The sequence below is a fragment of the Gracilimonas tropica DSM 19535 genome, from assembly GCF_000375425.1.
Taxonomy (GTDB): domain Bacteria; phylum Bacteroidota; class Rhodothermia; order Balneolales; family Balneolaceae; genus Gracilimonas; species Gracilimonas tropica.
Window position 1 is genome coordinate 519,045 of the sequence record NZ_AQXG01000001.1, and the last position, 57,671, is coordinate 576,715.

At 41.9% G+C, this 57,671-nt stretch carries 55 protein-coding genes (2 of these 55 cut by a window edge); 23 read left to right on the forward strand and 32 right to left on the reverse strand.

Going from position 1 to position 57,671, the window contains the following annotated elements; all coding sequences use genetic code 11:
• Together xerC and B151_RS0102375 are read right to left on the reverse strand one after the other, a co-directional pair.
• Positions 1 to 147: the 5' end (the start) of a tyrosine recombinase XerC gene (xerC, locus tag B151_RS0102370; protein WP_020401992.1), read on the reverse strand. Its footprint begins 771 nt before the window's first position; 147 of the gene's 918 nt are visible here — the first part of the coding sequence; its start codon is at positions 145 to 147; its stop codon lies beyond the left edge, outside the window.
• A gap of 67 nt (positions 148 to 214) precedes the next feature.
• Entirely contained in the window at positions 215 to 1,363 is a 1,149-nt protein-coding gene (locus B151_RS0102375; RefSeq protein ID WP_020401993.1) for a glycosyltransferase family 2 protein, read from the reverse strand.
• A 54-nt stretch (positions 1,364 to 1,417) separates the two neighbouring features.
• On the opposite strand from B151_RS0102375, the gene B151_RS0102380 reads away from it, so the two are divergent.
• The gene (locus tag B151_RS0102380; RefSeq protein ID WP_020401994.1) at positions 1,418 to 2,482 is read left to right on the forward strand and encodes a hypothetical protein; all 1,065 of its coding nucleotides are present in this window, start codon (positions 1,418 to 1,420) and stop codon (positions 2,480 to 2,482) included.
• A 13-nt stretch (positions 2,483 to 2,495) separates the two neighbouring features.
• Here the strand turns inward: B151_RS0102380 and B151_RS0102385 are convergent, their stop codons facing one another.
• On the reverse strand, positions 2,496 to 3,161 hold the full coding sequence (locus B151_RS0102385; RefSeq protein WP_020401995.1) for a lysophospholipid acyltransferase family protein: 666 nt from the start codon (positions 3,159 to 3,161) through the stop codon (positions 2,496 to 2,498).
• A 54-nt stretch (positions 3,162 to 3,215) separates the two neighbouring features.
• Between B151_RS0102385 and B151_RS0102390 the strand changes: the two genes are divergently transcribed.
• From B151_RS0102390 to B151_RS0102405, 4 genes are all read left to right on the forward strand, one after another.
• Positions 3,216 to 3,875, forward strand: coding sequence for an O-methyltransferase (locus tag B151_RS0102390; protein ID WP_020401996.1), 660 nt, complete (start codon positions 3,216 to 3,218; stop codon positions 3,873 to 3,875).
• 57 nt (positions 3,876 to 3,932) lie between these two features.
• Positions 3,933 to 4,427 carry a protease complex subunit PrcB family protein gene (locus B151_RS0102395; RefSeq protein WP_020401997.1) on the forward strand — a complete coding sequence of 165 codons (495 nt, stop codon included), beginning with the start codon at positions 3,933 to 3,935 and terminating at the stop codon, positions 4,425 to 4,427.
• Between the two features lie 87 nt (positions 4,428 to 4,514).
• Positions 4,515 to 5,381, forward strand: coding sequence for a hypothetical protein (locus tag B151_RS0102400; protein WP_020401998.1), 867 nt, complete (start codon positions 4,515 to 4,517; stop codon positions 5,379 to 5,381).
• A 69-nt stretch (positions 5,382 to 5,450) separates the two neighbouring features.
• A complete protein-coding gene (locus tag B151_RS0102405) occupies positions 5,451 to 6,692 on the forward strand; it encodes a glycosyltransferase (protein WP_040516507.1) in 1,242 nt (413 codons plus the stop codon).
• Positions 6,693 to 6,715: 23 nt separating this feature from the next.
• Here B151_RS0102405 and B151_RS0102410 read toward each other — a convergent pair whose 3' ends face one another.
• Entirely contained in the window at positions 6,716 to 7,861 is a 1,146-nt protein-coding gene (locus B151_RS0102410) for a THUMP domain-containing class I SAM-dependent RNA methyltransferase (RefSeq protein WP_020402000.1), read from the reverse strand.
• Positions 7,862 to 8,114: 253 nt separating this feature from the next.
• Positions 8,115 to 8,546, reverse strand: coding sequence for an FKBP-type peptidyl-prolyl cis-trans isomerase (locus B151_RS0102415; protein WP_020402001.1), 432 nt, complete (start codon positions 8,544 to 8,546; stop codon positions 8,115 to 8,117).
• An 83-nt stretch (positions 8,547 to 8,629) separates the two neighbouring features.
• Here B151_RS0102415 and B151_RS0102420 point away from each other — a divergent pair, with 83 nt between their 5' ends.
• A complete protein-coding gene (locus B151_RS0102420) occupies positions 8,630 to 9,058 on the forward strand; it encodes a CoA-binding protein (RefSeq protein WP_020402002.1) in 429 nt (142 codons plus the stop codon).
• Between the two features lie 99 nt (positions 9,059 to 9,157).
• On the opposite strand, the gene B151_RS0102425 is transcribed toward B151_RS0102420, so the two are convergent.
• Positions 9,158 to 9,862, reverse strand: a complete 705-nt coding sequence (locus B151_RS0102425) for a hypothetical protein (RefSeq protein ID WP_020402003.1) — start codon at positions 9,860 to 9,862, stop codon at positions 9,158 to 9,160.
• Between the two features lie 42 nt (positions 9,863 to 9,904).
• Between B151_RS0102425 and B151_RS0102430 the strand changes: the two genes are divergently transcribed.
• The 6 genes from B151_RS0102430 (at position 9,905) to B151_RS0102455 (ending at position 15,408) form a co-directional block, all read left to right on the forward strand.
• The gene (locus tag B151_RS0102430) at positions 9,905 to 10,234 is read left to right on the forward strand and encodes a gamma-butyrobetaine hydroxylase-like domain-containing protein (protein ID WP_020402004.1); all 330 of its coding nucleotides are present in this window, start codon (positions 9,905 to 9,907) and stop codon (positions 10,232 to 10,234) included.
• Between the two features lie 109 nt (positions 10,235 to 10,343).
• Positions 10,344 to 11,363: a Fe(3+) ABC transporter substrate-binding protein gene (locus B151_RS0102435; protein WP_020402005.1), complete on the forward strand. Its 1,020-nt coding sequence runs from the start codon at positions 10,344 to 10,346 to the stop codon at positions 11,361 to 11,363.
• A gap of 243 nt (positions 11,364 to 11,606) precedes the next feature.
• Positions 11,607 to 12,074 (forward strand): transcription antitermination factor NusB, encoded by a 468-nt coding sequence (gene nusB / locus B151_RS0102440; protein ID WP_020402006.1) that lies wholly within the window; start codon positions 11,607 to 11,609, stop codon positions 12,072 to 12,074.
• Between the two features lie 5 nt (positions 12,075 to 12,079).
• Positions 12,080 to 12,757, forward strand: coding sequence for a metallophosphoesterase family protein (locus B151_RS0102445; protein WP_020402007.1), 678 nt, complete (start codon positions 12,080 to 12,082; stop codon positions 12,755 to 12,757).
• Between the two features lie 18 nt (positions 12,758 to 12,775).
• Positions 12,776 to 13,870 carry a redox-regulated ATPase YchF gene (ychF, locus tag B151_RS0102450; RefSeq protein ID WP_020402008.1) on the forward strand — a complete coding sequence of 365 codons (1,095 nt, stop codon included), beginning with the start codon at positions 12,776 to 12,778 and terminating at the stop codon, positions 13,868 to 13,870.
• Between the two features lie 17 nt (positions 13,871 to 13,887).
• A complete protein-coding gene (locus tag B151_RS0102455) occupies positions 13,888 to 15,408 on the forward strand; it encodes an N-acyl-D-amino-acid deacylase family protein (RefSeq protein ID WP_020402009.1) in 1,521 nt (506 codons plus the stop codon).
• Here B151_RS0102455 and add read toward each other — a convergent pair.
• Entirely contained in the window at positions 15,405 to 16,382 is a 978-nt protein-coding gene (gene add / locus B151_RS0102460) for an adenosine deaminase (protein ID WP_040516396.1), read from the reverse strand. The two genes, B151_RS0102455 and add, sit on opposite strands and share 4 nt — an antisense overlap.
• A gap of 312 nt (positions 16,383 to 16,694) precedes the next feature.
• Here add and polA point away from each other — a divergent pair, with 312 nt between their 5' ends.
• On the forward strand, positions 16,695 to 19,448 hold the full coding sequence (gene polA, locus B151_RS0102470) for a DNA polymerase I (RefSeq protein WP_020402011.1): 2,754 nt from the start codon (positions 16,695 to 16,697) through the stop codon (positions 19,446 to 19,448).
• A gap of 248 nt (positions 19,449 to 19,696) precedes the next feature.
• Here the strand turns inward: polA and B151_RS0102475 are convergent, their stop codons facing one another.
• Together B151_RS0102475 and B151_RS19835 are read right to left on the reverse strand one after the other, a co-directional pair.
• On the reverse strand, positions 19,697 to 20,527 hold the full coding sequence (locus B151_RS0102475) for a DUF4393 domain-containing protein (protein WP_020402012.1): 831 nt from the start codon (positions 20,525 to 20,527) through the stop codon (positions 19,697 to 19,699).
• A gap of 263 nt (positions 20,528 to 20,790) precedes the next feature.
• Positions 20,791 to 21,024 (reverse strand): SEC-C metal-binding domain-containing protein, encoded by a 234-nt coding sequence (locus B151_RS19835; RefSeq protein WP_071594668.1) that lies wholly within the window; start codon positions 21,022 to 21,024, stop codon positions 20,791 to 20,793.
• Between the two features lie 153 nt (positions 21,025 to 21,177).
• Between B151_RS19835 and B151_RS0102480 the strand changes: the two genes are divergently transcribed.
• From B151_RS0102480 to B151_RS0102490, 3 genes are all read left to right on the forward strand, one after another.
• Positions 21,178 to 22,332 (forward strand): 6-bladed beta-propeller, encoded by a 1,155-nt coding sequence (locus tag B151_RS0102480; RefSeq protein WP_020402013.1) that lies wholly within the window; start codon positions 21,178 to 21,180, stop codon positions 22,330 to 22,332.
• 254 nt (positions 22,333 to 22,586) lie between these two features.
• Positions 22,587 to 22,904: an ArsR/SmtB family transcription factor gene (locus tag B151_RS0102485; protein ID WP_020402014.1), complete on the forward strand. Its 318-nt coding sequence runs from the start codon at positions 22,587 to 22,589 to the stop codon at positions 22,902 to 22,904.
• Between the two features lie 32 nt (positions 22,905 to 22,936).
• Positions 22,937 to 23,380, forward strand: coding sequence for an SRPBCC family protein (locus B151_RS0102490; protein WP_020402015.1), 444 nt, complete (start codon positions 22,937 to 22,939; stop codon positions 23,378 to 23,380).
• 38 nt (positions 23,381 to 23,418) lie between these two features.
• Here B151_RS0102490 and B151_RS0102495 read toward each other — a convergent pair whose 3' ends face one another.
• The 8 genes from B151_RS0102495 to B151_RS17750 form a co-directional block, all read right to left on the reverse strand.
• On the reverse strand, positions 23,419 to 24,501 hold the full coding sequence (locus B151_RS0102495) for a 3-oxoacyl-ACP synthase III family protein (RefSeq protein ID WP_020402016.1): 1,083 nt from the start codon (positions 24,499 to 24,501) through the stop codon (positions 23,419 to 23,421).
• 110 nt (positions 24,502 to 24,611) lie between these two features.
• On the reverse strand, positions 24,612 to 25,013 hold the full coding sequence (locus tag B151_RS17745; RefSeq protein WP_020402017.1) for a pentapeptide repeat-containing protein: 402 nt from the start codon (positions 25,011 to 25,013) through the stop codon (positions 24,612 to 24,614).
• Positions 25,010 to 25,189: a hypothetical protein gene (locus B151_RS19985; RefSeq protein WP_051069691.1), complete on the reverse strand. Its 180-nt coding sequence runs from the start codon at positions 25,187 to 25,189 to the stop codon at positions 25,010 to 25,012. Before B151_RS19985 ends, B151_RS17745 begins: the two co-directional genes overlap by 4 nt.
• A 19-nt stretch (positions 25,190 to 25,208) precedes the next feature.
• A complete protein-coding gene (locus tag B151_RS0102505) occupies positions 25,209 to 26,648 on the reverse strand; it encodes a hypothetical protein (RefSeq protein ID WP_157470647.1) in 1,440 nt (479 codons plus the stop codon).
• Positions 26,649 to 28,007 (reverse strand): tRNA (N6-isopentenyl adenosine(37)-C2)-methylthiotransferase MiaB, encoded by a 1,359-nt coding sequence (miaB, locus tag B151_RS0102510; protein WP_071594669.1) that lies wholly within the window; start codon positions 28,005 to 28,007, stop codon positions 26,649 to 26,651.
• 33 nt (positions 28,008 to 28,040) lie between these two features.
• Positions 28,041 to 28,697 (reverse strand): orotate phosphoribosyltransferase, encoded by a 657-nt coding sequence (gene pyrE / locus B151_RS0102515; RefSeq protein ID WP_020402020.1) that lies wholly within the window; start codon positions 28,695 to 28,697, stop codon positions 28,041 to 28,043.
• A 47-nt stretch (positions 28,698 to 28,744) separates the two neighbouring features.
• On the reverse strand, positions 28,745 to 29,230 hold the full coding sequence (locus B151_RS0102520; RefSeq protein WP_020402021.1) for a phosphatidylglycerophosphatase A family protein: 486 nt from the start codon (positions 29,228 to 29,230) through the stop codon (positions 28,745 to 28,747).
• The gene (locus B151_RS17750; protein ID WP_083909849.1) at positions 29,227 to 29,820 is read right to left on the reverse strand and encodes a CDP-alcohol phosphatidyltransferase family protein; all 594 of its coding nucleotides are present in this window, start codon (positions 29,818 to 29,820) and stop codon (positions 29,227 to 29,229) included. Before B151_RS17750 ends, B151_RS0102520 begins: the two co-directional genes overlap by 4 nt.
• Positions 29,821 to 30,012: 192 nt before the next feature.
• Here B151_RS17750 and B151_RS0102530 point away from each other — a divergent pair, with 192 nt between their 5' ends.
• The 4 genes from B151_RS0102530 to B151_RS0102545 all read left to right on the forward strand — a co-directional run bounded on the left by B151_RS0102530 (position 30,013) and on the right by B151_RS0102545 (position 35,622).
• Complete coding sequence (locus tag B151_RS0102530) at positions 30,013 to 31,302, forward strand: competence/damage-inducible protein A (RefSeq protein WP_245550341.1); 1,290 nt, start codon at positions 30,013 to 30,015, stop codon at positions 31,300 to 31,302.
• Entirely contained in the window at positions 31,299 to 33,266 is a 1,968-nt protein-coding gene (locus B151_RS0102535) for a hypothetical protein (RefSeq protein ID WP_020402024.1), read from the forward strand. The genes B151_RS0102530 and B151_RS0102535 overlap by 4 nt, the downstream gene beginning before the upstream one ends.
• 1 nt (position 33,267) lies before the next feature.
• On the forward strand, positions 33,268 to 34,155 hold the full coding sequence (locus B151_RS0102540) for a cell division protein FtsX (protein WP_020402025.1): 888 nt from the start codon (positions 33,268 to 33,270) through the stop codon (positions 34,153 to 34,155).
• Positions 34,156 to 34,239: 84 nt separating this feature from the next.
• Complete coding sequence (locus B151_RS0102545) at positions 34,240 to 35,622, forward strand: D-alanyl-D-alanine carboxypeptidase/D-alanyl-D-alanine-endopeptidase (protein ID WP_020402026.1); 1,383 nt, start codon at positions 34,240 to 34,242, stop codon at positions 35,620 to 35,622.
• Between the two features lie 7 nt (positions 35,623 to 35,629).
• On the opposite strand, the gene B151_RS0102550 is transcribed toward B151_RS0102545, so the two are convergent.
• Positions 35,630 to 36,136: a Fur family transcriptional regulator gene (locus tag B151_RS0102550; protein WP_020402027.1), complete on the reverse strand. Its 507-nt coding sequence runs from the start codon at positions 36,134 to 36,136 to the stop codon at positions 35,630 to 35,632.
• A gap of 116 nt (positions 36,137 to 36,252) precedes the next feature.
• On the opposite strand from B151_RS0102550, the gene B151_RS0102555 reads away from it, so the two are divergent.
• Positions 36,253 to 38,136, forward strand: a complete 1,884-nt coding sequence (locus tag B151_RS0102555) for an AMP-dependent synthetase/ligase (RefSeq protein WP_020402028.1) — start codon at positions 36,253 to 36,255, stop codon at positions 38,134 to 38,136.
• Between the two features lie 98 nt (positions 38,137 to 38,234).
• Here the strand turns inward: B151_RS0102555 and B151_RS0102560 are convergent, their stop codons facing one another.
• The 7 genes from B151_RS0102560 to B151_RS0102595 form a co-directional block, all read right to left on the reverse strand.
• Complete coding sequence (locus B151_RS0102560) at positions 38,235 to 40,127, reverse strand: S41 family peptidase (RefSeq protein WP_157470649.1); 1,893 nt, start codon at positions 40,125 to 40,127, stop codon at positions 38,235 to 38,237.
• 158 nt (positions 40,128 to 40,285) lie between these two features.
• Positions 40,286 to 41,698 carry an ATP-dependent protease ATPase subunit HslU gene (gene hslU, locus B151_RS0102565; protein WP_020402030.1) on the reverse strand — a complete coding sequence of 471 codons (1,413 nt, stop codon included), beginning with the start codon at positions 41,696 to 41,698 and terminating at the stop codon, positions 40,286 to 40,288.
• A 1-nt stretch (position 41,699) separates the two neighbouring features.
• Positions 41,700 to 42,248: an ATP-dependent protease subunit HslV gene (gene hslV, locus B151_RS0102570; protein ID WP_020402031.1), complete on the reverse strand. Its 549-nt coding sequence runs from the start codon at positions 42,246 to 42,248 to the stop codon at positions 41,700 to 41,702.
• Positions 42,249 to 42,303: 55 nt separating this feature from the next.
• Positions 42,304 to 44,049 carry an Rne/Rng family ribonuclease gene (locus B151_RS0102575; RefSeq protein WP_040516512.1) on the reverse strand — a complete coding sequence of 582 codons (1,746 nt, stop codon included), beginning with the start codon at positions 44,047 to 44,049 and terminating at the stop codon, positions 42,304 to 42,306.
• 567 nt (positions 44,050 to 44,616) lie between these two features.
• A complete protein-coding gene (gene murA, locus B151_RS0102585; protein ID WP_020402034.1) occupies positions 44,617 to 45,885 on the reverse strand; it encodes a UDP-N-acetylglucosamine 1-carboxyvinyltransferase in 1,269 nt (422 codons plus the stop codon).
• Positions 45,878 to 46,384 carry an acyl-CoA carboxylase biotin carboxyl carrier protein subunit gene (locus B151_RS0102590; protein WP_020402035.1) on the reverse strand — a complete coding sequence of 169 codons (507 nt, stop codon included), beginning with the start codon at positions 46,382 to 46,384 and terminating at the stop codon, positions 45,878 to 45,880. The genes murA and B151_RS0102590 overlap by 8 nt, the downstream gene beginning before the upstream one ends.
• Positions 46,381 to 46,650 (reverse strand): hypothetical protein, encoded by a 270-nt coding sequence (locus tag B151_RS0102595; RefSeq protein ID WP_020402036.1) that lies wholly within the window; start codon positions 46,648 to 46,650, stop codon positions 46,381 to 46,383. The genes B151_RS0102590 and B151_RS0102595 overlap by 4 nt, the downstream gene beginning before the upstream one ends.
• A gap of 137 nt (positions 46,651 to 46,787) precedes the next feature.
• On the opposite strand from B151_RS0102595, the gene B151_RS0102600 reads away from it, so the two are divergent.
• Together B151_RS0102600 and rpoN are read left to right on the forward strand one after the other, a co-directional pair.
• Positions 46,788 to 47,363 (forward strand): DUF3109 family protein, encoded by a 576-nt coding sequence (locus B151_RS0102600; RefSeq protein ID WP_020402037.1) that lies wholly within the window; start codon positions 46,788 to 46,790, stop codon positions 47,361 to 47,363.
• A 5-nt stretch (positions 47,364 to 47,368) separates the two neighbouring features.
• Entirely contained in the window at positions 47,369 to 48,877 is a 1,509-nt protein-coding gene (gene rpoN, locus B151_RS0102605; RefSeq protein ID WP_020402038.1) for an RNA polymerase factor sigma-54, read from the forward strand.
• Here rpoN and B151_RS0102610 read toward each other — a convergent pair.
• The 7 genes from B151_RS0102610 to B151_RS0102640 form a co-directional block, all read right to left on the reverse strand.
• Positions 48,874 to 50,337 (reverse strand): OmpA family protein, encoded by a 1,464-nt coding sequence (locus tag B151_RS0102610; RefSeq protein WP_020402039.1) that lies wholly within the window; start codon positions 50,335 to 50,337, stop codon positions 48,874 to 48,876. The genes rpoN and B151_RS0102610 overlap by 4 nt on opposite strands.
• Before the next feature lie 63 nt (positions 50,338 to 50,400).
• Positions 50,401 to 51,201 carry a motility protein A gene (locus B151_RS0102615; RefSeq protein ID WP_020402040.1) on the reverse strand — a complete coding sequence of 267 codons (801 nt, stop codon included), beginning with the start codon at positions 51,199 to 51,201 and terminating at the stop codon, positions 50,401 to 50,403.
• Between the two features lie 6 nt (positions 51,202 to 51,207).
• On the reverse strand, positions 51,208 to 51,732 hold the full coding sequence (locus tag B151_RS0102620) for a hypothetical protein (protein WP_020402041.1): 525 nt from the start codon (positions 51,730 to 51,732) through the stop codon (positions 51,208 to 51,210).
• Positions 51,733 to 51,789: 57 nt separating this feature from the next.
• Positions 51,790 to 53,661 carry a FliG C-terminal domain-containing protein gene (locus B151_RS0102625; RefSeq protein WP_020402042.1) on the reverse strand — a complete coding sequence of 624 codons (1,872 nt, stop codon included), beginning with the start codon at positions 53,659 to 53,661 and terminating at the stop codon, positions 51,790 to 51,792.
• Positions 53,658 to 56,657 (reverse strand): fimbria/pilus outer membrane usher protein, encoded by a 3,000-nt coding sequence (locus B151_RS0102630; RefSeq protein ID WP_020402043.1) that lies wholly within the window; start codon positions 56,655 to 56,657, stop codon positions 53,658 to 53,660. Before B151_RS0102630 ends, B151_RS0102625 begins: the two co-directional genes overlap by 4 nt.
• Before the next feature lies 1 nt (position 56,658).
• Positions 56,659 to 57,489: a fimbrial biogenesis chaperone gene (locus tag B151_RS0102635; protein ID WP_020402044.1), complete on the reverse strand. Its 831-nt coding sequence runs from the start codon at positions 57,487 to 57,489 to the stop codon at positions 56,659 to 56,661.
• 134 nt (positions 57,490 to 57,623) lie between these two features.
• Positions 57,624 to 57,671: the 3' portion of a DUF4402 domain-containing protein gene (locus B151_RS0102640; RefSeq protein ID WP_020402045.1), read on the reverse strand. Its footprint extends 573 nt past the window's final position; only the last 48 of its 621 coding nucleotides appear in the window; the start codon falls outside the window, past its right edge — the gene reads right to left on this strand; its stop codon occupies positions 57,624 to 57,626.

Sequence of the window (57,671 nt, forward strand, 5' to 3'; positions counted from 1 at the left end):
GTCAACTTTGTCGACTTCTTTGTTTTCAATGGAAGCCGTAAATGCTAAAAAAGATTCAAGATCATTTCGGTAGGAGGTAATGGTATGCCTGGAAGCATTGCGTTCTATAGACAGATATTTCAGGTATTTTTCGATCAATGCTTTCATGCCACAAATATGTCTATCAATCCGCAAAAAAGAAAACGAATAATAGTGAAGTTGAAATGAATTTTACTCACACATCACGTCCTTTCCAGGAAGTTTTTTTTCCGGTATAGTGATCCCAAATGCATCGTATTCCAAGTACTTCATACCATAGAATCGTAAACGGCTGGAGCATACTCATAAGGGGGTTCCATTTGAATTTAAGATCGAGCAGCCAGCGCTGAATCAAAAATATACCTATGAGGACTCCTGCAAAAACCTTCTGTTGGGGTGAGCCGAATGCAAGAATTACAAAGGGAATCACAAACACGATGAATTGCATGGCCGCCATGAAAAGAAAAAGAGGGAGATTCCGGCCAAATCCGACAAAGAAATTCTTACGTAGCCCTTCAAATATTTCAGTATGACTTTGATACATTCTGCAGTTCACTGTACCAACTCCGTCAAACATGGCAATCGTTAACCCGCTTCGTTTTACTTGTTTTGCCAGCTCTACATCTTCTACGATCTCTTCTCTCACTGAAGTATGTCCTCCGATCTTATCATATGCAGCTCGGTTAAAAGCAATGAACTGTCCACAAGCAGCTGCAAAAGCAGGCCCCATTTTTTGCCGGAGATTATTCGGCAGCCACCTGGGATTTTGTTCTACATACTTAGCAGGCAGAAGAGTATACAATCCGTAGTAGATCATAGGAATGATAAGCTTCTCCCAAAAAGTAAGTACCTGTTGTTTAGGCCAAACAGTGATTGCATCTGAATTCTTTAAAGCATTGACAGCCTTATGAATAGCGTTATCTTCAAGCCAAACATCTGCGTCAATGAATATCAGATACTCTCCCTTGGCCCGTTGACTAAGCTGATGACACGCCCAGGGTTTTCCAAGCCAGCTGTCGGGTTTTGGTTTACCGGATATGGTATGTACATTCTTAACAATACTTGACAATTCTTCCAAAATTGATGCGGTTCTGTCGGTTGAATTATCATCTAATACCAAAACTTCAAAATTAGGATAAGTTTGTTTGAGGGCAGAGGTTACACACCGTTCTATGACCGTTTCCTCATTTCGTGCAGGAATGCAAATGCTAACTAAAGGGGCTGTTTTTGGGTCGGCAGCAGGTACTTGTTGTTGGGATAATGAACGGAATTCAAACCAGTTTCTGGTAAATACGATGAGGGTAAACAGGATGTAACTGGCGCCTATGTAAAGAAGTATTTCCATTGAACGAATAAAGAGTCGTTAGGTGTTGGACATCAACAGGTTAAAAAATAGCATATGAATATATCTACAGATTTTAAGGCGCATTCTCCGGCCGAAAAATTATCGGGAGAAGGTTATGAGTGGTGGTACTTTGATGGACAAAGCCATGATAGCGAGTATCATTTTGTGATTATTTTTTATCATTCTAATCCATTCTCAGTCAATAATATAAAAGAATTATCTAATGGAAAGTTTAAAAATCCTGCTCCGGCCATTAGTGTATCTTTGTACCGTAAATCAAAACCCGTGTATTATAGTTTCCTTGAATACGAGGAATCTTCATTTCATTGGGATGAGCAGGAAATGGAGCTTCGGGTGGGGGATGATCTTTTTAATTACAGGCCCAAGGAGCAGAAATTACTCGTAAACCTCAGGCTGGATCAGAAATTAGATTCAGGACATTTTATCAAAGGGAGTTTAAAAGCGGAGGGAAGCTGGCCGAATCCGCAATTGATTCATTCAGAGAATGATGACCGGCACGCGTGGAACCTCATAATGCCTCGCATGGATTGGGAGGTTGATATTGAAACAGGGCTTCATGAAGATCATAAAGTCGTTCAGTTCAAAGGAATTGGGTATCACGATCATAATGTTGGTCAGGAACCTATGAAAGATAGTTTTAAGGATTGGTATTGGGGGAGGTATCATTTTGAGGAGTTTACGCTGGTCTATTACCTGATGAATAAACATCAGGAAGAACAAATGGAGGCCTGGTTGATAGATCATGATAATAAAACCGTATTGGAATATTTCACGGATCAAAAGCTGTCGTACTTTAGCAGAAATGTCTTCGGTTTACATTCAGCCAAAAAAATTGAACTAAATTCTAATCAAGCATCTGTTAATATTCAGTATAGAAATAAAATCGACAATGGACCTTTTTATGAGCGATTTCAGGGTAATGCAATTTTAAGGTATAACGACGAAGTTATTGCAGCTCAAGGAATTTCAGAGTATATATATCCTGAAAATATCTATAATTCATTGTTCTGGCCACTCGTGAATATGAGGCTAAGATACATGTATAAGGATGCTCATTGGGTGCAAAAATCATCCCTTATGTACCCATGGACGTGGTAAAATGCCGAAAAAGCTAAAACTGGGGAGTGAAGTTCTGATCGTCGAAGCCGGCTGTTTCTCTCACCGATAACAGTATACTGTTAAGTTCTTTCGAAAGTAAATTGGATATTTCATTCTTGCTCAATGAGTTATCTAATTTGATATTATTTCCAATTGAGATGTGTAATTCAGCCTTACTGCTGCGAATAAAATGAGCGTAAAGGCCAATGGGTACAAAATCGACGTCGTTTAAATTTTGATAGAGCCAAGCCAACCCTTGCTTGAATTCCGGAACTTTTTCGGAAGCGGGAGTGATCTTTCCTTCTGGGTAAATAAACAAAGAAGCCCTCTCTCTGTCCATAGATTGAACTGCATATCTTAAAGAACGTATCGCCGACTTCGGGTTGTTCAGATTTATAGAAAAGGCTCCGATCTTACTGAAAAAAGAGTACTGCCACATCTGTTGATCTTCCATCAGGGCGCGTGCATTTTGTTTGAAAAAATGTCGGTTTAGAAAAAGAGGTATAAGCCCGTCCCACCACATATTGTGGTTGAGAAAGTAAACGGTTTTGGAGTCGGCTTTTGGTTTATAGGATTGCTTCACCCAAACTTGCTTAAAACGTCTCTTCAAAGACCATTCGGTATAACGTTCAAAGAACCAAATAAAAAAACGGGATTCGTCTGCAGGTATAAATTCCAATGTGATCTGTTTTTTTGTGGAGATGTACAGGTATTGACCCTTATCTTTTAATCTATGAAAAAGCACAGAGGAAAACCCATCGTTCAGATCAGCGACCCGAATATTGAGAAGTATGCCTTGGAGGCAACAACACCCGAATCAGAAAACATAAAAGAGCTGATCGCATCTTCAGACAATGAGCTGGAATACATCGATATGTTAAGCGGGAACCTGGTTGGGCAGCTATTGAAAATGCTGATCAGGATTTCAGGGGCAAAACGTGTACTTGAAATCGGGACCTTCACCGGATATTCTGCAATCATGATGGCTGAGGCTTTACCGGATGATGGGGAGATAATTACAATAGAAATGAACCTGCGGTACCAGGAACTCGCTGAAAAGCATTTTAAGAAGTATGATCAGGAGCAGAGAATAACACTCATCAAAGGGAATGCCCGGCAGGAGATCCCTAAAATTCCGGGTACATTCGATTTGGTTTTCTTGGATGCAGACAAACTCGGTTATTCTGAATATTATAAAATGTGTGTTGATAAAATGAGATCAAATGGAATTCTGGTAGCCGATAATGTACTTTGGGATGGAACTGTTTTACGGCCTGAAGATGATAAATCCCATGCACTGGATGCATTTAATAAGATGGTAGCACAAGATGAGCAGGTGGAACAGGTATTGTTGCCGGTAAGAGACGGTGTAAACCTGATCCGCAAAAAATAAGGAAGCGAATTATTGGTTATTTTTACAACGAAGTCTAACAAATCAAGGAAAAGAGACATGAAGTTTTCGATAGTTTGGATCGCAGTTGGAATGTTAATATTTACAGGTGTTTCGTGTTCACAATTTTTAGGAGGTAACGATGGGCCTCCGGTTGAAATGGAAGAACTCGCAGAAGATGCCTATTCAAATTATCCTGAAGAAGGTCCCATCACCAAAACAATCCGTTCACAGGCTCAACTTGATGATGAATGGAAAAAACTACATGAAGGCCAAAAACCTATTCCTGAAGTTCCAAAGGTAGATTTTAATAGCAGAGTGCTAATTCTGGTTTTACAGGATACCAAGCCTACCGGTGGTTATGGCTTTGGTGAGTTCAGGATCAATTCCACTCAGCAAAATGTGGTGGTGACCTTTGCTGAAAAACATCCCGGTGAAAATTGCATGACGACCCAGGCTTTAACCCGTCCGTACAAATTAGTAGCTATTCCATTTACCGAGAAGGAAGTCATCTTCAACCAAAAGGCTCCAAAAGTGCACAATTGCCAACAATAGATTTAGTCATCTTTCTTACCGTTTGATAGCCTTTGTTAGGGTAATGTTTTATCATTCATTAAATAACCACAATTTATTGGGGATTAAATGAAAGTAAAACTGTTTTTGGGATTAGTACTCTTTGCCTTGCTTCTGCCTCAAAAATTGCAAGCTCAGCAAGCAGATTCATCGCTTTACCGGATAGAGATGAAAGACGGAAATGTGTACATAGGAACCATAATTTCCGAAAATGATGAAGCGATCTTATTTCGATCTCGCAATATTGGTGATATTGAGTTAAAGAAGATCAACATAAAACACAGAGAGAAAATAGACCCAAGCCGATTAAAAAATGGCGAGTATTGGTTTGAAAATCCACATGCTACGCGCTATTTATTTGGCACTAACGGGTTAAGCCTGAAAAAAGGAGAGGGATATTACCAGAACGCATGGATCTTCTTTAATAACCTAAATTATGGGATGTCTGAGAATGTTTCTGTTGGGGCAGGTTTTGTGCCGGTATTTTTGTTTGGCGTGAATTCACTTCCTGTTTGGATCATGCCCAAAGTATCCATTCCATTGAGAACTGAAAATTTGCATGTAGCAGTAGGCGGTCTTTTCGGTGGTGTAATAGGAGTTGATGATGGATTTGGTTTGGGAATAGCTTATGGTGTGGTTAGCTATGGAAATTCGGACAGCAACGTTACGTTGGGCATGGGATTAGGATATGCGGGAGGAGATTGGGGTAAAAACCCGATCTTTACATTGAGTGGAATGCACCGCATTAAGAATAAACTCTACCTGATCTCAGAAAACTATTTTGTTTTTGTTGATGACGAAAGCGGTGGTATGCTTTCTCTTGCGTTGAGATGGGCTCCTCAAAACTTTGCAGTCGATTTCGGATTGTTCCGTCCAACCGGTGTGGGTGGAAGTTTTATTGGCGCACCCTGGCTTGGAGTAAGTATCCCGTTCTAAAGAGACCAATTTCCTGTTCATTCAAAAGACGGATTTTTGGTAGATTCCTTTCAAAAAAAGAACAAAGGTTTGTCTTCACAAAGAATATTGATCATCGGGAAGGTGTGGCCTGAACCGGATTCTTCGGCCGCTGGCTCGAGGATGATGCAGCTTATACATTGCTTCAGAGCTCAAAATTGGGAAATCATTTTTGCAACTTCCGCTTCTAAAAGTGGATTTGAAGCCGATCTTAAAGAGTATGATGTCCGCGAACAAAACATCAGGCTTAATGACTCTTCTTTCGATGATTTTGTCCGGGAGGTTGAGCCGGATGTGGTTTTATTTGATCGTTTCATGACCGAAGAGCAATTTGGCTGGAGAGTTTCTGAGGCATGTCCCAATGCCCTTCGAATGCTTGATACGGAAGATCTTCATTGCCTTAGAGCGGCCCGGTATCAATCCTGGAAACAAGGCAGGGAAATAGATGCCCGGGATATTGAGGTTGCCAAAAGGGAAATCGCAAGCATTCTTCGTTGCGACTTATCGTTGATCATTTCTTCCTTTGAAATGGAGCTTCTCAATGACACTTTTAAGGTGAATGATTCTTTACTCGTGCACTTGCCATTTATGTTAGATTCGATTAGTAAAGACATTACCGATAAATGGCTTTCTTTTCCTGAACGAAAACACTTTCTGTCCATTGGTAATTTTCTGCATGAGCCAAATTGGAATGCTGTTCTGTACCTGAAAGAAGAAATCTGGCCTTTGATACGAGCTCAACTTCCAGAGGCAGAACTACATATTTATGGAGCGTATCCATCCCAAAAAGTACAGCAATTGCATAATGAAGGACAAGGTTTTTGGGTAAAGGGAAGGGCTCAGATTGCTAAAGATGTTGTTGGGAAAGCCCGTATTTTGCTGGCTCCGCTTCGCTTTGGAGCAGGACTAAAAGGCAAGCTCATCGAAGCCATGCAGTGTGGAACGCCCTCTGTAACTACGAGTATCGGAGCAGAGGCCATGCACGGAAATTTACCCTGGCCCGGTGCTATCGAAGACGATCCCGGGAAGTTTGCCAAAGCTGCGGTTGAACTTTATCGGGAGGAAAGAGAATGGCTGGAAGTTCAACAGGCCGGAATCCCGATCATAAATTCACTGTATGATAATGAGACATTGTGTAAACGGCTGGTCCAAAAAATAACGGAGTTAACATTGAATTTAGAAGACCACCGAAAACAAAATTTTATAGGACAGATCCTGCATCATCACACCGCAGCGAGTACCAAATTCATGGGAAAGTGGATCGAGGCGAAGAATAAGCGATTAATTGATTGATGAAGTATTTTTTAAATAAATCATCAATACAATTCATACTCCAGTAATCGCGCATCAATGGTAGAATTATAAAATTCGATGCGCTGATTGGTTCTCAGTCCGATCTTTTTAGCCAGATCAAAATTTCCGGTGAAAACGTAGCCCCACCAACCGGTTGCTTCCTGTTTAAAATAATCGCCAATGCCTTCGTAAGTGGGCTCCAATTCCTTTTCATTGCCCAGGCGATCGCCATAAGGAGGATTCAGCATGATCACTCCGGTTTGTTCGTTGGGAATTTCAGTTTCGCTAAAATCGCACTTCTTGGTCTCTATCAAATGTTCCAAGCCGGCCGTACGCGCATTTTTTCGGGTGGCATTCACGGCCCTCACATCATGATCAGTAGCTATGATTCTACCTTCAAAATCCTTGTTAGCTTTGTTTTTCAGATCTGATCTTAGATCACCCCAGCGTTCTTCGTCAAAGCCCAAAATATGCTTAATGCCATAATTAGGACGTAACAAGCCCGGCGCTTTGTTCAACGCCTGAAGGGCAGCTTCAATGGCAATGGTGCCACTTCCGCACATAGGATTCACAAAATGTTGACCCGGTTTCCATTTACTGGCCAGGATAAGTGAAGCTGCAAGGGTTTCCTGCATGGGCGCAGTATGATTTTCCGTTCGGTACCCGCGACGAGAAATAGATTCCCCGGAAGTATCCAAATAGATCTGAGCCCGGTCATTTTTCCAGAATACGAATATCACGGTTTTATTTAGATTAGGACCTGAATCGGGCCGGGTGCCGGTTTTGCTGCGAATTCGGTCCACAATGGCATCCTTTACTTTCATGTTTGCGAACTGCGTGTTCGTCACCGTTTTATTTTTGATGAACGAGGTTACACTCACATAACCGTGCTTGTCGATATAATCTTCCCAAGGAATTTTTTTAAGCTCATCATAAAGCTGATCGGCATTCTTGGGCCTGCAATCCTTCAACCGAAAGTGTACCCGGTGAGCTGTTCGCAATGATAGATTCAAGAGCATGCAGTCGTTAAGAGAACCTGTGGTTTCTATGCCTGCATATCGAACTTTTAAAATCGGAAACCCAAGATCTTCCAGTTCTTTTTTCAGGAACGGAGTGATCCGCTTGGGGCAAGTGATGGAAATAGTGCTTTTTTGGGAAAAATCAGCCATGGGGTTTGTAATAGTTTACCAAGAGTTGTCATCCTGAGCGTACAAAAAGTTAAATAGGGTTGGTTGCATTGCGCGAAGGATCTCAAAAGTAAAATTAGCAGGTAGTTTAGACTTTGAGATCCCCTGTGTTAAATCTCATGAACCTTTCCTGAATGAGATGCACTCGGGATGACAAATAAGGAGATATAATTTCAACATATAAAAAATGGAGTTCTTCTCACGAAGAACTCCATTCAATTCATTCAAAAATGAATCAGTTTACGATCTCGATCAATTCGATATCGAATGTCAGGTCTTTGCCGGCAAGAGGATGATTGGCATCAATAATGATGTTTTCATCTTCCACTTTGGTTACCTGAACAGGTACGGGCTGGCCGTTAGGCTGATTGAGTTGCAACTGCATTCCAACCTGGGGCTCAATATCTTCAGGCAGTTGAGATCGTTCTACGGTTACTTCAAGATCTTCGCGGCGTTCTCCATATGCATCGGCAGAAGCAATGCTGGTAGTTGTTTTATCGCCAACTTCCAACCCGATCACAGCATCTTCAAAACCGGGAATTAATTTTCCTTCTCCCAGTGTAACTTCCAATGGATCGCGCTCAACAGAGGAATCGAAAACTGATCCGTCTTCTAATTTTCCTGTGTAATGGACTTTTACGGTGTCACCGTTTTTAACTTTTGACAAAATATGTTTGTTTTAATTATGAATTTAAGTCTTTAAAGATACGTAATTTTAAGCACACTTCAGGATTGTAAACGCCTATCATTATGATTAACGATAACAAAGACATTCAGAAAATACTTAAACGCACCAAGACCATAGCCATGATCGGATGTTCGCCTGATGTGTATCGCACCAGTAATTATGCCTCAAAGTTTTTACGAAAAAGGGGCTATCGTGTCATCCCTGTTAATCCTACAGTAGAAGAAATTGACGGAGAAAAAAGTTTTGCCAGCTTGACTGACCTGCCGTCGGATGTCGAGATCGACATCGTCAATGTATTCCGGAATGCCGAATACTCGGCCGATGCTGTAAAAGATGTAGCAGCTTGGAAAGCTAAAACAGGGCAGCAACCGGTAGTATGGACTCAGCTTGATGTCTCATCAGCCGAGGCGGAACAGCTTGCCGAAGAGCATGGACTTCCGTATATCAAAAACCGCTGTATTATGGTGGAATACGATAGGTTGGTTGGATGATCTCAGAATTAGAGGATCCTTTATGGGAAGGTTGTTCTGCGTCGTAGAAATTCAATTATGTTGGGAAAAAAGAGTCCCATATCTCAAAATTTTACCAAATCACTCCAGCTCTTCGTATTCGTCAAACTCTTCTTTATCCAGTCGCTCGGCGATTTTTTCAGTAAGTTTTTTTTCAATGAAGATGGAGTCCTCGTCAGGGATCATGGTTTTAAAAGATTTGATCTTTCCATTCAATTTGAACTCAATTTCCAAAACTTCTTCTGAGAACCATGAATAGGAAAGAAAATTATCCCATTTGATAATGCGGTCTAACAAAACGATTCCCTTAGATCGAAATTCCGGCACCAAGCGAATCGTAAAACTGTAGGCCCCAACAGCCATAATGGATAAACCGGAAGTTACCCGGATAGGAGTGAGGGGGAGTTCGGAGAACAAGGAAGTACGTTGTATTCCAAATAAAATGATTCCTATGCCTACAATACTTGGGAAGATGTCAGTCCAAAAAGAACGGTTAATATAAATGATATCACCGGCTCCCTTTTTTTGCTGAAATTGTTGAACGGTTGCTCCGGTAAAAAAACCAAACGCAGATGCATAAGCATTAGCCATTACTGCCCCGGCTATGGCTTCCGGAAAATACCCCACTCTGTGCATCCATTGCAGAACCAGGAAAACGATCAAAACCCCGAGAAGGGTAATTGAGAATCGTCTTGGGGTGATATTATCGAGATAAAGCAGTCGTTTATAACCGCCCCAAAAACTAAGCGAGGAAACCACAATTGCTGATACAACTATCCAAAGCATTGGTTAATTTTGATTGAAAAGATTAGAACAAAAATAATTCAAATGGACGCATCTGTAAAGCCCACCGGCATTGAAGTTAGCAATAAAGATCAGGTTCTGGAAATCTCATGGCAAGATGGCCACACTTCCAGGTTCCCTCTCTACGGATTACGGAAAAACTGTCCTTGCGTAACATGCCGCGGAGGGCACGGGAGTATGGGAGATTTTGAACCGGAGGCTTTTTTTGAAGAAAACCCACCAAGGATAGAGGTCAGAAACATTGAGCAAGTTGGAAATCATGCCATCAAAATAACGTGGGGAGATGGGCATAATTCCGGAATGTACCAGTGGGAGACTTTACGTTGGCTGGATCCGGAAAATCATGTAGGATAAGGTGGTATTGAGGGTTGAGATAACTGAGGATTTTAATTTAGAATCTATCTAAATAAAATCGTAGTTTTGAATCAGTCTAAATTGTAAACCTTAATATCAAAACGATAACATGAAATCTTATCTATTTTCTTTTGTTGCGTTGGCATTGATTTTTGCATCTTGTTCGAATCAAGAAGAAGTCAATGTATACTCCGCACGTCACTATGATACTGATCAGGCTCTTTATTCTGACTTCACTGAACAAACGGGTATCAAAGTAAACTTGATCGAGGGCGGTTCTGATGAACTTATCGAAAGAGTAAAAAGTGAAGGGATAAATTCCCCGGCCGACATTCTCATTACCGTTGATGCCGGACGGCTTTGGAGAGCTGAAGAAGCTGATATCCTTCAACCGTTTGAATCTGAAACCCTTGCCGAGCGCATTCCTTCCTCTTTTCGTCACCCCGATGGACTTTGGGTAGGATTATCAAAACGGGTACGCGGACTGGTAGTAAATCCTGAAGCAGTCGAAAACTATGAAGATCTTACCTACGAAGACCTGGCTGACCCCCGCTTTGAAGGTCGGGTGTGTATCCGGTCTTCAAACAACATTTATAATCAGTCGCTGGTGGCTTCCATGATCGAGACGATCGGGGCTGAAGCAACAGAAGAATGGGCTAATGGATTAGTGAAAAATATGGCCCGTGAACCACAGGGTGGCGACCGTGATCAGATTCGAGGGGTAGCAGCCGGAGTTTGTGATGTAGCGGTAGCAAATCACTACTATCTTGCAGTTATGATCACCGGCGATGACGAAGCAGACAAAGAAGCTGCTTCCAAAGTTGAGTTCGTATTCCCGAATCAGGGAGTAGAAGAAAGAGGAGCTCATATTAATATTAGTGGAGCCGGCATCCTTAAGAACGCACCTAACAAAGAAAATGCAATCAAGTTTTTAGAATATCTGACTACTCCGGAAGCCCAGAAATATTTTATAAGCGGTAATAACGAATACCCGATTAATGAGAATGCCGATCTTGCTCCGGTTTTAGAAGAATTTGGTGAATTCAAGAGTGATGCAGTGAACGTTTCAGCGTTGGGTCGGAATAACCCCGAAGCCATCAAGATCATGGATCGTGCCGGCTGGAAATAGCTTACTTTCTTTTTGATTATTGATCATAATGATATTTAAAGGACATCAGGAACCTTCAGAAGACGGGTTTTGATGTCCTTTTTTTTATGCCCATTGATGATCTTTCTTTTATTTCATTGCTTCTGATCACAATTAATAAGCGAGGATAAAGGGAGTCCCTAAATTGAAAATTCAATGCTTTAATACTGCACAATTGTATGTACAAACCCTTATCTTTGGCGCTCACTCAACCTGTTATTTGGCATGATAAATCGACGAAAAGTAAGAGAATCTGTTTTAAAAGCCCTTTATGCACATCAATTGGGCAAAGACTCTACACAGCATGTGGTAGACACGCTTATCAAGAAGCAGGAATTTGCAGATGAGAAAGAGCTCCGGCGCTTTGCTGAAAAATTGTTTTTCCGGACGCTTGAACACACTGAAGAATTGGATGAGATCACTGCCAAACATATCAAAAACTGGGACATCAATCGTCTTGCGCTTATCGATAGGTTGGTATTGAAGATGGCTCTTTGTGAGTTTATCTATTTTGAAGAGATTCCAACCAAAGTCAGTATCAATGAAGCTATAGAGTTAGCAAAAAGGTATTCAACGGCAAAGTCGGGCCGGTTCATAAATGGAATCCTTGATGCTGCTTTATCTGACCTGGAAGATCAAGGAAAGATCCAGAAAAAAGGGCGTGGGCTTATCGAAAAAACACTGGGTAGTTAAGACCGATGTCTTCCAAAGCTGACATGATTGCTATAGGAGATATCCACGGGTGTAACAACACCTGCAAGTCTCTTTTACATCAGCTTGATGAAGAATATCACACCAAACCCACCTATGTTTTTTTGGGAGATTATACCGATCGGGGTCCTGATTCCAAAGATGTGGTCGATCAATTACTGGCTTTTGAAGAAGATCATGATTGTGTTTTTATTAGGGGAAATCATGATCAAATGTTGCTTGATGCCTATGAAAATGGCCATTGGGAGCTATGGATGGCTAACGGAGGCAGTACTACACTAAGAAATTATGATTCCAGTCCGGGACAATTCGATCTTCCCGAATCACATTATCGTTTTTTTTCTGAAACCAAATGGTATTGGGAAACTGAACACTTTTTTTTCGTTCACGCCGGACTTAATCCAAACAAAACGATCAGGGAAAATCTTGAAGATGAAAACGATCGGGAAGAACTGATCTGGCAACGATCTCACTTGCACGCCCAGACAACAAAATGGGAGAAAACAGTGGTTTTTGGCCATACACCGGTACTTGAACCTTTGGTGAGAGACGCCATGATTGGGATCGATACCGGCTGTGTGTACAACAGAGATGGGCTCGGTAAGCTGACTGCGGTGGTACTTCCGGAACAAAAATTTATTCAACAACAAAGTTTAGACGCTTAAACAACAAATTAATTATTCATGAGCTTAAGATGTGGAATCGTTGGCCTGCCCAACGTTGGAAAATCAACTTTATTCAATGCACTCAGTAATGCCGGCGCTGAATCGGCAAACTTCCCTTTCTGTACCATCGACCCCAACGTGGGCATGGTGCCGGTTCCCGATGAGCGGCTTTATAAGCTGGCTAAACTCGCTGAATCAAAGAGTATCATACCGGCAAGCATCGAGTTTGTAGACATTGCCGGTTTGGTAAAAGGTGCTTCCGAAGGAAAAGGAAAAGGAAATGCATTCTTATCTCATATACGTGAGGTAGACTTGATACTCCACGTGGTTCGCTGTTTTGATGATGATGATATCATTCATGTAGAAGGAAGCGTGGATCCCGAGAGAGATATTGCGATCATCGAAGAAGAACTCATTCTGAAAGACCTGGAAAGCGTGGAAAAGCGCGTTGAAAAATTGAAGAAAGAAGCCAAAGGCGGCGATAAGAAAATTGTGGCTCAGTTAGAGATCGTTCAGAAGCTGGCTGAACATTTAGGGGAAGGAAATTCGGCTCGTACATTTGAAGTTTCCGAAGATCAAAAAGAAGCGTACAAAGATCTTTTCCTGCTTTCCTCGAAGCCGGTTTTGTACGCGTGTAATGTGGGTGAATCGGATCTAGAAGAGGGTAATGAATATGTAGAAACGGTCAGGAAGATTGCATCGGTTCATGACGATGAAGTTGCCATGTTTTGCGCTAAGATCGAAGCTGAGATCGCTGAACTGGATGAAGACGAAAAAGAAATGTTTCTGGAAGAATTGGGTGTGGAAAGTGCCGGACTTGATCGCCTTATCAAGGCTGCGTTTAAGGAATTGGGGTTGATCACTTATTTCACGGCCGGGCCGAAAGAAGCGCGCGCGTGGACCATCAAAAAAGGAACCAAAGCACCACAGGCTGCCGGTGTCATTCACACCGATTTCGAGAAAGGATTTATTCGTGCTGAAACCATTGCGTATTCCGATTACGAAGAATTAGGATCCGAAAAAGCCGCTCGCGATGCCGGAAAAATGCGTCAGGAAGGCAAGGAATATGTAGTGAAAGATGGGGATGTATTGTTGTTCCGTTTCAACGTCTAACTATTGAGTTAATCCCTATGAACACACTTAAATTATTCCCCTTCCTCTTTGTCCTGATATCAGGAGCATGGATAGAACCACTCTTTGCACAATCTGGGGACCTGTTAATTTACGGTGGAAAGATAGTAAACGGTTCAGCAACAGAAGCTTATGAAGCCGATATACTAATTGAAGCTGATTCAATTGTGTTCATAGGAGAGATCAATAAAGATTCGGTTCATGCTGGAAAAGTCATTGATGCATCTGGCAAAATTATAACACCGGGTTTCATTGATATGCACGCCCATGGAGATCCATTGGCAACACCGGAGTTTCAAAATTTTCTGGCTATGGGCGTCACAACGATTCTTCTGGGGCAGGATGGTTCTTCAGTGACAGATGGCTCGTACCAGGAATGGTTTAAGGAAGTGACTCAGGCTCAACCCGGAATCAATATAGCTGCTTTATCAGGGCATGGGAGTTTACGAGGAAGAGCAGAGTTAGGAGAAGATGTTGAAGTCTTTGAACGAGATATCGAGACTATGCGAAAGCAATTGAGCCAAGATATAGATGCTGGCTCATTTGGATTAAGTCTCGGATTGGAATATGTGCCGGGTTTGTATGCCGGCCGGGAAGAACTCATAGGGTTGGCAAAAACAGTTGGTGCTCGTGATGGGCTTATTGTAAGTCACGTGCGAAGTGAAGACGATGCACGGATCGAAGCATCCTTGGATGAACTTGCTACATTAGGGAAGTATGCTCGGGTTCAGGTATCACATTTGAAAGTGGTTTATGGAAAAGGGGAAGACCGGGCACAACAAATTTTAGATCTACTTCATGATTACCGCTCGGATAATATTCAAATCTCGGCGGATACCTATCCTTATGCAGCCAGTTTTACGGGGATCGGGATCGTTTTTCCCGAGTACGCCAAGACCGAAGCAGGGTGGCAACAAGCCATGCAGGAGAATCCTGAGCTGCTTCGTGAGTTTCTTATTTCTAAAGTACAGCAAAGAAATGGTCCTGGGGCGATCTTGTTTGGAACTGGAAAGTATGCGGGTATGACCTTAGAAGAAGCAGCAGAAATGGAGAATAAAGCTCCTGTTGATCTTTTACTTGAAATGGGACCAAGAGGAGCTTCTGCGGCTCATTTTGTGATGAATGAAGCCCTTCAAGACCGAATTGCAATTGCCGGTCAGGTGATGATCAGTTCGGATGGAAGTCCCACGATGAGACACCCCCGTGGATATGGCAGTTTTGCAAAGATCATCCGTAAGTATGTGATGGAAGAAGAACGACTAACTATTGAGGATGCTATTCACAAAATGAGTGGATTGCCAGCTCAAACTTTGGGATTAACGGATCGTGGTTATTTAAAGAAAGGGTACAAAGCGGATATCCTGGTATTTGATCCTGCTAATGTACAAGATCTGGCTGATTTTGAAGATCCCCATCAACTGGCTAAAGGCTTTGATTGGGTGATCGTGAACGGAAAAGTAGCAAAACAAGATAGCTCGTTTTCCGAAGATCGATTTGGGATGGTTTTGAAAAGTAATTAGTGATCAGTTAATTTCTTTCTCAGTAAATCCTTTGTTTTTTCATCACAGAAAGCCGCTTCGATGGCGAATTTATTGACTTGCCTGAAATGCTCTTTTTGCCAGTCAAAATGCCTGTTCAATTTTTGATACTCTTCATTCAACGACACATTTGAGATCGCGCGCCCATCGGTATTTACGCTCAGTGAATTTCCGTTTTCGTAGATCTCATTGATGCGATGTTGAGCCACCGAGTCATAGATCCCGGTTTGAACATTACTGCTGGGACATACTTCCAGGTGTATATTTTTTTCTTTCAGGTCATCCAGCAATTTGAGGTCTTCAATACTTCTCACACCGTGTCCAATTCTTGAAGGATGAAAATTCCCCATAATTTCCCGAACACTTTCCGGTCCCCGGGCCTCGCCTCCATGAGCGGTGCAGTGAATTCCGTGTTCCCGGGCATATTCAAACGCTTTGATGTGATTGTCGATCGGGAGGGTTTCATCGGCGGCAATATCAAATCCTACCACGTTTGTACCTTTAAAATGCTCCACCAGCTTTACAGTCTCCATACTTTCTTCTTCCGAAAAATGACGAAGTGTGCAAAGTATGATTCTTGCCTCCACACCGGTTTTTTCAATGCCCTTGGAAGTGGCTTTATCTACGATTTTTACCACTTCTTCTGCCGACAGCCCTTCGTTTAAATGCTGAAGCGGAGCAAACCGAATTTCAGCATAGATCACATTATCCGTTTTAAGCTGCTCGAAAAGATCCAGCGTAACGGCTTCCAGCTGCTCTTTGGTTTGCATAATGGAGATCGGTTCCTGTGCACACTTCAGGTACTCTTCCAAACTGGCGCAATTCTCAGGAGCTATAAAATCCCGTTCGTATTCTTCTCTTGTAGTTCCCGGACGCAGCTTTTTAACAACCTCATAACTCAACGAGCAATCGAGGTGCAGGTGCAATTCTATTTTAGGGAGATTTGGGATATTCATAAATCAATCGTACTTAAGATATACATCATAACCAATGGCTTTCCTCTCTCTGATTTCCAGCAGAGCTGAAATCTGTCTCTCTCCAAAGAGAGACAAGTTCTTGCTTATGCTAACAGAGTGAGTGTGAATTTAGAACTTTAATAAGAGCAAGAATCTGTGTCCCTCCGGGAGGGACAGAAATATCAGTTTACTGATTTTTCAGGGAGGTCAGTCAACAAGAGAGCCATCAAAAGACCAAAACTACATTCGTAATTACATTCAAAAAAAATTAGTTTCCATGAAGAAACTAAGGCTTCAAACTTAACCAAATTCATGTCGAAAAAACTGCTTTATTTGCTGGATGGAATGGCACTGGCTTACCGTGCACATTTCGCTTTTATCAATAGTCGTTTAAAGAATTCAGAAGGTATTCCAACCGGACCTATTCTCGGTTTTGCCAATACGCTTGAAAAGATGCTGGAAGAAAAAGAACCCACGCATATTGCGGTTGCCTGGGATACGCATGAACCCACCTTCAGGCATGAAAAAGATGAAGAGTATAAAGCTAACCGACCTCCTCAACCTGAAGAACTGAAGATCGGAATTCCGCTGATCAAAGAAATGGTGGAAGCCTGGGGCATTCAGAATTTGCAGCAACATGGGTATGAAGCGGATGATATCATAGGTACGATCGCTAATGGTGCCAACGCGGATGATGTAGATGTGATGATGGTGACGCCCGACAAAGATTTTATGCAACTGGTGCACGATCACATCCACATGATGAAGCCGGATAACAACAATGGTGGATTTAACATCATAGACCGGGAAGGGGTGAAGGATTATTTCGGTGTGTACCCCGAGCAAGTGATCGATGTGCTGGCGATGATCGGAGATACTTCGGACAACATTCCGGGCGTACCTGGCATTGGGAAAAAAGGAGCGCCTAAACTCATCAAAAAGTACGGATCGCTGGAGGCCGCCATTGAAGATGCTCCTAATATTAAAGGAAAGCGCGCCAGGGAGGGTTTGACGGAATTCGGTGAGCAAGCCCTTCATGCCAAAGAAATGGTGACTATCAAAACCGATGTTCCCGATACACAAGATTGGGAGGAATTAGAGTGGAAAGGGCCGGATAAGAAAAAGCTGGGACTGTTTTTCAAGAAGATGGAATTCCGCACGCTCACCAAGAAATACCTGGGAGAACAAGGTCCCGTTGCTGAAAAGGAAGGCGATCAGGTAGATCTATTTGGATCGTTCAAAGAGGAAGCTGATCGACAGGAGTTAGATGAAGAAACGGTCAATTACACTTTGTTGAATTCCATCGAAAAAGTGAAAGGGTTGGTGGATGAATACAAAGACGAAGAGCATTTTTGCTTTGATACGGAAACCGACAGTGCCGATCCGGTAACGGCTTCGCTGGTGGGAATTTCACTCACGGCTACAGCGGGAACGGCGTATTATATTCCGGTAAATGTGGAAGACGGATTGGATGAGAAGGAAGTGATCGAAGCATTGCGGCCACTGTTCGAAGATTCGCATATTCTGAAGATCGCCCATAACTATAAATTCGATTTCATGATGCTGAAACGGGCCGGACTCGAGATCAAAGGCAATGCGTTTGATACGATGATCGCAGCTTATCTGATTGATGCCAATCAGCGGTTGAAGATGGATGAGCTGTCCAAAAGCTTACTGAATTACAAGCCGGTGGCCATTGAAGAACTGATTGGGAAAGGGAAAAAGCAGAAGTCGATGGCAGATCTCGCTGTTGAAGATGTGTATCTCTATGCCTGTGAAGATGCGGATATCACGCTGCGGTTGTATGAAATTCTGAGCGAGAAGCTGGAAGAAGATGAGTTGGTTGAAATAGCCTACAAGGTTGATTTTCCTTTGATGGAAGTGCTCGCTGATATGGAATTGAAAGGCGTAAAGCTCGACACCGATATGCTCACTGAGTTTTCAAAGGAACTGGAAAACGATCTCAAGGAACTTGAGGATGAGATCTACGAGAAAGCCGGAGAGAAATTTAATATCAATTCTCCACAGCAGTTGGGAACCATTCTTTTTGAAAAGATGGGCCTTCCTGCAGGTAAGAAAACTAAGACCGGGCAGTATTCAACAGCCGAATCGGTGCTAACGAAGCTGGCTCCAAAATACGAGATGCCGAGCCTGATCCTGGATTATCGTCAGCTTACCAAGCTGAAATCCACTTATGTGGATGCTCTGCCTGATCTGGTAGTTGAAGAAACCGGCCGCGTTCATACTGAATTCAACCAAAGCGTGGCGGCTACGGGTCGGTTGAGTTCATCGAATCCTAACCTGCAAAACATTCCCATTCGTACGGATCGGGGGCGGGAAATTCGAAAAGCATTTATTGCAGAAGAAGGCTTCAAGCTGATGTCGGCCGATTACTCGCAAGTAGAATTACGCGTGATCGCTCACATCGCCAAAGATGAAGCCATGATCGAAGCGTTCAAAAACGACGAAGACATTCATGCCAGAACAGCCAAGGAAATATTTGGCCTGGATTCTATTGAGGATGTAAATGCCGATCAGCGCCGCAAAGCGAAGGAAGTGAACTTTGGAATTCCTTACGGCGTGAGTGCTTATGGCCTGGCTTCCCGATTGGGTATTGAGAATGACGAAGGGAAGGAAATGATCGATCAGTATTTTGAGCGGTTTCCGAATATTCTGAAGTATATCAACGAGACCAAAGAATTTGCCCGTGAGCATGGCTATGTGAAGACGATGCTGGGTCGCCGGCGCTACATACCGGATATCAAAGCGAGCAACTGGAACGTGCGTGGATTTGCAGAACGAACTGCCATCAACATGCCCATTCAGGGAACAGCGGCCGATATCATCAAGCTGGCTATGATCGAAATTCACCACTGGCTGATCGATCAAAACAAAAAAAGCAAGATGCTGCTTCAGGTGCATGATGAATTGATCTTCGAGATCCACGAAAGTGAACTGGAGGAAGTGCCCGCGAAGATTGTTGAGCTGATGGAATCTGCTGTGGAGCTGGACGTGCCGCTTAAAGTAGAGTCAGGAATAGCCGGGAACTGGCTGGAGGCGCATTAACAGTTTTTCAGTGAACAGTAGCAGTTAACAGTGATCAGTGAGGTATTGCTACTTTTTTCCTCGCTCCATACGCCCTGCGTTAAGTACCCTTTAATCCAAGCTCTTCATAAACCTGAGTTGCTACCATTTTCCTCGCTCCACACGCTCTGCGTTGGAGCGGATTTTATGAAGCAGTGCTATACTCGAAGGAAGTGCCTTAATAGGGTATATTCTGAGTAAAGCTGTAGAGCGAGGTTGGAATTAAAATTTTAAACGTCATAATCTAAAACTACGTTCTCCACAAATTGTGTTCCAAAAGATGTTAATACTCCAACTTTTCTTTTAAAGGAATAACCGATAAAATGGATCGAATTTTCTATTTCATTCTTAATTTCATCAAGATCTTTATCATTTTCTAAAGGTTCATAAGTGTGGTTAGCTGCTAAAGAAAGTCCTGCTGGAATATCTAAAACCCCGAGTCGACTCAAATTATCAATGTAAGTTGGAATTAAATCAGGTCTTTTAATCTCAGTTTTTTTATGTAAGTGTGAATAATTCTTAAAAAGTACCCTGTATCCTAATTCAAAAGATTTACTATTTCCTAAAACATCCACTAACGGAAAATCTCCAGTTTTTGCCAAATGATTCAATACTACTGCTTCATCTGGTGTAATATTTTTTATTATTTCTACATACCCAGGATGAGCTTTATGTATAGTATCTTTATTCATAGCCGTTGCTAATAAGTTTGCATAAAGTTCTCTTAAATTTTTTTTATCCCCAGTAAATCTAAGAGCTTCAATTGCAGGACCTGCTACTTCAATTGGTGGGGTAGTTATATTTTCTTCTGGGACATTTTTAAGCTTTTGGGGAATTGTATTAATTATGAATTCTTCTATTCTTTCATAACCCCAAACAGCGACTTTGATAGGTGCTAATACGATATTTACAGTTTTGGCAATAGTCTCTAAAGATTGACCAACTTGTTTAGCTGCGGGTTGTATCGCATCCTGGTATACTGGAACAGATTCAACCAAACCTTTTACTGCATCTACTGTTGATTTAACCTTAGAATTATCTTCAGGTTCTGGACTTCCCATAATTGATGATCTTAAATATAAATATCAGTTGGTTAGTTATTAATGTATTTAGAGGAAGTGTAATTAACAACCTTAGTTAAATTAATAATTAATTCAACCTTGAAGCTCCTGCTTCCTATAAAGGTTGTTATCCTCGTTCCCAACATCCCTGTTGGCAACGCCATACCTGACCACCTGGTCCGAGTGGTAGTGGCAACTGAATTTTCGACTCATCCACCGGTTTTATAAAGCCTTTGTGGTGGGAGTAATCCCAAATCAGTAAATCAATGGCAATGCATATGCGCTTCTGACCATGTAGTACCAGCCGGGCAGTTTTGTGCATTTCCTGATGAAAAGTTAGCAGCTAACAGCCAGATGCCAAGGATGACTACAAGCACAAGTCCTATGACCCCCAACTTTGAGGAAAGCTTGGACTGATCTTTTTCCAGGCAACAATTCTTATACTTTTTGCCACTTCCGCAATGGCAGGGATCGTTTCGGTGTAATTTAGTAGCCATAATATCTGATCTGTTTAAAAGAAATGTGAGGGTAAAAGCTATGCCACAATTTATCCTATTGAGTTAGATTTCAAAACAGATCCTTAGAAAATTTCACTTCCCTGGCCATCCGAAAAAGGCTATACTCCATAAAATCAAACAAATGAATGAATAATGGGGATCCGAATATCTTTGAAGTTGCTTTTTATTGTCTCTTTGATCAACGGACTTTTAATAAATACTTCAGCATTGTGCTATGCTCAAGATATTCCGGTTTTGAAGGTCAAACCCGATCGCTCAGAACAAGTTGAAATCGATAAACTTATCAGTGAAGTGAGTTATACCGTTTTGGACTTGCCGGATCAGGAGTTTCTTCGTGAAGTACAGAAAGTGATCATGGATGACTCAGGCATTTATTTGTACGATGTGAGCAATAATGGGGAGCGACCTAAGATCTTTAGTTTCGCACCCGACGGTCGTTTTCGGTTTGTGTTGGATAAGCCGGGTCGGGGACCGGGAGAATTTGAGCGAATATATGACTTTGATGTGTTGAACAATTTCATTGTTCTTTCAACTCAAACTGAGATCAAGTTTTACGACACTTTATCGGGAGAGTATTCACATGCTTTCGATAAGCCGCGAACCGAGTTTATTCAAACTTTTGGTTTGATCAACGAGTCGTTACTTGTCTACAATGGAGGCCGTACAAGAAATAATACAGATAAACATCTCATCAAAGTCTATGATCTTGAAAAATCTGATAATATGTATCAGGGACTTCCATTTGAGGATCACGCTCTAAAGGGAGGGCACTCTTATCGGTATATTTTTAATTATCAGGATACCATTTCTTTGCTGCCTGATTATACCCGGACCGTGTACCGTCTGATCGAAAGCGGAGCTGATCTTGATCTTGTTCCGGCTTATTCATTTGATTTTGATGGCTATTGGGTAGATGAGGACCTTTTGCTTAATTCATACGATAATCGGGGGAGATTCTTTTCAGAGATCAATGATTACATTCACACTTTTGATGTATTTGAAACAGCAGGTATTATATATGTTACGTACAGGTTAGATGGAGAAGATTACACTTATATTTATGATAAAAGATCAGAATTCAGTATCAACATATCAGCATTTGAAACATCTCACGACGGCTGGCTGAGCACACCGGAAACGACATTTGAAAACCGGATCATTAATGTAGTCCGGGATTTTGAGTTTGCTGAATTGGATATTGATTGGAGTGAAACACTCACTGAAATCCTTTCAGATAAAGAAGAAAATGATCCGATTCTCATCATAGCGGATTTTAGAGTACAGTAAAAAGATAGGCCGGGCAGTTTTAACCTCGATCCAAAAAAACTGACAGTTATGCTTTAAGGATCTATTCGGTATTAAATGGGTGTGCCAGGTACTAATCTGTTTTCAATAGCTATACTTAGCCTGAAAAGAAAAATCATTTATAAATCCGGGAAGCCCCATCTTTGCTAATTTTTTGGAAAGTAAAATATTTAACCAGTTAGTTGAATGTTTTACGTTTGTGTTATATATTCAACCAAACAGTTAAATATAATACTATGTTAGATTCAACGCTTTATGCTTTATCGGACGCTACCCGCAGGTCTATTCTCGGAAGGTTGGCTCAAAAGGAATACTCAGTAAATGAGATTGCAGAACCATACGATATGTCTTTGGCTGCCGTATCCAAACATTTGAAAGTGTTGGAGAAAGCTGACCTGATCACTAAGAGAAAAGAGGGTAGAAGCTATAAATGCTGTATGAACTATACTCCGCTTAAAGAAGTGGAAAGTTTGATAAAGGAATACAAACAGTTTTGGGAGTCTCGCTTCGACGAGTTGGAGCATTTTTTGTCGGACAATGAACCTGATTCATGAAACTATCTTTAATAATCACATGAGGAATACCTATGAATGATAATTCAAGTCTTACCATAAAACGAGTTATTAATGCCAAACCAAAGGCCATTTTTGAAGCCTTAACGAATAAGAAGATCATGGAAAAGTGGTTCTATGCCGACCCGGAAGGTGTTGGCGCAACGGTCAGAACCAATGCTCATGAGGGAGGAACCTTCAAGATTGATATGCATGGTCAGAAAGAAACCTTTACTCATACCGGGGAATACAAAGAAGTAGTCCCCAATAAAAAGTTAGTATTCACTTGGAATTCACATGTTGTAGAGAACACATTGGTAACCATCACGCTGAATGAAACAGGTGAAGGAACGGAGGTAACCCTGGTACATGAATTTATGCCAAACGAGAAAATGCGTGAGGGCCACACCAAAGGCTGGAATGTTATTTTCGACCATTTGGATGAGTTAGTATCCAAAGAGGAATTATCAGTTAAGTAATAAGCCCAAATTAAGCCGGAAAATCAGATTTACTCAAGTCACATTTTATAAGTAAGCGCATTGATGTTCATTCCGGCACCAACAGAAGCGAATACCCAAATTCCATCCTTGTTGATCTCATAATCGGTTAGCTGGTCTTTCAGCATCAGGTCAAGCAGAGTGGGGATGGTGGCTACGGAAGAATTTCCCAACCAGGAAATGATCATTGGCATCACATGTTGAGGGATGTCATCTTTTCCATACAGTTTATATAGTCGTTCAATAATGGCTTGATCCATTTTGCCATTGGCCTGATGGATAAGAATATGGCTGATGTCCTCAATAGAAAGGTTACTCTTGTCAAGAGCTACTTTGATTGCACTCGGGACATTGCTAAGAGCGTATTGGTAAAGTTTACGGCCCTGCATCTTCAGGAAAATATCCCCCTTTTCGTGAAGGGCAGGATTATAGGATTTGTCCATATACAGCATCTCAGCATATATTTTGGTATCCGATCGTGTGCTATGGGCAAGAATTCCGGTTGGTTTTTCGCTTTTCTGTGCTTCCAGGATCGTTGCTCCTGCACCGTCGGCATAGATCATGGAATCTCTGTCATGTGGATCGATTACACGTGAAAGAGTTTCTGCACCGATCACCATAATTTTTTGGGCATCTCCGGATTTGATGTAATAGTCGGCCTGTATCATTGCCTGAAGCCAACCGGGACATCCAAACGGGACATCATATACGACCGTATTGGGATTCTCAATTTCCAGTTTATACTTAACACGAGATGCCAGACTTGGAACCATATCGGTTCGATTGGAGCCGTATTTAACATCTCCGAAATTATGGGCTACTATAATGTAATCCAGTTCTTCAGGGTTGATATTTGCCGACTTTATGGCTTCCACTGCCGAGAAATAGGCAATATCGGAAGTAACAAGGTCGTCGGTCACATATCTACGTTCCTCGATTTCTGTGATCTCAAAGAACTTCCGGATAATTTCTTCATTGTCTTTTTCGAGCTTTTTACCCGTTCGATCGAAAAACTCATTCTCCAAAAAAGCATCGTTTTTAACGCACTTTGTGGGAATATAGCTTCCGGTTCCTGTGATGATGCTGCTTATAGAACCGCCCATATTTTTTTACTTCTAATGATAGTGAGTGAATATAATACCTCAACCTAAAGCTTGAGATCATAAATTCAAACAATAAAATCCTTTTCAAACAATAAAAGAATATCAGAGCATTATTGAATCTCGATTCCGTACTTCTCCAACAAACCCGGCAGTCCTTGTAACGAAAATTTTGCTCCTTCCAGTTGGTTAAGCTCCGGATCAATGGAAAAGTTATAAGAAGTAGCCAGGTCTGCTTTTTGAAGCAGGGTAGCAGAGAATGTAGCTTTAGAAAGGTCACAGTTGTCGAAAACAGTTCCTTTTAAATCGGCTTGTGTAAGATCGACTTCCTGGAGGCTGCAATTTTTGAAGGTTCGATTGTTCAATTTCACCCCAAAGAGGGAGGAAAGGTTCAGGTTGCAGGATTCAAAATCAGCAGAGAAAGAGAAATCGTTGCAGGAATCAAATTGGAGTCCGATGAGTTTGCATTCTTTAAAACGGCAGTCTCGAATGGTAGTGCCGTAAAGTTTGGTCATGCTAAGATCACATCCCTCAAATTCACAATCAAAAAACCAAATTCAGATAGATCGGCCTTCGGAAACTTGCAGCTAATGAACCGGCAAAACTCATAATCCGCGAGTTGAATTTGTTCTTTAGAGAGATCCAAACCTTCAAAAGTTTGGTCAGCAAAGTAGTCCTTTGACGTTTTCATAAATGTGTGTGATTGGTTTCTAAAGCGAGAATGAAAGCGCTAGCACTTCCTCAATCTCTGTGCTTACCATTAAGAGTACTATTGCCCCGAGGAAAACCACCAAATGTAATCCTATGGTAAGTAAGAGATACATGAATCGATCAGACCCCATGGCTTTAGAAGCGTTATAAGCAGTGATGTTAAATGAAGCGAACCAAATCAACACATAAAATACTCCGAGAGATAATGTCAATATGGGCCAGGTATTTGTAAGGAAGAGGGGAAGCATCAGCGTTACAATAAAGAAATCAAGGTAAAAGAGGCTGGCGTAAAGATTCAGTGTTTGACTAATATGGTCGATATTTTTTGCGGGGAGGTGCAGCCAAAGAATAGCCACGACCTGAGTTAAGAGCACGATCAGAGTTCCTGCTGCAAAGAAGCTTCCTATGTTTGGGCCAACTAAAGCGAGAAAAGGGAAATGATGAAAGAAAGCTGAGACCCCGGCATCATTCAACAATATACCGGCTAAAATATAACTTACCATACCACCGAAGATCGCATGGGTCAACATCATCAACAGGGAACCGGTGGCCACACGTTCACGGTAGTGCAGAATGTCATCCACAAAAAAGCGATGAGCCAGAAAATAGCGTAGAATCATTGGACGAATGTAGGGCAGATATCTCATCTGCATGGCCAATGATCCCCAAAGAACAAGTAGTAACAAAACCAAAATATTCAACGAGGGACCTGGTGATTCGGGTTCCGGAAGGGGAAGAAGCCAGTTTCCTGTTTCAGCAAATTCTTTCAAACTCGCATCAAAAGCGGGGTAATTTTTGTTTAGGGAAAGCAACCAATCGGCGGGAAAAAAGAGAATTTGCCCGGATTTATTTTCCAATTTATTGGTAAACCAACGATCAAAATGTTGAAGCGTGTTTACGGGGTATTTTTTGAAATCAAAAAGCTCACCAAAAGCATCTGTCGGACTATCCATGGAAAACCACTGATCGTGGTTTACAAAATAAAGGGCGAGATTTGATTGGGATTTCAAGCTGGAAAGTATAGTCTCAAAGACTTTATTGAAAGACTCCGAATGTATGGCACTGTTTGAAAATATACCCAATCCTTCCAGTTCAGGTAAATTAGTCAGCTCGTCAGTGAGTTCAAGAAGCGTAGCTTGAATTTCATCTCCGGATTGAGCTACGCTGGTGGCCGTGAGATACTCAATGTTAGATCGAACCAGCAAAGTAAATCCCTGACCGGAAAGCTCATTTAGTTCTTGACGGTCTGCTTCCGTTGCAATTTCTATATATTGGATACCGTAATTTTGAAGAAGGTCAAGTTGCTGAGTGACTTGTTCCAATTCTTCTTCATCCGTTACCGTAACCCCAAGATAGGTTTGTGCAATGGAAGAAATTGAAAAACCAAACAACCAGAGAGATAAAAAGCCAAAGCAGAGATATGTTTTCTTTGCTCTCACTCAGGCCAAAACCTCAGCTCCGTAATATTCCGTAAGAGTCGTTTTTTTGATAGGACGAGCTATCAGCGTTGCTGAAGTAGAGTCGGTGACTTCAACTTCCACATAATCTCCGGGCTCAAAATCTTTGCGGTCAAATACGCACATTTTGTTAGTGTCTGTACGGCCACTCATTTGCTCATCGGAACGTTTACTGGTGCTTTCCACGAGAACGATGTGTCGATTTCCGATCTCTTCTTTATTACGGCGTTCCTGTATCTCCATTTGCTGTTGGATGATCTCGGTGAGGCGCCGCTTTTTGATATCCTCGGGTACGTTATCTTCGAATTTCCGGGCTGCCAGCGTACGCTCTCTTTCTGAATAAGCAAACATATAGGCAAGGTCGTATTCTACTTCTGCCATTAGGGTTAGTGTTTGCTTATGCTCTTCTTCGGTTTCATCACAAAATCCGGCAATAATATCCGTGGAAAGAGATATACCGGGAATAATGGATTTCATTTTATCGATGAGTTCCAGGTAGCCTTTACGGGTGTAAGGCCGACGCATACGTTCCAGCATGGAATCGCTCCCGGCTTGAGCAGGAATGTGGATATAATTACACAAGTTGGGACGCTCTGCGATCAGATGCAGCAGATCATCCGGGAAATCCTTTGGATGGGGAGAAGAAAATCGGAATCGTATTTCAGGATTTACTTTACTGGCTTCATCCATCAATTTGGTGAAGGTATTTTCGCCGTCAAGGTAAGAATTAACGTTTTGTCCCAAGAGAGTGACTTCTTTGTAACCTTCATCAGAAAGCTGCCTGATCTCTTTCAGGATCGATTCCATGGGGCGGCTGCGTTCCCGTCCGCGTGTGAAAGGCACTACGCAAAAGGCACACATATTATCACATCCCCTCATGATGGAAACAAAGGCATTTACTCCGTTTCCGGTGGTTCTGACAGGCGCTATGTCGGCATAGGTTTCTTCCAGGGAGAGGAGTACATTAACGGCTTTCCGGCCATCTTCAACTTCCTGTAAAAGATTTGGGATATCACGGTAAGCATCAGGGCCAACAACGATATCTACAAGATGTTCCTGCTCTATGATCTTGTCTTTAATGCGTTCAGCCATGCAACCGAGTACACCTACGGTCATTTCCCCTTTTTCCTTTTTAAGGGAGCGAAGTTCTTTGAGGCGATTCCATACTTTGGTCTCTGCATTTTCACGGATAGAACAGGTATTTACCAAAACTACGTCCGCTTCTTCGGCTTGATGAACGGGTTGCATGCCTTCTTCAAGCAGGATGGAGTTTACAATCTCCGAATCCGCAAAATTCATTTGGCATCCGTAGGTTTCTATATAGAATTTTTTGTCAGTCACTGCACTAAAATTTTGTGATGTTAAATATAAAAATTATTGCTTATCAGGGGAATCAGGCCAAACTGCCGGATGGTCTCTCCAGCTTGAGAGCAACTCGAGATCTTCTCCGTCGATCATGCCTTTTTCAATGGCTACATTCACCAAAGTTTTGTAGTCGGTGAGGGTATAAAGCTCCACATTGGCTTCTTTGAACCGGTCATTGGCTTTATCAAATCCATACGTAAAAATGGAAAGTACTGCATCCACTTTAGCTCCCACAAACTGTAAGGCTTCGATAACGGAAATAGCTGAACCTCCGGTTGAGATCAGGTCTTCGATAACTACTGTGGATTCTCCTTTCTTAACTCCACCCTCGATCTGATTTCCCATCCCGTGCGCCTTAGCTTTGGCACGCACGTATGCCATAGGCTTGTTGAGGTTAGAAGCCACCCACGCTGCGTGTGGGATTCCGGCTGTGGCTGTTCCGGTTATAACATCTGTGTTGGGAAATTTATCCAGAATGATGTTGGTAAACTCATTCTCGATCTTATTCCTGATCTCAGGATATCGTAAGGTGAGCCGGTTATCGCAGTAGATAGGGGAGTTCCAGCCCGAAGTCCACACAAAGGGTTCGTTTGGGCGAAGAACAACAGCATTAATGTCGAGCAAATGAGCAGCCAACTCACGTGCAAAAGAGGTATTGATTATCATAAGTCTTTGTAAATTCTATTTCTGGTACCGCTGCGATGAGTAAGTAATTAAGCCATCCCAAATAAGTTTGGCCAGACAAAAATAAGGGTTTTTAAGCAGAGAAGCGCATATAATCCGGCTAATAAATCATCCATAAAAATTCCGAACCCGTAGGGCAGTTCTTGCAGTTTTTTTATACCCAAAGGCTTCAAAATATCAAAGAAACGAAAAAGTATAAATCCGACCAGCAGGATGATTACGCGGTCTTCAAGTAAACCTGAAAATGGCAAACCAAGGAAAACCAGTGCCTGACCGGCCCATTCATCCATTACCAAAATTCCGGGGTCTTTGCCATATGTTCCTTCAAAATAAGCAGCAATCCAGATACATATTCCTGATGCTGTGAGAACGATCAACAGAACGGGCCAGATGGTAGATAACGTAAGTAAGTGGTATAGAGGGAACAGAAAGACGAGGCTGGCTGCTGTTCCCGGCATTTTTGGGAAAAGTCCGGTGTAGCATCCGGTTCCTAATAAAAATTTGAACGCATTCACTGGGCAGAAGTTTCTGAAGTTAAGATCGCTCGGTTCACCCATAGATATTCAAATCCGGAATAAACGGTAAGGACGGTTACAAACATCATTGCATAAAAAAGAATCCCGGAATTGAAGAACTGAGCAGCTGAATCGGCAAATTCTATATCAGCTTGTTTGAAAACTCCCAATAACAGAACACCATAGAGAAATACCATCTGGACCATGGTTTTGGCTTTGGCGGTAAATCGGGTTTCAAGGATGATCTCTTTACGATTGGTGTACAACCGGAGCGCGGTTACCATAACATCTCTTATCACGATGAGAGCCACAGCCCACCATGGGAATTGAGCAGCATCCAGAAAAGGGAGGCAGAAAAACCCGGCAAAAGTGAGAAACTTATCTGCCAAAGGGTCCAGAAATATTCCCAGCTTACTTTCCAGGTTGTAATAACGCGCAATTTTGCCGTCAAAAAAATCGGTGACTGCAGCTGTGGCAAAAACAGCGATGCTTAGAGAGCGCCAAATCAGTTCATCCTGAACATACATGAACAGAAAAATGGGCGCCAAAATAATACGTATTAAACTAAGTATGTTGGGGACGTGCTTCATTCACTAATATTTGCCCGTTAACTTACGGATGAATTTCTTTCATAACACGAAGGATTTTAAAGAAAAGAGGCCAATATTAAAGTGCAAGTATCAAGTTTATGTATAATGATAATTTGAACCTTGTAACCCGTTCCATGAATCTCCTGTAAATACCTGTGGAATTTGGGTATGTTAATGCGGAATTTAAACTCTATGAAAGTACAAATCATCTCGATCGGCAACGAACTTCTTATCGGTGACACCGTCAATACAAATGCAGCCTGGATGGGTAATTTTTTAACCGGACTGGGTTTTACTGTTTCTAGGGTTCATACTATTTCTGATGATCTTTCCCTGATCAAAGATACTATTTCCCAAGGGATGTCTGAAGCCGATTTTGTTGTAACTACCGGAGGGCTTGGACCTACCCATGATGACATGACCAAAAAGGCGGTTGCTGAATTATTTAGTTCTGACTATAAATTGGACAAGCGTACTTTGGATTACATTAAAGCATTGTTTGAAAAACGTAATATTCCTTTTTCAAAATCTAATCATGCCCAGGCTGAAGTTCCCGAAAGTGCCGATGTTCTGTTCAACAAAATGGGAACTGCCCCAGGAATGTGGTTTCATGAAAAAGGAGCGTATTTAGCAGTTTTGCCGGGTGTGCCCAACGAGATGAAATATCTTATGCAGGAGCGTGTAGCACCAAGATTGAGGAAGGTATTTGGAGAGTTGGAATACTTATACTCCCATTATATTAAAACCGCGGGAATTGGCGAGAGTACACTGAGTGACGAGATACTCGGAGACTTATCAGATCATTATAAATCGGGGATCAGTATGGCATATCTGCCGGCTCCGGGAGGTGTAACATTGCGGCTGAATAGCAGCGGTGCAAATAAGCAGGAAGCTCAAAAACAGTTAGAAATGCTTCGGGATGAAATTTACCGGAAAGCAGGAAAATACATCTATGGAGAAGGCAAAGATTATTCCATAAGTGAGTCAGTTGGAGACCTGCTGAAAGAAAAAGGATTACGTATAGCTGTTGCTGAAAGCTGTACCGGAGGAGCGATCGCCAATGCCTTTACCGATATTTCCGGAAGCAGTGATTATTTTGATGGCGGAGTTATATCGTATGCAAATCATGTGAAAGTAAAGCAGTTGGGCGTTTCCCAAGAAGATCTGGATACGGTGGGAGCCGTCAGTAAAGAAGTTGCATTGCAAATGGCTAAAGGCGTGGCTGAACAGTTGGATACAGAAATAGGGATATCTACAACGGGCATTGCTGGTCCCGGCGGGGGAAGTAAAGAAAAACCGGTGGGAACTGTGTGGATGGGGTTTTATCAAAAAGAAGGTTCACATTTTGCCATTAAAGCAATGTTCACTAAAGATCGTCTCATTAACAAAGAAAGAACCAAAATGACCCTCCTGGAGATCACCCGCCGCGAACTTAAAGGAATAGCAGAAATGCCTTACGATCTGAAAAAACAGCTTCCTTGAAGAAAGTAATTCTTGCACATATCGTTTTTCTGATGCTGGCCCTACCGCTTTCTGCTCAGGTTGTTGATTCCGTTGCTACAGACAGTTCTTCTGTTCAATTAGCAGATTCAGTTGTTACATCTCCCCGTGATACGCTCAAAAAACCAGAAAAAAAGAAACAGGAACCCGGTCAAATTTCTCCCTGGAAAGAACAAGCCGGAATCGGAACCACTCAAATCACCAACGACAGTTTACTGCGATGGCAAATATTACCCAATTGGGGAGATTATTATGCCTACCGGAAAGATGTGATCTCTTTTCGGCAAGGTACCATCGGCCGGGTTGATGCTTTTGATATTGGTGGTTACACTCCGATCGAACAAACCGTTGAAATGGAAGGACTTGTTCTCAATCATCCCTTAACCGGCTTGCCCGATTATAACCTGGTGCCTCACCGAAAGATCAAAAAGGTATATGAGGCTTATCAGGGGCATTTGGAGACCAAAATCCAACTCAGGGATTTTTATGTGGTCAAGCCGATCAGCTACCTTAATTATGATGAGGCCGGGGGAGATTACAGGAACCTGGAGTTCTTGGTTTCGCAGAATTTTTCTGAAGCCACTAATCTGGAGATCTCTTATTGGGATCGCAAAGGCGGCGGATATTACCCGAATAATGGCGTTTCCGGCAGCCAGGCTTTTGCGAGAGTGTATCATCACTTAAATGATAAATTCTTACTTCGGGCCATGTATCTGAGGAATCAAATGGATAGAAATGAATCCTTTGGGTACGTGGTAGGAGATCCTCTTGCGTTTACTTTTGATGAATTCACCTCGATTCCTAATAAAGCGTCTGCCAATTCGAAGTTTACCCGGTGGGATCTTGTGACCGGCATCTATCAGCGGGCTGACTCTTCTTCATCTGAAATTGGAGGCTTGGAGTTTTCGATCACTAAAAATAAAAGAGATCTCTTTTTTGCACCAGACACATTGAATCAGCATCTGAGAAGTTTGAATGGCCGGGCATTCAGGTTTTTTGAAATGGGAAAATTCAGGATTAATGCAGATCTCAGGTTTTCGCACCATTCTGCCTTGGAAAATACGCCGGTTTCAGTAAGCTCTTGGGTTGATTTGAAAGGTGAAGCCAAACTGAAGTATCAATTTTTACCGAAAGCTTCCATTTTTGCAGGGGCGATATATCATCAGCGGGGAGGTGACGGTTTCGGGTCTGAAATTTTCGCCGGGCTCACCACTTCCTTGTTTGATAGGATCTCGTTCAATACAACTGCGGCTTTGTACGACCGAATACCTTCCATACAGTCTTTGTATTGGAACCAGGGAAATTATGAAGGTAATTCCGGTTTATTGAACGAATCGGGAATGTCTATAACCGGAAAGTTGACTCTGGACGTATCTAAGAAGATAAAACTGGGTGGTTCCGGGCGGATCAAGTTCGGGGAAAATGCCACTTTTATTACGCCTGACAGTTCCTTTGCAAACAGCGGGAGTTTTACGGGGATCTCAGCTTCTGCGTTTGGCCGATTTGAGAATCACCGCTTTGAGTTTGAAACATCCGGTGTACTGCGGCAAAACCGTTACGACCAACCGGATACCCCATTAGCCGCACTCAACCATTTGGATTACATGGTTTGGATCCGGAATTCCGGTTTTATAAAAGGCTATGTTTTCGATCGGGCAGCATATTTGAAATTGGGTGTAAAAACATTGGTTTCTCCATTATATTATTCTTCCAGAACCTACAATACCGAACTTGACTATTGGCAAGGGAATAGCCAATATCAGCAAATACCTTCCTTTTTTAGGTTAGATGCGGAACTTTCGGCCCGGGTTCGTGGAATAATGGTTGTGATGCGATGGGAAAATGCTCTTGACGGATTAGGTCAGGCGGGGTACTTTGAGGCGGCCGGATTTCCGATGCCGCCCCGACGATTAATTGTAGGAATACGAGCACAATTCAGAAATTAATATGAGTTTAAAATACATTGTTAGAGAAGGTTTTACCGGAATTAAAAGAGCTAAACTAGCTGCTACCACTTCTATATTTTCGCTTTTTATTGCGGTACTTTTGTTGGGCATATTGTCTCGCGTGGGCTTCAATATCTATAGTCAGGCCATGTCTATAAAAGATATGATTGAACTTGAGGTCTTTCTTTTTGATGTTGATGAACGAACGACGGATCAAATCCGCTTGCAGCTACAGAACGAGGATTTGGTGGAAGAGATCACCTACATTTCTAAAGACAGTGCTTCCGCGGTAATGAAAAGAGAATTTGGATCCGGTGCCGAAGAGCTTGCAGAGTTGAATTTTCTGCCAGCTTCCTTCCGCCTTAAGGTAAATACGGATGCAGGTGCCGATCAGGTAGGGAATATGGCTTCACGTTTATCCAACATTCGGGGTGTAGATGAGGTGGAGTATAATGAAGCGCTGCTCAGAATGATGGAGTCGAACCTTAATACTTTTGCTATTCTTGGAGGTGGACTTGGCATTTTGATACTTCTTGCTGCCTTGATACTGGTTTATAATACTATTCGGTTGACGATCTATGCCAAAAGAGACCTCATTCGTGCGATGAAGCTGGTAGGCGCAACCAACAAGTTCATTCGCAGTCCATTTATCGTTGAAGGGTTGATACAAGGTATGATTGCAGGTTCACTGGCGATCCTTTCTGTATTCCTGATTTTTGAGTTCGCAATACCATTTTATCTTGCTGATCTTGGTACCTTGGAGTGGCCATTTGGTCGATGGTACTTTTTGGTGGGTGCTATGTTATTGCTATCCTTGATGATGGGATGGTGGGGAAGTCGCTGGGCTGCTCGTCGATTTATCAAAGAAACATACATTTCAAGTGATTGATCAAATACCAGGGAATGCTTCAATGGTAAAAAGGCAATTGCTCCATTTATCCGGTAATAAAAAACGAATAAACACAATATGAGTATGTTTAATATTAAAGTTGGAATTTTTAGTCTGTTTTTGGTTCTCATTGGGTGCTCAAGTTCTCAGCAAACCCTGGATAAGCAAGAGCCTTCTGCTGCCAAAAAAATGACAGGATTGGAGCAACTTTTTTCCAACTCGGATACTTTCACCAAAAACTTCACCGGCTTTATGCTTCTTAATCCGGAAACGGACAGCACCTATTTCCAACTTAATGCCGATAAGTATTTTACCCCCGCCTCCAATACCAAGCTGTTTACTTTTTATGCCGCTCTAAAAATGCTCCCTGATTCCCTTCCTGCTCTTGATTACGTTGTCAAAGGGGATTCTTTGATCTTTTGGGGAACCGGAGATCCAACACTGCTTCACCCTGATTTTGAGCAGGCTGATGTGATCAGTTTCTTGAACGAAAGCCCATATGAACTTTACTATTCTGATAACCACTATGAAGATCGGTTTTTAGGGCCCGGTTGGGCATGGGGAGACTATCAATATTCCTATTCCACAGAGAAAACCCCTTTTCCTATTTATGGGAATACCGTTAAGCTTGAATTTGAAGAGATTCGTCAGGTTAAGATTTCCGAAACCGAAAACGGAGAACTTGGAATCTATCCGAAGGTCTTTCGGGATAAGATAGAAGAAGTAGAAGAACGTCCGGGTAAGAAAGCGCCACTTATTTACCGGGATTTCAATGACAACACCCTGGAATATAAACCCGAATCCGATACAGTTAAGTGGACGGCAGATCGGCCTTTTCATTATGATCCATATTTGATCACGGAACTACTTAGTGACACTTTATCCAAAAGTGTTACGTACCTGGATATGATGAAGCCACAAATTACCACACGATTATATAGTATTCCAAAGGATACGGTTTTAGAAAGGATGCTGAAACCAAGCGACAATTTTATCGCAGAGCAGCTTTTACTAACCATTGCAGCAGAACATTCCTTACCGATGAATTCACGAACGGTCATCGAAACGGTCCGGGAAGAATATTTACAGGATCTTCCGGATGAAGCTGTTTGGATTGATGGATCCGGATTATCGAGATACAACCTTTTTACGCCGAGAAGCATGGTTAAGCTCCTTGAAAAGATCGATGAGGAATTTGTGAAAGACTCAACTTTATTCAGTTATTTACCTGCCGGTGGCAGATCAGGTACCATCGAAAATTGGTATGAACACCGGGAAGGAGGCGAGCCATATGTATTTGCAAAGACCGGTACTTTGAGTAATAACCATTGCCTTACCGGTTATATAGTTACACAGAAAGGAACTAAACTTCTCTTCTCCTTTATGAATAATCACTACATTTCATCATCAAGCCAGGTAAAAACAGAGATGGAAAAGGTACTATGGTATATCTATAATAATTATTGAGGGGCGATCAGGATTCTTTCAATTCTGCGATCTTTCCTTCCTTTTCCTGTCTTTTGCGGCACGCTTCTTTATCGGTACATGTGCCGAAGAAATGAAGGGAATGCCCGTCAATATCCATATCATGAATTTCGGAGAGCATGCGCTGAATCTCGCCGATTCGTGGATCACAGAATTCCAAAACGTGACCGCATTCTCTGCAAATGATGTGGTCGTGCTGTTGGTAAGCATAGGCTCTTTCATAATAGTATTGGCTCTTACCGAACTGTTGTCGCTGCACCAGGCCACACTCAACCAACAAATCGAGCGTATTATATACGGTGGCACGCGAAACTCGGGTTCCGGCTTCTTTCATCCGAAAAAAGATGTCATCGGCATCAAAATGGCCGTCGGCCGTATAAATTTCTTCCAGAACCATGAAACGTTCCGGGGTTTGCCGTTGGTTTCGTTCTTTGAGGTACGAACGAAAGATCTCTTTAACTAAGTGAACTGTATCTTCGTGTGCTGGATGTGCCATAAAATAAATTTGTTTGCCTTAATATACGAGTTGTAAACTTGCTTATGAAACCCGTGTTTTTGATTTCAAGAATATTATATTTGAGCGGAGTCACCTAAGGAATAAATCAGCTAATTATGCCAACTATAGTCCCTTTCGAAACACTTACTGAATTGTTTGTTAACCTTTCGCAGAAACATAAGGGGAGAGGAAAAAATCAATTCTATTACAAACCCACTCCGGATGCAGAATATCAGCCTATTAATTGGGAGCAGGTAACTGATGATGTGTATTCCATAGCTGCATACCTGGTTGAAAGGGGCATAGAGAAAGGAGATCGTGTTGCAATTTTAAGTGAGAACAGATATGAATGGGCGGCTGTTGATCTTGCCATTCAGCTGGTTGGAGCCATAAATGTGTCTCTTTATACCACACTTCCCGCCTCACAAAGCGCATATATTCTACAGGATTCCGGTGCGAAGATATTCTTTGTATCTACCGGTTTTCAACTCAAAAAGGCGGTAGAAATATTTGCAGACTGTCCTGATCTTACCGAAGTGGTCGCTTTCGATGAGCCGAAGCTTGAGCATTTACTGGATGAGGATTATGTTAGAATGTATGATGATGTTTTGTTGGATGGAGGAAAGTGGCTTGAATCACATAAAAAGACCATCAAACAGAGGTCGCAGGAAGTAGAACCTGAAGATGTTGCCACGCTTATTTATACTTCAGGAACCACCGGTAAACCCAAAGGAGCCATGCTTACTCATCATAATATTGTGAGTAACGTTAAAGCTGCAACCCAGCATATTTACTGGGATCAAAATGACCGGTTACTTTCTTTTCTCCCATTATGTCATTCCTTTGAGCGCACAGCCGGTTATTACGCCATGATCTCTTCCGGGGTTGAAGTCTATTATGCGGAAAGTGTTGACACCGTGTCAAAGAATATGCCTGAAGCCAAGCCAACTATTATGATCTCAGTGCCCCGTCTTTTTGAAAAGATGTATAACCTGATCGTAAAAAGTGTAGAGGAGGGGAGTGATACGAAAAAAGCGATCTTCAATTGGGCCGTTGAAACCGGAAGAAAATATGCTGAAGGGAAACGGGGGTTGATCAGTGTACAGAAAAAGATAGCAGACAAACTGGTGTTCGATAAACTGAAAGAACGAACGGGAGGACATGTAAGACTCTTTGTATCAGGAGGTGCTGCATTGCCACCGGAGATTGATACTTTTTTCCAGTGTGCAGGCATGAATATTCTTCAGGGATACGGACTCACCGAAACATCTCCGGTGATGGCCGCGAATCAGCCCGGCAAAGAGAAAGTGGGAGCTGTGGGTACCATTATTCCGGGTGTTACGGTAGCCATTCAGGGACTGGAGGATGGAAAGATCCTTGGACAGATAAGTGGCGAGGACTATCCTACAAGCCTTACCACTGAAGCGGGTGAGATCTTGTGTAAAGGACCGAATGTAATGAAAGGCTATTGGAACAACGAAGAAGCTACCAGGGAAATGATAGATAAAGATGGATGGCTTCATACCGGCGATGTAGGGAAATTTGATGAAGGTTTTCTCAAGATCACCGATCGTATCAAGCACATGATAGTGAATGCCGGAGGTAAAAATATTTATCCGGGACCGATAGAAGACTTATTTAAAACGAGTAAATGGATCGATCAGATCGTGGTTGTTGGAGAAGCGCAGAATTATATGGCGGCCATTATTGTGCCCGATTTTGAGGCTGTACAAAAATATGCAAAAGAGCAGGGGCTTAAGTTTTCAAACAATGAGGAATTGATTGCATTGGAGGAAGTTAACGATCTGTTTAAAAAAGAAATAAGGACTTTCTCCAAGGAACTTGCCTCTCACGAAAAGATCAGAGACTTCCGGCTTGTTGCTAATGAATTTACGGTCGAAACCGGAGAGATCACTCCAACATTAAAAGTGAAACGCCGCGTTATTGCAGATAAATATGGTCATCTTATTGACGATATTTTTAAAAATGATAACGATTAGCCGCAATATCTCCTCAAATTGAAAGTCATAAAAAAGCCCCATAAAACTGAATTTATGGGGCTTTTTCTGTGAATTAATTCGAAGCTTTTACACTTGCATCAATTTCTACTTTGTTCGATCGAGAAAGCATCGGCTTTGCCATTAGCCAGGGCTTCGAGACGTGCAACGGCATCCCAAAGGGTAACGGCCTCCTTCAGTGTCTTATCAAATACATCGTTTACGATAGGGTAGAAGTACTTCTGCCCCCAAACCTGTCGGGCTAATTCAGCCTTCATGCGGCCTTCAAGAAGCCAGGCTACCTCTTCATAATGACCGGCCGGTACATATAAGGAATCATTTGCAAAGGATGGGGAATCAACTGTATCTGAAACAACCATTCCACGGCTGATCAAAAGATCTTTAAGCCCAGCTTCGGTTTTTTCATCCCACTCAAAATCTTTACGATAACGTTCAAAATCGTCTTTCCACTCCGCTCTGAAAGTTTCTCCGTTTTCATCGAGGAAAGAGCGAACAAAGTCAAAAGAAACCTGATTTCTGATAGCGAAATTGAATACATATGCGGAAGTTGTGGTGTCATCAGGTACAATATAATCAGGCACAATACCACCGCCGCCATATACCGTTCGTCCATTATCAGTGCTGTACTTTAGGGAATCAGGGACATGCTCGATAAATTCTACGGCATCGCTCATGGCATTATCGCGTCTGTAAATTTCATAAGCATATTGCTCTCCACCTTCAACAAAAGGTTTTTGAATGAGCCGCCCAGACGGGGTATAATATCGGGAAATAGTGACCCGAACACTGCTTTCGTCTACAAGCTCATATTGCTGTTGAACTAAGCCTTTACCAAATGATCTTTTTCCTACAATCAATCCGCGGTCATGGTCTTGTATGGCACCGCTTACGATCTCGCTGGCTGAGGCAGAACCTTCATTAACAAGAATAATCACCGGCTTATCTTTGAAAGCACCATCTCTCCGGGAAAAATATTTTTGGGTAAATCGGTCATGTTTACTCTTGGTAGATACAAGTTCGGTTCCACGCGGAAAGAATTCCTCTGCTATTGCGATCGCCTGACTCAGGTAACCACCTGGGTTATCTCGCAGATCTAACACAAGCTTGGTCATTCCCTTTTCTTTGAGGTCCTCTACCGCTTGCATAAATTCATCATGCGTGGTGGCAGCAAATCGATTGATCTTGATGTATCCGGCTTCATCATCCAGCATATACGAAGCATCAACGGTATAAAGGGGGATGTCATCACGGGTGATATTGAAGTTGATAGGATCCTCCACATTAGGGCGTTTCACCGTTACTTTCACTTTAGAACCTTTTTCACCTCTCAGTTTTCTTAAAACCATTTCATTTGTGAAACCGACCGCCGTAGAGTCTTCAATTTTAATGATTCGATCCCCTGATCGAATACCAAGCTGGTCGCTGGGGCCGCCCGAAATGGCTGAAACAACAGTTATCGTATCCTCAATGATCTGAAACTGAACGCCTATTCCCTGGAATTTACCGGCAAAGTTTTCCTGAATCTGTTCATTATCCTCCGGTTCAATATAAATGGAATGAGGGTCGAGTGTAGAAAACATGCCGCGGATGGCTTCATCAGTCAACTTATTCATGTTCTCATCAGGACTGTTGTTGGCTATATAAAGATAGGCTTTCTCAAAATTGGTAAATGAATCTCTGATAGAATTGATTTCCAAGCCGGAAAATGTGGTATCAACCGGAGTTCCATCTATTTTAAGGGTGGAATCTTTTACGGCTTGCACCATACGAATGATACTTCGCTTATACATCTTATTCAGATCGGGTTCGCCAAAGTAGTTAGCTACAATGCTGCGCTGCGCCTGATGGTATTTGGTGAGATTCTTGGTATCATCATTATCGGAATGGATAACAGGGTCGATACCGGTTAGTCTGAGCGCTGCAAGCGTCAGTAAAATTAATAGGTTGGGGTAGAGTATTTTTTTGAGTTGCATAAAAAACATATTCACTAAAAACCTTTCTAAAATAAAATGTTAAGCTGTCACCGTGCGTAACGATTGTAATAAAATACTTAGTATTGCACAATCAGAAGCTAACACATTCAACAGATAAAAAATAAAAGGGGCGTTTTAGTGCCCCTTTTGCATTTCTTTTACAAGATATAATGACTCAGGTCTTTATCCTTCACAATGCCGGATAATTGTTTGTCAACATAATCTTTGTCTATGGTGATCTTGCCTGAGTTGATGTCATCCGGAACAGCGAACAAGAGTTCATCGAATAAGGACGACATGATGGTATGAAGCCTTCTTGCACCGATATTCTCAACCGATGAATTTACTTCAGCTGCTATACGGGCAATTTCACGGATAGCCTCATCTGAAAACTCGATTTCTACTCCTTCCGAAGCCAACATCGCAATGTATTGCTTGGTAAGGGCATTCTTAGGTTTGGATAAAATATCCACGAAATCATCTTCGGTGAGAGAATTTAGTTCAACCCGAATTGGAAATCGTCCCTGCAATTCCGGGATCATATCAGAAGGTTTGGATACATGAAAAGCTCCTGAACCGATGAACAAAATATGATCTGTTTTGACAATACCATGCTTTGTGTTCACGGCACTTCCTTCTACAATAGGGAGGAGGTCGCGTTGAACGCCTTGCCGGCTAACATCAGGTCCGCCTTTACCTCCGCTGCTGCTCGAGGACTCTGCGATCTTGTCAATTTCATCAATAAAAACGATGCCTTGTTTTTGAACGCGTTCCAAGGCTTCCTGAACCGCAGCTTCGTGGTCGATAAGTTTCTCAGCTTCTTCCTCTGTCAAGATCTCACGGGCTTCACTGATAGGCAGTTTACGTTTTGTCTTTTTACCGCCTTTGCCCATATTTCCGAGCATATCTTGCAGGTTAATACCCATTTCCTCCATTCCCTGAGGCCCAAAAACCTGCATCATGGGACTTCCTTTACTCGATTTTACTTCGATCTCTATCTCTCGATCCTCCAGTTCTCCATTGCGGAGTTTTTCTCTGAAGCGTTCTCGTGTGCGTTCATTTAATTCTGAATCACTTGCTTTTTGAGGATCAAAATCATCCGAATTCGAAGAGCTGTTAAATCCTACTCCGGATTTTTTTACAGGAGGGATTAGAATGTCTAGAATACGTTCTTCAGCTTTTTCAGCGGCCTTTTCTTTTACCCGATCCTGCATTTCCTGTTTTACCATATTAATGGCAACGTCGGTAAGATCACGAATCATGGACTCTACATCACGCCCTACGTAACCAACTTCTGTAAACTTGGATGCTTCCACTTTCATGAAAGGAGCATGTGCTAAACGGGCTAATCTGCGAGCGATTTCTGTTTTACCGACTCCGGTGGGACCGATCAGTAAAATATTGTTTGGAATGATCTCTTCCCGGATCTCTTCTTCGGCATTAAGTCGGCGCCAACGATTTCTTAAGGCAATGGAAACCGAACGTTTGGCTGATTTTTGCCCGACAATATATTTGTCGAGTTCAGCCACAATTTGTTGTGGGGTTAAATTTTTCTCTTCAATAGCTAACATATCAGTTGTCAATTTCTAAGATCGTAAGGTTGTGATTGGTGTAAATATCGATGTCAGCTGCAATGTGCAGCGACTCTTCTACGATATCTTTTGCCGATAATTCCGGAGCGTGGTTCATCATGGCGCGGGCGGCTGCCAATGCATAGGAGCCTCCACTCCCAATGGTAGCAATGGAATGATCCGGTTCGATGACATCACCTTGTCCTGAAATCACCAGTGATTTCTCGTTGTTCATCACAATGAGCAATGCTTGTAATTTTTGAAGGAATTTGTCTTTACGCCACTCCTTGGCAAGTTCTACGGCGGCGCGTTCCATATTTCCATTATATTCGCTGAGTTTCTCTTCATACTTCTCAAAAAGCGTAAAAGCGTCAGCTGTAGAACCGGCAAATCCGGCTAACATTTTACCGTCGTATAATTTTCGAACCTTTTTGACGGTGCTTTTCATAACGGTTTTATCCATTGTGGCCTGGCCGTCACTTCCAATTGCAGCCTTGCCATTATGGATCACACCCACAACCGTAGTGGCATGTAATTCAGATAAATTCATGATCTAATTTTCGTTAATAATTTTAACAGGTGAGGTACAAAAACCAAGCCAAGCCTTAATTTGAAGACTTATAGTACTTCGATTTTCCTCTTCCGTTCGAATTGTCATTACGGCCTGACGTTCTGCTACCGTTGTTTCTCTCTTTTTTGGAGATATCCAGGTTCTCTTTGTTTCCTTTTCCACTGTCCAATTCTAATAACTCGCCTTCACGACTTAGGACATCTTCGATAGATTCGTCAAGCATAACAATCTCAGTGATATCAATATCAGAACCCACAAGAGTGGCACGGAATTCGTTCATTGAAACGGTTTCGTCACCCACCAGCGAGATCTTGATACGATATTTTACCATCCATTTCCAATGGGTACTCATCAGTCCTTTTGTCAGAACCGATTTCAGGAAAGGATTTACATAGAGGTCAACTGCACGATAATTGGTATTATGCTTGAATTTGCTTAGCCAGGTTTCGAGATCGGTGATGATGGTATCTTCGGTGACTACACTTCCTGAGCCGCCGCAAACCGGACAAACTTTTGAAACTGAATTCACCACACTTGGCCGGATTCGTTGTCGGGTGATCTGAACCAAACCAAAATCACTCATGCCAATTACATTTGTTTTGGCGGGATCTTTGGCAAACTCCTTCTTCAGTTCATCATAGATCTTCTTGCGGTTTTTGTCATCGCGGAGGTCGATAAAGTCAACCACGATGATTCCACCGATATCCCGCAGCCGTAACTGCTTGGCTACTTCTCTTGCAGCTTCCAAGTTGGTTTTGAGGGAATTATCTTCCTGCCGCTGTTTTGCCGCATAAGGACCTGAGTTCACATCTACCACATACATGGCTTCGGTTTGCTCAAAGATGAGGTATCCACCGGATTTCATCCGTACACGCGGACTGAAAATAGAATTCACATCGTGGGCGATCTTCATGTAGTCGAAGATGTGTTCCTTGCCTTTATATAATTCTACGTTAGGAACCATCTTAGGAGCGATCTGCCCTACATATGATTTGATCTGCCTGTACATTTCAGGGTCATCGATTAGCACACGGTCATAGTTCTTGGCAAATAGATCGCGGATCAAACTTTCCGTCATATTCAGATCACGATAGAGGAGAGAAGGTGGTTTGGCATCTTCCAGTTTATCTACGATCTGCTCCCATTTCTTCAGCACATTCCGAAGATCATCTTCAAGAGATTCTTTATCCTGACCTTGCGCAACCGTTCTCACGATCACTCCAAAACCATCGGGCACCATATTGTTTAGAACACCTTTCAAACGGCGACGTTCTTTGTAGTTGTTGATCTTTTTGGAAACCGCAATGTAGTCGCCCATAGGAATCAACACCAGGAAACGGCCTGCGATAGTGATATCTGTGGAGATTCGGGGGCCTTTTGAGCCGATTGGTTCTTTCACAATTTGAACCAGCAGCTTCTGTCCGGTTCGAAGCATTTTTCCGGCCAGGATCTGTTTCTCTACATTCGAGAGTTTATCCTTGTTTTGAAGTTCTTTTTGGGCGTGATTGGGAATCGCGTTTTTGCCGTTTAGCTTGGTAATGTATTCATCCAAATGGTCGCCGGCATCCGAAAAGTGAAGGAAAGCGTCTTTCGGAGTACCCATGTCTATAAAAGCAGCGCGAATACCGCTGAGCACTTTGTGAACTCGTGCTACGTATATGTTACCAACTGTTCGCTGGTTTTCTTCCGTCTCTATAAAAAGCTGCGCTAACTCGTTGTTTTCTAAAAGCGCGATACGGGTCTGATTGCCCGAAGAGTGAATAATAATTTGATTTTTCATTGGTGAAATTCTTCCTTTCCCGGAAGCCGCTAAAGCCCCTGCAAACAAACCATCGTATTAATTTATGATGCAAATTGAGTACGTTCTCGTGTTGTAGAGAGGGGATTGAAGCAAACGGACGAGCGGCTGCTTCGGGAGTAATGTCTGTTAAAATTGTTTTTTGGGTTGATTCCGTTTTGGAATCAGAGAAAAGGTTCTGCTTTATAACTATTGATAAGATTTTGCAGAACAAGAAAAAATCGATAAAGGCATCCTTCAAAGAGTAAGTCAATGGAGCCGATAAAGTTCGTTTTTGATATGTATTCCGTGCGTTACGCAATAGAAAATAATGTTTAAAAAGCTTGTTTGGGTCGATTTTCTCGTCTAATGAATATAACTGTGAAAGCTCATTAATGTAAACGCTTTTTAGGATTATTTTATTGAAGAGAAGACGATATGATAAAGCTAAGCTCCAACACAGAGCGTGTGGAGCGAGGCTGGGTAATTGAATTGGTATTTCCAATGTCGCTGAATTACCCAGAGACTCAATACGAACCGCTTGTTCTAATTCAGAAAGGGAAGAAGGAATCAATCCTCATCAACCCGTTTAATATTCGCTCCAACAGCACTCAGCTTATTCTCAAGATCCTCATAACCACGGTCAAGGTGGTAAATACGCAGCACATCCGAATGATTTTCAGCAACCAAAGCCGCCAATACCAGGCTTACACTGGCGCGCAGATCGGTACTCATCACCGAAGCACCTATCAACGGAGTTTTTCCTGAAATATGAACCGTATTCTTTTCCACTTCCATATCTGCACCGAGACGAGTGAGTTCCGGGACGTAGCTAAATCGATCAAAATATACCGTATCGGTGACTTTGGATTTACCCTCAGCCTGGGTCATCATCGTAGCCCATTGGGCCTGAAGATCGGTGGGAAAACCGGGATAAATCTCTGTTTTGATGGATACCGGTTTCAGCGTATCCGGAGCTTTTACTTTTATGGTCGTTCCGTCAATATCAACAGTGGTACCGGTTTTTTTGAGCTGTTTGGTGAAACTGCCAAGGTGTTCCGGATTGCAACCGGTAAGCGTAAGCTCCGAGCCGGGAAACATCGCTGCGGCAATCATAAACGTCCCCAATTCAATGCGGTCAGGATCATTAGAAACTTCAATTCCTTTAAGCTCATTCACGGCTTTTATAGTGAGCGTATCGGTTCCGATGCCATCAATATTAGCTCCCATTTTTACCAAGTGATTGCAAAGCTGTACCACATCCGGCTCTTTAGCTGCATTCTTGATCGTAAATTTTTTGGCTTTTAAAACCGAAGCCAGCAATAGATTCACCGTGGCTCCAACAGAACTAGGTTCAAGCCTAAAAGAACCGCCTTCAATTTTATCATTGGCTTTAGCGATCACATATCCTTTTTCCAGAGAGATATCGATGCCCATCGCTTCCATACCTTTCAGGTGCAGGTCTACGGGACGAGGTCCCCACGCACAACCGCCGGGAAGGGAAACTTTGGCGTACCCGTGTTTTCCAACAAGAGCGCCGAGCATATAGAACGAAGCACGCATTTTTCGTACAAGATCATAAGGTGCTTCCAGGTGATTGACGTGTGTTGGATCGATCACAAGCTTGTTTTCATCTTCATGAAAATCGACCTGAGCGCCAACCACGCGGATCACATTATTAAACGTATAAATATCTTTAAGACGGGGAATATTGTGAAGGGTAGAAGCGGAGTTTCCAAGAAGAGAAGCTGCCATCAGGGGTAGTGCAGCATTTTTTGAGCCGCTGATCGGGATGGTTCCTTTAAGTGGTTTACCGCCTTCAATTACAAATTTATCCAATGGGTTCGATCTCCAGTATAGGTGAATTTTTCTCTAATGATGCTCCGACTTCTGTCGAAATATTTGTGATGGTTCCGGCAATTGGTGCCTTCAGCTCATTTTCCATTTTCATGGCTTCCAGAATAACAAGAGGCTGATCTTTTTCAACTTCATCGCCTTCGTTTACCATGATCTCAAGGATCTTACCCGGCATGGGGGCATTCAGGATACCCTCGCCGGCCGCAGCTCCCGTTTTGAATCCGAGTCGATCCAGCAAAAGTTCTTGCTCGTCTTTAACCTGAATAGTGTGCCAAACGCCATTCATTGAAAACTCAATGTTGGAACCGTCTTTAGCTACATTATCAATTTTGTAGGTTTTTGTTCCCACACGAAGAATAAAGCGTCCATTGACATGTTCAAAAGTATATTTTCCGGAACCATCACCTGATGTAAAAGTGCCTTTTTCGGGATCAAGTTCAACATCGTGTTCGTTTTCACCTATAATTGCCTGAAATTTCATAGCTGTCTTTTCATGTGTTTAATGCCAGATTTTGTTATCCGAAAAGTAGATTCCTTGATATTATCCGAGTCAAACCACTGAATACTGTTGTCAGCAGGAGAATGATCAGAATCTACCACTTCAATAAGCCGTGAGTTCATGAGGTTGATGATATCATCCCTGATCTCTCCGTAAGCCAGTTCTGTTTCTTCTTGAATCACATCAAATGATTCAGGAAAAATGAGGCGGTCCAGAATTTTTCGCTCTGATGGGGTTAATTTTCTCATATGGGCTGAAGATAGAGCCGATACAAAATTATCACAAATATTAACCGCATTAATTTGTTTAAAAAAGCAGTATAAATAAATCTTAAAATATGCTTTAGATTCATCGAAAAGTGTCGAACTGATTATTATCTTAGTTCATGTTCAAAGTTGAAAATACCATACTTGCTGACGACATCGCGACTGCGAAATTTTCTTGCGACTTACCCCGTTGCAAAGGAGCATGTTGCGTGGTGGGTGATGCCGGAGCCCCGGTATCAAAATCTGAGATCCCTGTTTTACATAAGGCCTATAGATTGCTGAAAAACGAATTGCCCCAAGAATCGGTTCAGGTTGCTGAGCGTAACGGAGTAGTGATCGGAACGGAAAGCAAAGGATATGAAATCTCAACCGTAGGAAGTAACGAATGTATTTTTGTGAAGCATGATGATCAGGGAATTGCCTATTGTGCTATACAGAAAGCCTATTTTGAAGGGCGCTTTAATTGGGAAAAACCCATCAGTTGTCATTTATTTCCGGTACGTTTGAAACATATTGCAGGGTTTGATTATGCCAATTATGAATATGTTCCTAAACTTTGTTCCGCCGCTTGTGAGAAGGGAGAAAAAGAGAATACCTATTTAGCTGAATTCCTTCAAAAACCATTGGTTCGCAGATACGGTGAAAAATGGTATCAGTCATTCTTAAGAGCTTGTAAAGAGATTCGCAGTCAGTAGATTATATGCTTCGAAACCAACAAAATTTAAATCAGAAACAGCAGCAGAGTTTACAGCAAAAGCTTTCGCCTCAACAACTTCAGTACATAAAACTGCTGCAGTTGCCTACTATAGGACTGGAACAGCGCATCAAAGAAGAGATCGAAGCTAATCCGGTATTGGAAGAAGTAGATCCCGGAGAAGAGGATACTGTAAGTCTTTCTGAGGTTGATGAAAATCCTAAAGAAGAGAAAGAGGAAGCGCTCGAAAGTCTTGAGGAGCACGAAGTTGACTGGGATGAGTTTGATAAAAACACGGAATATGATGGCGAGCAGTTCGGTAATTCTTTTAATCCCGATATTGAAGAATGGAAGGAGCTTCCCAATCCTTATCAGGCTTCTTTTTTAGAACAACTGGAGGAACAGGTAAATTTACTTGACCTTACGGATGAGGAACAATTGATAGCCGATCAAATTTTGGGCTCACTTGACGAAGATGGTTATTTCCGGCGTGAATTGGAGGCGGTGGTGGATAACATTGCTTTCAACCAGGGTATTTTGATTGATGAAGAGATGGTTGAGAAGGTTCGAAAAGAGATTCAACAGCTTGAACCAATTGGTATAGCTTCCCGAGATCTCAGAGACTGCTTATTGGTACAACTGAGAGCCTCAGAGAAGAAGCTGCCGGGCTTGAACCTTGCCATCCAGATTGTTAAAAATGCATGGAAAGCATTCGAGAAAAAACACTTTTCTAAGTTGCTGAAAAAATTCAAAGTCACCAGGGAAGAATTGAACGATGCATTTGAGGCTATAAAGCAAATGGATCCACGGCCCGGTGCTGTGGCAAGTGGACTTGAGGAAACTCAAAATTACATTGAGCCGGATTTTGAGGTTTACTGGAAGGGCATTGAAGACGGTGAAAGTGATCGGGGGGAGTTCATCATCAACCTGAACCAACGGAATGCCCCTTCACTCCGAATATCTCCGGAATACAAGCAAATGTGGGAAGAGATCAAATCCAAGAAAGAGAAAAAATCAGATTCAGATGCCCGAAACTTTATGAAGAGTAAGATCGATTCGGCAAATTGGTTTATAGAGTCGATTCGTCAGCGGCAAAATACGCTGATGAATATCATGAAGACCATTGTGGCATTGCAGGAAGATTTCTTTAAGTACGGAGAAGGACTCAAACCTATGATCCTGAAAGATGTAGCTGAAAGAATTGGCATGGATATTTCGACTGTTTCGAGAGTTGTAAACGGTAAATATGTACAGACTTACTTTGGGGTTTATGAGTTAAAATACTTTTTCAATGAGGGGCTGGAAACTGAAAGCGGAGAAGAAGTATCTAACCGGGAAGTAAAGAATATTCTCGAAAACATCATCAATAAGGAAGACAAGCAAGATCCTTACAGCGATCAGCAACTAACCGATATGTTGAATGAAAAGGGGTATAAAGTAGCGCGAAGAACGGTTAGCAAATACAGGGAACAGCTAAACCTTCCGGTTGCGCGGATGAGGAAACAAGTGATCTAAGCTCCGGCCTTCTGTTCTATAAAATAAAGTACGGGCTGAAGATCATAACTGGTATTGGATAGATCTGTATAGCTTTGAAGTGTTCCTTCCCAATCGCTGAACTGCTCTGAGACTAAAATAAAGGCATCTTTGCCGGCTTTTATAATGTTGGTTTTCAATCCCATCAGCATCAAAATTTTATTGGATAGTTCCTGAGCTTTTTCCAATGACTGAAAAAGTCCCAACTGGATCTGAAAATCGTAGGAGTAATTGGAGCCTGATAGTTTTTTATAGTTTACCAGGTTTTTATTTCCGGTAGCTCGTTCCAGAAAGTCAGATCGCTTCAAGGTTTCTGAGAGACTCTGCAGCGGTTGGGTTTGTACCCGGTAAAGTCCGTTTGAAACCGATGAAACCTCCATATCGATATCGTACTTATTTTCTAGAGAAGACGCGTAATTTCGAGCGTTTTCAACAGATCGGAATGCTCCCAACTGAATTTGGTATTCGATTGAAGAGGGTATAAACGACTTATCGTAACACTGATGAATGATACCATTTGCAGATCCTGCCCAATTCGTATTCAGGTTTTCTGCCTTATCAAGGGTTTTTAGAAGATTATTATCTGGTGAAGTTCGAAGTGAAAAATGGGTTCCATTATACACGAGATTCAAATCCGTATTGCCAGCAGAGCGGGATGAAATAGATTTTGAGGCATTCCTGAAAGCATTTCCAAAGGAGGAAAAACTTCCTAATTGAACGGAATATCTGCATTGCTGATCAAGAGAAGACACCGCATTTTTTTCTTTTTCTGAACCGGATGCATCTGCCACCGGAAGGGGTTCGGTATAAAAAAGTCTGAGTGTTACCCGCCTGTTTTGAGCCCGGTTTTCAGGAATAGGCTTGCCGTTGCTATCAATATTAGAGGCAATAGGTCGTGAATCGGCATAGCCTGATGCTTTCAGACGGTCTTTGGAAATACCCATTCCGGCCAGAAATTTAACCAGATTTGTGGCTCGTGCAGTCGATAATTCCCAGTTCGATTCATATGCTGCAGAATGGATGGGGACATCATCGGTATGGCCTTCAACCTCAATCTTAAAATCGTTGTAGGCGTTATTTTTTAAAGCTCGTGCGATTTTATTTAAAAGTGTAAGTGCCTCAGCCTGAATAGTTGCACTTCCGGATAGATAGAGGTTATCACTCTTGAGGCGTATAAGAAGATCGTTGAGGTCTCTTTTGATTTCAATTTGATCATCAGCAACTTCTTCTATCAAAGCAAGTTCTATCTGTTTTCTGATCTTATTAATGGGAGTGGTAATGAACCTGGCTTCTTCCACATCAGATTTAAAAAGGCCTGAAACGGAAAAAACTTCATTATCCGACATTTTTGAGACGGAAAGTAAAATGATCAGAAAACCGAGAAGAATAGTTATAATATCAAGGTAACTGATCTGCCAGCTTTCATCTTCGGATTCTTCCATTTCCTGTTTAGGAAACAAAGAGTTGTCATGCTCTATGTTCGGATCTTTACTACTCACCTGATTCTAAGCTATACCTGAACGATTTTGCTGGATGTGGGCCTGGAGTTTATCATATATCTGAAGTGCGGTCTTTCCTTCCTCAATCAAAAGTACTCCTTCCAGAATTAACTTTTTCCGGAAATATTTTGAAGATGCGATATTATTCATCTTTCGTGCCATGGGATTGAAAATAAAGTTACCGATAATAATTCCATATAAGGTTGTCATTAAAGCGGCGGCTAAACCTGTAAGCAGCGTTTCTATTTGATCAAAGTCTGAAAGGATTACGATCAGCCCAAATAAGGTACCCAACATTCCAAAAACCGGAGCGCTTTTACCCATGCTCGAAATGATGTCGTTGATCTTTTTTTGCCTGATATAGCTTTCCTGGATATTTGCTTGTCCCAATTCTCTGAGTTCTTGGGTTGAATAGTTTGTATCCAGAACAGAAAACAGGTAGCCTGCAAACTCTTCTTCGTATTCCAGGCTTAACTCCTCAATAGCTCCCATGCGGTCAGCTTTTATTCTTTTTTGCCATTGAATGATTTTTTCGATGTCTTCGGCAAGCAGTTCATCGGTGATCTTGCTATAGGAAAATAATTTAAGACTGTCACGAATGGCTTTGAATACATCTCCGAACTCATAACTAATGAAAACACTTGCAAGAATACCCCCGAAGACGATCGCCAGGCTCGGTAAATTCAAGAACCGGTAATCATCAGGAATAAAGTTAAAACTGCTTACCCCGATTACTAAAAGGGCACCCCATACCAATATCACCGATGCGATCAAAAAACACAGAATATTTAAAACAGAAGTACGCATAAACGGCTAATTTTGTGGATTGTAGTTTTCACCAATCAGTCCTTCTTTTTTCAACTGTTGTATCAGGTAGGGGATATTTGGGATTGGGACTTCATTGTCCATCTCAAGTGCAAGTCTCCATTGCTCGGTAAATTTTTCAATGTCTCCAAGCCCGAGATAAATACTCCCCCTAAGAGCCAGAATATCTGCTGTTTCCTTGATTTCCGCAGCTTTATTAATATGATATAATGCACTTTGAAATTTCCCCATATAAAATAGCCTCTGTGCGGAGGAATAGAAGGTAGTGATTCCGTTGGCCCGTCCCTGATATCGTTCACTCAGTTCCCGGATATATTGTTGTTCCAGTTCTTGCTGCCTTTTTTGGGCTTCCAGCTCTTCTAGTGTCAACTGAGCAGTGCTATCTGCACTCACAGAATCGACAGCCTGAGTTGTTTGTGTGCTTTCATCGGCAGATCTGTTTTTTTCTGAAGCACTGCAATTTATGCACAGAACTGAAATGCCTATGTACAATCCGGTTAATATCTTTCTCAAAGAGGAAATAACTGATACCACTGATTTTTTAAATATTTAGCCCTTTTGAGGGAGAAGTTAATTCAATGCTTTACGAATAGCATCTATAACCATATGCTTGGCCTGTTCGCCTTTATCAGAATAATTCATCTGTTGAAGTTCCATACGTATCAGATGTTGTTCCCGTTTGGGACGAACAGATAAAAGTTTATCGGCAATTTCATTATCAAAGCTATAAACTGCTTCCAATAAAAGTTCTGTGGGGATGTGCGCAATGGCTCTCTTGATCAAAGAATGGCTCAGGTGTGGAATTTGATCAATAGTGATGAATTGTTCCTCTATAATCCCTGCAACAGGCGATCCGGAAGCTTTCAATTGTTCTATATAGTTAGCCTGATCTTCTAAAGGCATTTGTTGAATTATTCTCAGGATATTTTCAGTCCCTTGTTTTAGCTCTTTTTCTACCTCCAAAATATCCATGGCTTTAGAGAACAATCGGGAGGATATCTCTTTGTGTTCTTTGTACGAAAGAGTATGTAATTGGGCTATACCAAGCATGATATCGACTGTTCGGTCTTTGCCGATCTTATTCAACACTTGAGCCGCTTCGGATTCCGGAAGATAATCAATAAGCAAAGCTGAAGTGATCCTATCTTCTCCATGAAGAAGCTGCACAATATGATAATCTTTAAGGTGATCAAGAAACTGGAATAGCCCCAATTGTTGATGCTTGGCCTTAGCTGATCCGCTTCCAAGTTTATTATTGAGTGCGTCGGCGAATTCGGCAATAGCCGGTTTTGTTGCCTCCGGCGACAAGGGTTCTGTCGAATTTAACTGGGCCTGAATAGTTTCAAAGTAGGCAGGTTTTAATTCTCTTTTGAGGGCTTTTATAAGGTGCCGGTCTACTGTTTGAATTATATTCGAAGCTTTTTCAGCCCCTTTTTTGAGATCGTTTTCCATCCAAAATTCAAATAGCAAGGCGACTTCTTTTGGGTGGTTTAAAAATTGGTCGGTAACAAATGTTGTCCCTGCATTGCTGTTGGTTACAGATGCCTTATGGTCATCAATAAAGTCTTCAGCCGAGGGTTGTTTGCTTCCTGGAATTCGTTCACGGGGAACATGCATTTCGTGTTTAAGATCATCTCTCGATAATCCGGCTTTATGATCTTTTTTCGGCTGTTTTCTTGAAGGGGAATGAGTAAGCCTTCCAATCAACAAAGTCAGTCCAACCAAAAGCAGTAATACAAACCCCGGGATATAGTCTTTTACTGAACCCAATAAGGTTTCCCGGGCATCTGCCGGTTCTTCAATTCTGACAGGAGGGAGCGACTCAATCCCAAAGTCGGGCATGTTGATCAGGGTTATATTTACTTCATCGCCCCGTACTTCATTGATCTTAGCCGCTATCCCGGCTATTAACCGCATAAATTCAACCCGATCTTGTTGCCGTGAGATTGAAGAATCAGCATATACGTTGACGCTCAGCTTTAGGATCTGCAACCTTTGTATGGTTTGCTCATTTATGATCGTTTGGGTGGTTTCCTGATCATTACTTTGAACTTCTGCCGTCCTCCGGTTTTCTTCAGGTAGAAAAGGCAGACCCGGCATTATTACATTCTCCTGTTGAGTTCGTCCGCCTTTGATGATTTGATTTTGAGTGGTCTGGAAAGTCTCGTCTACAAATCGTGCATCGATGTTTATATCCACAAAAAACTTTCGGCTATCAAAGTAATTGGATAATACGTTCAGAACTTGAGCATCGAACTGTTGTTCAAGGGTAATTACTTTTAATTCCAATGACTCAGCGGTATTGGGTTGAGCATATGTTACCGTGAAGGGAAGGAGGAGAAGAAAAAACGGGAGTATCACTTTCCATAAATGCGAGAGCAAAGCATTGCAATACTGCTTTACTTTCGAACCATTTTGAAATGTAAGTGATGCTATTCTCATTTAGGAGTACTTTCCGCTTCAGGTATTACCATTCTGTCTAATTGTTCCATATCCGGAATGTAAATATCCGGATCGTATTTTTTTGCTAAATCCCAATAAGATCTAGCATTTTCCTTCTCATTATTCAAGTAAGCCAAACTTCCTTTTAAAGCATAACCTTGAGCAGTTTCAAAAATATTCAGTGATTCATTAACAAGACTCATTGCCCGGCTCAGGTTCTTATTATAGAAAGCATTTTGTGCTTTAATAATCAATCTTAAAACTTCATCCAAATTTTGATCAAGTTCAGATTCCAATGCCAACATTTTTTCGTCCGTTTTTATCTCATTGGGAATGGCCTCTGCAGTAATAGGGGAGGCCTCAACTTCCGGCACTTCATAATCCTGAGGGACTACTAAAAAAGAAAGTCCTTCCACAAAATCCCCTTCCGGTATAGCTTCAACTTCAAATTTCAGACGTTCAGGTATCGACTTAGATTGCAATTGTTGAAGATTACCCCGGTCAATTTCGAGACTATATGAACCCGGAGGCACTTCCCATTCATAAAAACTTCCGTCAGAGAATGTTCTTAATTCTTTAGCAAAATCTCCGTTAGAATCTGATAATCTTAGCTTTAATCCTCCGATCCCGGTTTTACTGCTATCATCTCTCATTCTTTCCACAAATCCATCAATAACCCCAGACATATAAAATGGAATTTCCACCTTCTTAAAGCGATTTGGATCGGTGATGAGTCCAAATTTTTCAAATTCCGGAACCAGCATAGGATTCTGAATGGCGGCTTTATTCATTTCCATATTGTAATAGAAATAGGGCTGCATCTGGGTATAATAAAGAATTCCATCTTTAGACTGACTGATCGCTCCGGATCGCTGGATTCTTACGGCATTTCCTTTAATGGGGTCGTCTCCATCGTCAAAGGTGCCATTGTTATTGTTATCCACAAAAAGCTGTATAGCAGTACCAGAACGGCCAACCTGATCGCGGCTGGTAAAGAGGAAGTTGTTGTAGTTGGTGTCATACCCGATAGAACCTCGAATATTTTGTGTGAGATTGTTATTCCCACTTACATTATTAAAGGTGGTGTTGGTTCTTACTTTATCGAAATCTATCACGAAGCTAAAGCGGATCGTATTAAAGTCTCGGGCAAAATTCCGGCCTACAGATAACTGGAACTGCCCCTTGTTAAATAGGTTTCTGGATACAAGAAATTCAGCAGATTCGAATTGATCCACAGTAGGCTGGTACCTCATTTGTGCTCTCAGGAAAACACCCCGCATAAAATTGGGAAGGTTCCTGTTTCTGGAGATGTTATAAGTAGCAGAACTTTCGAAGAAAGCTGTTTGAGTTGGATTGAATGGATCGAAGGTACCGGTGTATCGATCGCTGTATCCAATCCGAACATTCATTCTTCCAATTCTGGTATTCGCATCTAAGCGAAAGGAGGTATTACTGGTGTTAGTTCGGAACCGGGAAAAAGCTGATGCTCTTAAATTGAAGGGTAATCCACCAAAATTAAATGGATAAAAAACACTGCTTACTAAACGTTTATCATCATTGGAGGGATTGTATACTCCAAAACCACTTGTGAAATCCGTGTAATCTATGTTTATGCTTGCGGAATTCGGGTAGATGACGTTCAATAATCCCCTGTAATAAGCTTGAGAAGCTGCTTCAAGGGTTAACAGGTAATTAGAAGAAATTCTCGAAGATACACTGCCCGTAAAAGTCGGGAGATCAGTATGATATCCTTGAAAAAACTCTATACCTGCCTTAGCCGTGAGCCAGTCGGTGACACCATAAGCACCGTTACCCTGGGCAGTGAACTGCTGTGAAGTTTCTCCAAAAATAGGATTGTCTAACTGACCGGCATTGATCGTGTAGTTAAACACTCCCTGAGGCTGGAAAGTAAAAGGAATCTGTATACGATCGGAACGCTCAATGACCTGACCGGTAGGACCGTAAATTCTCAGGTCAAGTTGGGAGGTTCCATAAGAAACAGGGGTAAGAAATCGGTAATTACCTAATTCATCAGCTTCCTGAAAATCGATCAAAGCGTTGTTCATGTATAGTTCCACTTCAGATTCCGGGATTGTGCTTCCTTGAACTACAAACTCATCAAACATCCTTCGGGGCTCAATAGGCTCATTTGATAATCGAACCCCGGTGTATGAATTTCTTGTAAAACCGTCAGTTGTGGTTTGTCCGATGGTGAGTTTTGTCAACCAGGGCTGATCCCGGAACATATATCGCCAGCGAAGATTGTCGGTGGCAAAGTTGGTAAAATTATCCGAGTAGCTTCCGAAAATTGAACCCTGAAGATCTCCTCCGTAAAGCTGAATACCCAGATTGGTATTAAAATTATACACTTGGTTATTGGGGGTTGCGTTTGCAGAAATATTGTAATCTACAAAACCGCCATCTAGGAAGGGGCGCTGGCGGTCGTACATCAAATCATATTTGGTATCCTGAAGGCGATTTCGGTCCGCTACTTGCCTACGTTGAGATCGTATAGCCTGTTCTATTGCAGGCAGTTCCTGATTGGTTTGTAAGTTCAGGGTTAGATTGTTGAAGTTTATGGTAAAATCAAGTCCAAATGCTTCATAGAATACCTCAGCCCGCAAATAACTGTCAATTTCTCTGAGGATATAATCATCAACGGTAAGCTCAATGGTTTTGTCTCCGAAACGGATCTGATTGGCTTGGAGATTAATACGATAGGGAGTTTGATCGACTCCAAATTTCCCTTCAATGACGAGTCCGTTAACATTCTTGTCGATATTGAAAAGGCTGAAAAGTTCTGAGACGGGGAGATAGAACTCGTCATTCTTATAGTAAGAAATAACAACGGTGTTGATAACACCACGGTGACGGAAGTCTAAGTAAACCTCAAAAACATCTTCGTCATTATTTTGTGCAGAAGCATCATTTGGGAAGAAGCCAATACAAAAAATGAAAGAGAATATGATTGATATTGAAGACTTCCATCGGTACACGTCAGGGGATAGTTACGGTCGTGGTTGCAGTTTCCGGTTCCATTTGAACTAAATCTGTCGGAGAAATATCGCTTCTGCGTGTTTCGAAAGTAACTTCTACTTGGTATTGACCTGGAGTTAACTCGCTTATATCTACAACTTCACTATGTACTCCATCGAAGTAGAAACTAGTGGAAGAAAATTTAGAAACTAAAACTTGGCCATCTTTCTTAATGTTAGTTTTTACAGATCCAAGAAAGGGAGAGTTGCCTCCTTTCTTGAACTTAGTTATTAACTGTAATTCTCCATTTGAAACAGTACCTTTTTCAATATTCTCAATCATTATATCAGTCGTAGTATTACCGACTTTATAGAAAATACCAGATACTTGAGTAATAACTACTCCTATATTAGCTCCAACACCTTGTTCATCACTAAGTTCTACAGGAGCACTTTCTGACTGAGAAATGGTTTTTAATCTAGTCCAGTATGTCCCATCATTTACTTTATTAGAACCTATTATTCTTAATCTAACAACTTGTCTTTGGCTAGGCTGCAATACGAAGTTTTTCGGGAAAGCCCTGATATCATCTGCTATCGAATACTTTTGAGCCAGAGCAGAGTCCTCATAAGTTGTTGTTTTATTCCCTTCCTCATCAGTTATAAAATACCCGAATGTAGTTTCAATGCTAATTTCTTGAGATTCACTAGAATTATTGATGACCATGAAGGTACCGAATTTAGAATCTTCTGTCAGAAACACATTAGTTGGAGCTATAGAAACTTGAGCAAAAGTAAGTACTGGGAGAATTGTTACAAGTAAAATTAACGAAAATGACTTTCTGAAATTCATGGCTGTACTTATTATTTCACTTTGATAAGATAAGCTAAAGTATAATTCATTATTTCCAATTTTACATCATTAATGGTTAGCTAAAAAAAAAGTCCCATAATCATTATGGAACTTTTTTTGAAAGTTTAAAAAACTTATTGATAACTAACAGAAACATTGAGTGGGCCAGAGCCACCATCACC

Excerpts from the sequence above, each read along its gene's own strand:
- B151_RS0102375 (WP_020401993.1), bottom strand. The coding sequence starts at position 1,363 with ATGGAAATACTTCTTTACATAGGCGCCAGTTACATCCTGTTTACCCTC.
- B151_RS0102380 (WP_020401994.1), top strand. The coding sequence starts at position 1,418 with ATGAATATATCTACAGATTTTAAGGCGCATTCTCCGGCCGAAAAATTA.
- B151_RS0102390 (WP_020401996.1), top strand. The coding sequence starts at position 3,216 with ATGAAAAAGCACAGAGGAAAACCCATCGTTCAGATCAGCGACCCGAAT.
- B151_RS0102395 (WP_020401997.1), top strand. The coding sequence starts at position 3,933 with ATGAAGTTTTCGATAGTTTGGATCGCAGTTGGAATGTTAATATTTACA.
- B151_RS0102400 (WP_020401998.1), top strand. The coding sequence starts at position 4,515 with ATGAAAGTAAAACTGTTTTTGGGATTAGTACTCTTTGCCTTGCTTCTG.
- B151_RS0102410 (WP_020402000.1), bottom strand. The coding sequence starts at position 7,861 with ATGGCTGATTTTTCCCAAAAAAGCACTATTTCCATCACTTGCCCCAAG.
- B151_RS0102420 (WP_020402002.1), top strand. The coding sequence starts at position 8,630 with ATGATTAACGATAACAAAGACATTCAGAAAATACTTAAACGCACCAAG.
- B151_RS0102425 (WP_020402003.1), bottom strand. The coding sequence starts at position 9,862 with ATGCTTTGGATAGTTGTATCAGCAATTGTGGTTTCCTCGCTTAGTTTT.
- B151_RS0102430 (WP_020402004.1), top strand. The coding sequence starts at position 9,905 with ATGGACGCATCTGTAAAGCCCACCGGCATTGAAGTTAGCAATAAAGAT.
- B151_RS0102435 (WP_020402005.1), top strand. The coding sequence starts at position 10,344 with ATGAAATCTTATCTATTTTCTTTTGTTGCGTTGGCATTGATTTTTGCA.
- nusB (WP_020402006.1), top strand. The coding sequence starts at position 11,607 with ATGATAAATCGACGAAAAGTAAGAGAATCTGTTTTAAAAGCCCTTTAT.
- B151_RS0102445 (WP_020402007.1), top strand. The coding sequence starts at position 12,080 with ATGTCTTCCAAAGCTGACATGATTGCTATAGGAGATATCCACGGGTGT.
- ychF (WP_020402008.1), top strand. The coding sequence starts at position 12,776 with ATGAGCTTAAGATGTGGAATCGTTGGCCTGCCCAACGTTGGAAAATCA.
- B151_RS0102455 (WP_020402009.1), top strand. The coding sequence starts at position 13,888 with ATGAACACACTTAAATTATTCCCCTTCCTCTTTGTCCTGATATCAGGA.
- add (WP_040516396.1), bottom strand. The coding sequence starts at position 16,382 with ATGAATATCCCAAATCTCCCTAAAATAGAATTGCACCTGCACCTCGAT.
- polA (WP_020402011.1), top strand. The coding sequence starts at position 16,695 with ATGTCGAAAAAACTGCTTTATTTGCTGGATGGAATGGCACTGGCTTAC.
- B151_RS0102475 (WP_020402012.1), bottom strand. The coding sequence starts at position 20,527 with ATGGGAAGTCCAGAACCTGAAGATAATTCTAAGGTTAAATCAACAGTA.
- B151_RS19835 (WP_071594668.1), bottom strand. The coding sequence starts at position 21,024 with ATGGCTACTAAATTACACCGAAACGATCCCTGCCATTGCGGAAGTGGC.
- B151_RS0102480 (WP_020402013.1), top strand. The coding sequence starts at position 21,178 with ATGGGGATCCGAATATCTTTGAAGTTGCTTTTTATTGTCTCTTTGATC.
- B151_RS0102485 (WP_020402014.1), top strand. The coding sequence starts at position 22,587 with ATGTTAGATTCAACGCTTTATGCTTTATCGGACGCTACCCGCAGGTCT.
- B151_RS0102490 (WP_020402015.1), top strand. The coding sequence starts at position 22,937 with ATGAATGATAATTCAAGTCTTACCATAAAACGAGTTATTAATGCCAAA.
- B151_RS0102495 (WP_020402016.1), bottom strand. The coding sequence starts at position 24,501 with ATGGGCGGTTCTATAAGCAGCATCATCACAGGAACCGGAAGCTATATT.
- B151_RS17745 (WP_020402017.1), bottom strand. The coding sequence starts at position 25,013 with ATGACCAAACTTTACGGCACTACCATTCGAGACTGCCGTTTTAAAGAA.
- B151_RS19985 (WP_051069691.1), bottom strand. The coding sequence starts at position 25,189 with ATGAAAACGTCAAAGGACTACTTTGCTGACCAAACTTTTGAAGGTTTG.
- pyrE (WP_020402020.1), bottom strand. The coding sequence starts at position 28,697 with ATGATAATCAATACCTCTTTTGCACGTGAGTTGGCTGCTCATTTGCTC.
- B151_RS17750 (WP_083909849.1), bottom strand. The coding sequence starts at position 29,820 with ATGAAGCACGTCCCCAACATACTTAGTTTAATACGTATTATTTTGGCG.
- B151_RS0102530 (WP_245550341.1), top strand. The coding sequence starts at position 30,013 with ATGAAAGTACAAATCATCTCGATCGGCAACGAACTTCTTATCGGTGAC.
- B151_RS0102540 (WP_020402025.1), top strand. The coding sequence starts at position 33,268 with ATGAGTTTAAAATACATTGTTAGAGAAGGTTTTACCGGAATTAAAAGA.
- B151_RS0102545 (WP_020402026.1), top strand. The coding sequence starts at position 34,240 with ATGTTTAATATTAAAGTTGGAATTTTTAGTCTGTTTTTGGTTCTCATT.
- B151_RS0102550 (WP_020402027.1), bottom strand. The coding sequence starts at position 36,136 with ATGGCACATCCAGCACACGAAGATACAGTTCACTTAGTTAAAGAGATC.
- B151_RS0102555 (WP_020402028.1), top strand. The coding sequence starts at position 36,253 with ATGCCAACTATAGTCCCTTTCGAAACACTTACTGAATTGTTTGTTAAC.
- B151_RS0102560 (WP_157470649.1), bottom strand. The coding sequence starts at position 40,127 with ATGCAACTCAAAAAAATACTCTACCCCAACCTATTAATTTTACTGACG.
- hslU (WP_020402030.1), bottom strand. The coding sequence starts at position 41,698 with ATGTTAGCTATTGAAGAGAAAAATTTAACCCCACAACAAATTGTGGCT.
- hslV (WP_020402031.1), bottom strand. The coding sequence starts at position 42,248 with ATGAATTTATCTGAATTACATGCCACTACGGTTGTGGGTGTGATCCAT.
- B151_RS0102575 (WP_040516512.1), bottom strand. The coding sequence starts at position 44,049 with ATGAAAAATCAAATTATTATTCACTCTTCGGGCAATCAGACCCGTATC.
- B151_RS0102590 (WP_020402035.1), bottom strand. The coding sequence starts at position 46,384 with ATGAAATTTCAGGCAATTATAGGTGAAAACGAACACGATGTTGAACTT.
- B151_RS0102595 (WP_020402036.1), bottom strand. The coding sequence starts at position 46,650 with ATGAGAAAATTAACCCCATCAGAGCGAAAAATTCTGGACCGCCTCATT.
- B151_RS0102600 (WP_020402037.1), top strand. The coding sequence starts at position 46,788 with ATGTTCAAAGTTGAAAATACCATACTTGCTGACGACATCGCGACTGCG.
- rpoN (WP_020402038.1), top strand. The coding sequence starts at position 47,369 with ATGCTTCGAAACCAACAAAATTTAAATCAGAAACAGCAGCAGAGTTTA.
- B151_RS0102610 (WP_020402039.1), bottom strand. The coding sequence starts at position 50,337 with ATGGAAGAATCCGAAGATGAAAGCTGGCAGATCAGTTACCTTGATATT.
- B151_RS0102615 (WP_020402040.1), bottom strand. The coding sequence starts at position 51,201 with ATGCGTACTTCTGTTTTAAATATTCTGTGTTTTTTGATCGCATCGGTG.
- B151_RS0102625 (WP_020402042.1), bottom strand. The coding sequence starts at position 53,661 with ATGAGAATAGCATCACTTACATTTCAAAATGGTTCGAAAGTAAAGCAG.
- B151_RS0102635 (WP_020402044.1), bottom strand. The coding sequence starts at position 57,489 with ATGAATTTCAGAAAGTCATTTTCGTTAATTTTACTTGTAACAATTCTC.